Genomic DNA, 57,671 nt, shown 5'->3' with positions numbered 1-57,671 from the left:
CGCGTTAGCTGCGCGTTTAGCGGAGGCGTGATACCTAGCGCGTCCTCGACGGCCATGATGCCCGCGCGGTAGTGCGAAAACGTACAAACGCCGCAAATCCTCTGCGTGAAAAATCCCGCATCCCTCGGATCGCGCCCCTTTACGATCTGCTCTATACCGCGCCAAAGCGTCGAGCCCGAGTAGGCCTCTTTAACTACGTTATTTTCATCTACGACGACCTCTACGCGCAGGTGACCCTCTATCCTAGTTATGGGGTCTATTACTATTCTTTGTTCGCTCATTTTTACGCCTCCTCTTTGTCTTTAGCAAAAATGCTTATCGCGGCGTGCGCTGCTATGCCGATGCCTGCGAGCGCCAGCACTCCGATGCCGATTTTATCGCTGACGTTATCGGCGCCTAGACCCAAAACGGTGTTAAATAGCCTATCTGCCATCGGCTCCTCAAAAGGCCCCATAGTATCCCAAAAATTAGGCTCCGAGCAGCCTATACAGCCGTGGCCTGCTTGCACCGGCCAGCTGGTGTGCTGATTAAATCTCTCGCGAGAGCAGTTATTAAACGTATATGGGCCCTTGCAGCCGACTTTATAGAGGCAGTAGCCGTTTTTTGCGCCCTCGTCGCCAAAGGTCTGCACGAACTCGCCCGCGTCAAAATGCCCCCTTCGCTCGCATAGATCGTGGATCCTAAGCCCGTAAGCCCACTTTGGACGGTTAAATACGTCAAGCGCTGGTAAAGTACCAAAAAGTATGTAGTGAAGGACGTTGCCCACGATATTTTTCTCGCTGGGAGGACAGCCCGGGACGTTTATAACGGGTTTTGAGGTTACTTTTGATAGACCGACGGAATTTGAGGGATTTGGCCTTGCGGCCTGCACTCCGCCGAAGCTCGAACAGGTGCCGATAGCAAATATCGCCGCGGCGTTCTCGCTTGCGTGTTTTGCGTGATGAAGGCCGCTAAGCCCCAAAGGACCGACCGTTAGATAGTTTTCCGTCTCGCCCGTAGGTATGCCGCCCTCAACCAGCAGGATGTATCTGTCTTTGTATTTTTCGATCGCGCTTTCTAAATTTTCTTCCGCCTGCCAGCCTGCCGCCGCCATCACGGTTTCATGATACTCAAGGCTAATGTAGTCAAAAATAAGACTATCGATCGTAGGCGCATCGGTGCGAAGCAAGCTCTCGCTACATCCCGTACACTCGGCCATGTGTAGCCATATCACGGGCAATCTATCGCTAAGCTCGGCGGCTCTAGCCACTGTAGGCGCCATCGACGCAGGTAGCGCCATAAACGCCGTCATCGCGCCCGCCCATTTCATAAAATCGCGCCTGCTAAATCCGCTTTTCTTTAAAGCTTCGCCGATCGATCCATTTTTTAGAGTCGGAAGCGCGGCAAGCACGTTAAGCCTCTCGTTTATCCTAACTAGGACGTCATCTCTCATGCTCTCTCCTTTGGGGTAAAATATGCATTTTTTGCATATTTGATAACGGAGTAAATTTGTCTTTAATCATTATCAAATAGCTTTAGAAATTGAAATATTACAACTAAAATTTAAAATTTTATATTTAGCAAAAATATTAGTTTTTATGATTAAGTTTATTGTTATTTTAGTGATATTTTTGCAAATAAAGCTCTAAAAAATAATTAAAGTATAAAAAGATAGATTTGACAAATTATTTTTATATTTTGATATTTTAAAATCAAAATCGCCCTATTTCTTAAATTTACGAATTTAGTTCAAAGGCTTTAAAATTTGAAATACAAATTTACGGCGTCAAATTTTACTCTGGCCGCCTTGCATTTCTAAAATTCGCGCGCTTATTTGCATTATCTGCGCAAATACCGCTCCCTTTTGCGTCTCAAGCGAGGCCGCCATATCTTTTGCGTATGGATTTTTGCTCGCTTTTACTCGCTTTATCGCGGCTTCAAGCTCTTTTAGTCGTTTTTGCAGTTTTTCTAGCTGCTTTTTTAAGATATCGGCGCTGCTTTCACCCTCGTTTGCGCTATCAAAAAAATCTGACGCGCCGCGCAAGATATCGCCTCTATCGCCGCTTTGCAAATTTACGCTTTTTAAATTTAGCGCGCCTGCGTTTAAATTTGCCGCGCTAGCCGCCGCTGAGCTTTTGCCGACGCTCATCAAATTTGAGTTTAAATTTATGTTTAGTTTTACATCCATCGCCGCGCCTTTAAATTTAAAAGTATATCGGCAAATTTGAGTAAAATTTAAGGCGCAACCGTAAATTTCGCTCTTAAATTTACGGATTTTACTTAGGCTCGGCAAAATCGCCCAAATCTCGCCGAGCCCAAAAATCAAGCGACCAAATTTACTCCTTCGGCGCGATCATATCCTCAGGCACCACCCACGCGTCAAATTCCTCAGCGGTTAGTATGCCCGATTTTATCGCTTCCTCACGCAGCGTCGTGCCGTTATGGTGCGCGGTTTTGGCGATCTTAGCGGCATTTGCGTAGCCGATGTGCGGATTTAGCGCGGTTACGAGCATCAGACTTTCGTGCAGTAGCTTGTCGATTTTAGCCTCGTTTGCCGTGATACCGCAAGCGCAGTGTTTCTCAAAGCTTACCATAGCGTCGCTTAGCAGGCGGATGCTTTGGATGAGGTTGTAGGTAAGCACCGGCTTAAAGACGTTTAACTCGAAGTTGCCCTGGCTGGCGGCGATGGAGATCGAGACGTGGTTGCCCATTACTTGCGCCGCTACCATCGTGACGGCTTCGCACTGCGTCGGATTTACCTTGCCCGGCATTATCGAGCTTCCGGGCTCGTTTTCGGGGATGTTTATCTCGCCGATGCCGCATCTTGGCCCGCTTGCCAGCCAGCGCACGTCGTTTGCGATCTTCATCAAATTTGCCGCCAGACCGTTTAGCGCGCCGCTTAAAAATACCTCGGCGTCGTGGCTGGTTAGGCCGTGAAATTTATTCGGATGGGACTTAAATTTAAACGCCGTGCCAGTTAGCGCGTTTAGCTCGTCGCTTACCATTTCGCTAAATTTCGGGTGCGAGTTTAGCCCCGTGCCCACCGCGGTGCCGCCGATGGCAAGTTCTTCTAAAAACGGCATGGTAGCTAGGATCTGCGCCTTGCTCGCCTTTAGCATATGCGCGTAGCCGCTAAATTCCTGTCCGAGCGTGAGCGGCGTGGCGTCTTGCAAGTGGGTGCGGCCGATCTTTACGATCCCCGCAAACTCGGCGGTCTTTTTATCCAGCGTCGCTTCAAGTTTTTGGATTGCTGGCAGTAGCTTTTTTTGCAGCTCCAGTACAAAGGCTATTCGCATCGCCGTAGGATAGGTGTCGTTTGAGCTCTGGCCTTTATTTACGTGATCGTTTGGGTGCACGAATTTTGCGTCTTTGGCGTCCAATGCCGCCTTATCGCGGAAATTTAGCCCCAAAATCTCCATCGCGCGGTTTGAAACGACTTCGTTTAAATTCATATTCGACTGCGTGCCCGAGCCCGTCTGCCACACGACCAGAGGGAAATTTCCGTCCAGCTTGCCGTTTAAAATTTCATCGCACGCCTGCGCGATCGCCTCGGTGCGAGGCTCGTCTAGGCGGCCCAGCTTGCGATTAACCAGCGCGCACGCCTTTTTTAGGTAGGCAAAGCCCTCTATGACCTCTCTTGGCATCGTCTCCAGCCCCACTCCGATCTCGAAATTTTCGCGGCTACGCTGCGTTTGCGCTCCCCAATATTTGTCGTTTGGAACCTTTACCTCGCCCATCGTGTCTTTTTCTATTCTATATTCCACGGTTTTCTCCTTTGCTTAAATTAATATTTGAAATTATATATCAATTATCATAAATTTAATCTTTCGAGATTTTATGCGTAAAATTCGATATAATCGCGAAATGAAAAGAGTTTTAGCTAAATTTATCAAATTTTTTCTCGCCTTTGTCCTGCTTTGCTTCGTAGCTTTTTTGGCGCTTGATTACGCTTATCCGCTTGACACGAAAGCGCTAAAGCGGGAAAATTCGCTTATACTTTTTGATAAAAACGGCCAAATCATAGCCCTTCGGCCTAGTAGCGACGAAATTTGGAGATTTGAAGCCAAAAACATCCCGCAGACGCTAAAAGATAGCGTTATTTTGTTTGAGGACAAATTTTTCTACTACCACATCGGCGTAAATCCATTTGCCATGATCCGCGCTGCAGCGCATAATTTCACGCACTCTAACCGCATCGGCGCATCCACGATCACGATGCAAGTCGCGCGCATGATGAAACGGGACGAACGCACCTACGCAAATAAATTTAAAGAAATCTTTACCGCGCTTCAGCTTGAGTGGCATTACAGTAAGGACGAAATTTTAGATTTTTACTTTAACCTCGCTCCATACGGCGGAAATATCGAGGGTGCTGCGGCTGCGGCGAGGTTTTATTTCGGTAAAGAGCTTAGCGAGCTTAGTATCGCCGAATGCGCGCTTTTAAGCACGATCCCAAAAAATCCAAACGCCAACCGCCTAGATAAAAAATCAAATATCAACGCGCTAAAAAACCGCGCCATTAAGCTACTTTATAAAGCGGGCGTGATAGATCAAAGCGCCTTCCAAAGGGCACAAAGAGAGCCGTTTAAAAACAAACGCTACGACGCCGTTTATAAGGCCAGGCACTACGCCGCACAAGCTCTAAAAAACGGCGTTACGCACTCAAATTTGGATCTAAATTTGCAAATTTTACTCGAAAACGCGCTAAAAAATACGGCAACCTCGCTAAAATCAAAAGACGCCTACAATGCCGCGGGGATAATAATCGATAACAAAAATATGAGCGTAGCGGCATACGTAGGCTCGCACGACTGGCACGCTCCGCAGGGACAAAACGACGGCGTAACGATGAGTAGAAACGTGGGCTCGACGCTAAAGCCGTTTATATTTTCGCTAGGACTCGACGAGGGCTTCATCACGCCAAAAAGCCAGATGATAGATACAGAAATTTTCCTCGGAGAGTACGCGCCCAAAAACTACGACAGCAGGTTTTTCGGTATCATCTCGGCGACCGAGGCGCTAGCGCTCAGTTTAAATATCCCCGCCGTTAGCCTAAACAACAAGCTTGGCGAAAACTCTCTTTACGAGTTGCTTTCTAGAGTGCATTTGGTGAGTTATTCAAAGGAATTTTACGCAGACAGTATCGCGCTTGGAAGCGCGGAGATGAGTTTGCTAAATTTAGCCCACCTCTACACGATCTACGCAAACGGCGGCGAGCTAAAACCGCTTGAAGTCGCGGGTAAGACGCTACTAGGCTACGGACGGCTAATAAGCCCGCAAAGCGCCTATCTAACCTCAAAAATGCTCTCCTCCGCCTCCCGCAGTTATCTAGGCGTCGCGTGGCAATATGCAAAAGACACGCCGCAAATCGCCTTTAAAACCGGTACCAGCTACGGCTCGCGCGATATCTATACGATCGGCGTAAATAGCGACTACACGGTCGCGGTGTGGTTTGGTAACTTTAACGGCAAAAAGACGCAAAATTTAAGCGGATTTAGCGACGCTTCTCGCACGGTTTTTGACGTCTTTAAGCTGCTGGCTCAAAAGCAAAAATTATCTTTCATGAACACGCCAAGCGGCATAGAGAGCAAAAAAACCTGCCTTGACGCATTTAAATTTAAAGAGTGCAGAGACGAGGAGGAGGACTGGCGGATAGAGGGAGTAGAGCTAAAAGATATCTGCGAGAGTATCAGGGGCGATGAAGTAGGATTTTTACTCAAAAACGGCGCGATCACTCAAGAAGATATCAAAGATAGTCCTTGTTACTATAAGTTTAAAAGCTATAAACCTCTCGTTGCAACGCCGTCAAATAATCAAATTCTGCTAAGCGACGAGAATTTAACTAAAGTTATGCTAAAATGTTACGCATATATCGGCGATGAGATATATCTCAAGATCGACGAAAACGAATGGGAAAAAGTAAACAACGCGAGCGAAAATACATTAAATTTAACGCAAGGCAAACATAAGCTCGGGTGTCTGGACGAAAATTCGAATTTAAGTGAAATCAATATCGAAATAAGGAGGTTTTAATGCGTTTTAAGCTAATCGGCTTAAGCCTAAGTTGCCTTTTGGCATCACATTTAAGCGCCTTTACGCTTGACGGTTCAAGCAGGGCATTAGACGACGGCTCGGTGAGTCTTGGCGTCAAATACGCTCAAAACGAACAGTCGCTCATAGGCAAAGTTACGCACAAAAAGATAATCGAGTGCTCTCCAGAGGTAACCGGAGCCTTTGAATACGGATCAAGCCAGATTTTATTTTACCCTAAAAAGCCTCTAGCAAAAGGCGTAAGCTACTCGTGCAAAAAAGGCGAGAGCAAGGCCAAATTTTACGGCGGGGACTTCGTACTATCAAATATGATCGAATACTCCGGGGATACCTTTTTAGCGGTATTTAACGATGATGTTAGCGAGGATGAGTTTGCCGCAAATTTTAAAATTTACGACAAGCAAAATTTAGCCAAGCAAAATATCAAATATAAAATCGTAGCCAAAACGCCTAGAAGCTTTCAGATAAAGCTACTTGAAAGCGGCGACAATTTGGTATTTGCGGTCTCCAAAAATCTCAAAAACGCTTCGGGTGTAAATTTAGCCGACAACTTTGAAGTCGTGCAAAAAGTCTCAAACCCTGATGAAAATTTCGTCGATAAGCCAAAAGCCAAGACTATGTTTTTAAACGAGGTCGAGGGCATTAGCTTAGATAACGGCAAACTAGCGGCTAGACTCTATCTTAAAGATTGGGTGGATTTGGATAATATTAAAAAATTCATTAAGGTCGAGGGCGTAAATAGCTTTGAAGTGAGCGATATGGAGTACACCAGCCATCAAGACGCTGACGGCGAGTATTACTACTACTATATCGACATCACCAGCAACGACTTCAAACCGCAGACAACATACAAAGTCACTTTCTACAAGGGCTTTGGCGACGACTACTCGATGCTTCGAGAAAACTCTATCTTTAACGTCGAGTTCGGCGATCTAAAGCCGTTTTTAGAGTTTACCGATAGCGGCACGTATATGTCTAGCCTAGGCGAGATCGGCGTAAAAAGCGTAAACACAAACACCGCTAAAGTCGTCGTCGAGAAGCTAAAAGAGCAAAATTTAAGATACTTTTTAAATTTCACCGAGACTCCTTTAGATAACTATGCCGAAGAGGTCGCTAGCAAAAACTACGAGATCGGTGGCGCTCAAAACGAAATGCAAAAAAGCAAGATCAAACTTGACTTTGCCGAGGGCGGCGACGGAGTTTATCTGGTCACGATCTACTACGACAAAGACAAAAGCGTCCAAAAACCGGTCTATCTAACAGATATCGGCCTAAGCATGAAAGTTTCAAAAGACGAGGTATTTTTATTTGCCAACCGCTTGAGTAAAAACGAAGTGGTCGCAAACGCGGACGTCAAAATCTACTCCGTAAAAAATAATCTCATCGCAAGCGGCATTACAAACGACGAAGGCGTGTTTAAATTTAACAAAAAAGACATCGGCAAAGACGTCTCAAGCGCAGTTTTAACGCTGGGCAAGGAGCAAAGCTTCATCGCTCTATCGCAAAATAAACGCTTAAACGAGGAGTCGAATTTAGACGCCAAAGATAGAAGCGAAATTTATAACGCATATTTGCATTTTGCTAGCAACATCATCCGCCCGCAGGAAAACATAAAAGGCGAAATCATCATCAAAAACGCGCTGTTTAAGAGCCTCTCAAACATGCCCGTTAAGCTAAAAATCAGAGATCCGCAAAACAAAGTAATCCTAGATAAAAGCATAAACACGACCGAGCTTGGCGTGATAAATTTCGACGAGCCGGTAAACTCGGGACTAACGGGAACCTTTAAATTTGAAGTGATCTTTGCAAATAAAATCATCGATAGCTACGACTTCTCGGTCGAGTCATTCACTCCGCAACGCATCAAAAACGAGGTCAAGCTAGATAAGCAAATTTACGCTCTAGATGATCTAATAGACGTAAAACTGCAAAGCAACTACCTTTTCGGCGGCGCGGCAGCTAATTTAGAGGGCGACGTGGCGTTAAATTTATATCAGCAAGATTACAAAAACGATAAATTTAAAGAGTATAAATTTAGCAACGGCGAATACGCCGCAAACGGCCTAGATCAGTTTACTAAGCCCGTAACTCTAGACGGCGAAGGTAAAGGCGCAACTGCGTTTAAGCTGCAGAACAAAGGCAAAATCGCGAGCATCTTAAAAGGCACCGCGGTATTTACCATTAACGACGACGGCAAAAACGTGAGCGCTAGCAACGACTTTAGCGTATATCCTTTTGACGTGATGGTCGGCGTCAGAGCAAACGACACCTACATCGACGCAAACTCCAAACTAACGCTAAATTTCGTCAGCGTCGATCCGCTCAAGGACGAGGAGCTAAAAGATAGACAAAAAGCCGTAGAGATCAAAAAAGCCATTTGGGACTACAACTATAACAAAGAAGGCTATCTAAAATGGAGCAAACGCTACGAGAAAGTATTTAGCGATACTCTTAGCGGTAGCGAGTTCGTTTATGACTTCAAACAAAGCGGCGACTACGTAGTCGTAGTTTCCGATATCCTAAGCGGCCACTCGTCAAATTTAGATATCTATGTTAGCGGCTGGGACTACGGCGGCACTTTGCAACCGACAAAAGAGCTAGCTAAAGCCAAAATCAAGCTAAACCAAAAAGTCTATAAAAAAGGCGACTCGCTAAACGTAGACGTTAGCTCCGTGCTAAAAAGCGGTATCGGTATCATCACGGTAGAGTCCGAAAACGTCAAAAAGTATAAAGTCGTAAACATCCAAAACAACGTCGCAAACGCTAAATTTGACCTTGATTTCGACTTTGAGGGACTTTACGTCACGGCATCTATCATGCGCGTAGCCGATAACGACACTATGCCGTTTAGAACCTACGATAAAGTCTATGCAAAAGCGGATAAATCATACCGAGCGACAAACGTCAGCATCGAAGCGCCCAAAGTCGTGAAGTCAAACTCCAAATTTAAAACTAGCGTAAAAACCGAGCCAAATGCGGAAGTTACGCTATTTGCGGTCGATGAAGGCGTGCTTCAGATAACAAATCAAAAGCTAAAAAGCCCTCTTGACTTCTTTGACAAAATTTTAAACGACGGCGTGCTTGACTACGACATCTACTCAAATTTGAGCGGATTTAAAAAAGACGGCAAAGTACTAAGCTTCGGCGGCGACGCGGCGGCTGCTCTCATGGAGATGAGAATGGCAAAATTTGCTAGCCCCGTCGATAAGAAAAACGTCAAAACATACATCAAAATGCAAACCGCAAAAGCGGGCACGGACGGCGTAGCAAACTTTGACGTAGAGGTTCCGAGCGACTTTAACTCCGAGATAAATTTGGCCGCGCTTAGCGTCATCGGCGATAAACTAGGCTTTAGCGTAAATGCCGTCAAGGTAAAAGACGATATCATCCTAAAACCGACGCAAACGGCGTATTTGATCCAGGGCGACCAGGTAAACTACACACTAAGAGTGATAAATACGACTAAAGAGCCAAAAACCGTCGCTCTAAGTATAGATACGAACCTAAACGCGCAGCTAGCCGTCGATAGTATCGAGCTAAAACCTAACGAAAACGCGAAGTTAAATTTCACGATCGACGCTAACGCTACTGGCAAATCATATATAAATTTCACCGCAAACGACGGTAAAAACGGCTATACCTACTCGCAAAAGCTTGACGTCATCCACGCCTATCCGCTTAGCACCTACGCTAAAAATTTCCAGGCTACAGTGGAAAAAACATTTAAGCTTGACAGTGAGTTTAAACGCATCAGAATCGACGCTTCAAGCTCTATAAAAGGCGTACTAAGCGCAAATAGCGATAAGCTCGTCAACTACCCTTACGGATGCGCCGAACAGCGCTCAAGTAAGCTTTTTGAGCTAAATTTCCTAGTGCTTGGCGGAGATGATTCTAAAGAAGCTAAAGCAAAAGAAGCCGATAGAAGAAGATTCGTCGAAGCGGGCATACAAGACGTCGTCAATATGCAAAAAACAGACGGCAGCATCGGCTACTGGAATCAGCTAGGCTATACGAACAACTTTGCTTCTATCTACTCTATCGATATGCTGTTTACGCTTGAAAAATCAGGCTTTGCGCTTGATAGCCACGTAAAAAATAAAGCGATCGACTGGTTAAGGGCGTTTGGTAGCAACGACAACTTCCAAGCTCTTTACGCAGCCTACGTCCTAAGCACGCAAAAGAAACTCGATAGATCAAAGCTAAACGCTCTATACGATCAAAAGAGATACCAGGGCAGCGCGCTTGAGGGCTACTTGATGGCGGCGATCCTCAAAAACGAGGGATTAAATAAAGAGAGCGAAAAAGTGCTAAAAGAGCTAAATAAATCGACCTATAACCGCGAAAAAGAGCTAGCAGATAACTTCGGTTCAGAGATCAGAAACAAGGCCTTTATGCTGCTTTTACACGCTAATCACTTTGAGAAAAACGCATTTAGCGATGAGCTAGCCGACTACCTGATCGCTCGCGTCGATAAGCTACATTCGACGCAGGAGCGCGCATTTACGCTAAGAGCGCTAAGAGCCTATATCAAAGACGTCTCAAGCGAGAACAAATTTAAGCTTATCGCCGACGGACACGATCTAAATTTCGACGGCCGCGGAGCTATCAACATCGCTCCTAAAAAGCCTGAGATCACTATCGTACCTGAGAACGGCGCAGCCGTGTATCTAGGCGTTAGCGCGTCAGGCTACAAAAAGCTAGACGTAAATCATAAATTTGACAAAAAAGGGCTTGATATCTACAGAACCTTCGTCGGCAAAGACGGCAAAGAGATCGATATCAACGCGCTTAAGGTAAACGACGTCATCTACTCGAAGCTTTCTCTTAAAACGAATGAGTTTATCAGAAACGGCGTGATAAACGAAACGATCAGCCCTTGCCTTGAGGTGGTAAACGAAAATATCGTACCTAACGTAAGAACTGAAGCTACGAAAAACTCTTTAACTCTCGAGCATCAAAACATCGAGGACGACAGAGTTTTGAGCTTTTACAGCTTGGACGCTAGCAAGGATGCGCACGTGCTCTACACGCCTCTTCGCGTCGTCATGAGCGGTAAGTGCATGCTGCCTGCGGTCATCACGGAAAACATGTACGACGAGAGCATGAGCGACTACGATCTAGCTCAGCACGAATTTATCGTCAAATAATCCTTTGCGAAGCGGTTTTTAGCCGCTTCGCTTTCTTTGCCTATTCTTAAAAACAACCTATTTTAAACATACTATTAGCAAATTTGTAGTAAAATCCGACATTTTTTAAACAATTATTAAGGATAAAATATGGCGGAATTTTACGACGCAAAAGAGATAGAAGATAAATTTTATAAAATTTGGGAAGAACGCGGATATTTCGAGATAGACGCGAACAAAAATATCCGCAAAGACGGCCGTAAATTTTGCATCATGATGCCGCCTCCAAACGTAACGGGCTCGCTTCACATCGGGCATGCGCTAACCTTTACGCTACAAGACATAATGACGCGCTACAAAAGAATGGACGGCTACAAAACGCTGTGGCAGCCGGGCCTTGATCATGCCGGTATCGCCACGCAAAATGTCGTTGAAAAGCAGCTCCTAGCCCAAGGCGTCAAAAAAGAAGAACTCGGACGCGAAAAATTTGTAGAAAAAGTCTGGGAATGGAAAGAAAAAAGCGGCGGTATGATCGTGCATCAGATGCGAAAACTAGGTATCTCTCCGGCATGGTCGCGCCAAAGATTTACGATGGATGAAGGGCTAAGAAAAGCGGTCAAAAAAGCCTTCGTAAATCTCTACGAAAAAGGCCTCATCGTGCGCGAAAACTACATGATAAACTGGTGTACGCACGACGGCGCGCTCAGCGACATCGAGGTCGAGCATAAAGAAAACAAGGGCAAACTTTATCATTTGAGATACTACCTTGCGGACGAACAAAATTTAACATCAAATTTAAACAAACAAGCCGAAGTATCGTGCGGTGAATTTGCGGGTTGCAAGAGGGGCACGAACGAGGCGCAAAATTTAAACCAAAAAGACGAGGCGAATTATCGCGAAGAGAGGCGAGGCGGAGTGGATTTTGACGACGGGAGCGCACTGGTCGTGCGTGACCGAGGAGAAATCCGCTCTAACAAAGCATATCAAAGCGAGAATTTGCCGTATATCGTTGTAGCAACGACAAGGCCTGAAACATATTTCGGCGATACCGCGGTAATGGTAAACCCGAACGACGAACGCTATAAAAATTTGATCGGCAAAAAAGTAATCCTGCCGATAATCGGTCGCGAGATAAAGATCATCGCCGACGAGCACGTCGATATGGAGTTTGGAACAGGTCTTGTGAAAGTCACCCCGGCGCACGACACTAACGACTACGAGGTCGGCAAAAGGCATGATCTAGAGTTTATCACAGTTTTTGACGAAAAAGGCATCCTAAACGAGCAGTGCGCGCAGTTTAAGGGCTTAGAAAGACTTGAGGCTAGAGACGTCATCGTCGCAGAGCTAGAAAAGCTCGGAAACGTCGAGAAGATCGAAGACTACGAAAATCAAGTCGGCTACTGTTACCGCTGCAAAAACGTCGTCGAGCCATACATCTCAAAGCAGTGGTTCGTCAAAAAACAGATCGCGGACGACGCGATCGCAAAGGTCGGCGAAGGCTTAGCTAAATTTTACCCGGCTCACTGGATAAACAGCTTTAACGCCTGGATGCGCGAGCTTCGCGACTGGTGTATCTCGCGCCAGCTATGGTGGGGACATCAGATCCCGGTATTTTACTGCGGCAAGTGCGGACACGAGTGGGCGGACGAAGGCGAACCGACGCAGTGCCCAAAATGCAAAAGCGTAAATTTCCATCAAGACCCGGATGTCCTTGATACCTGGTTTAGCTCGGGACTTTGGCCGTTTAGCACGCTTGGCTGGGGCAACGGCGAGGAGCTAAAAAACGAGAAATGGTTTGATGGCGATTTGACCGAATTTTACCCAAACAATCTACTAATCACCGGCTTTGATATCTTGTTTTTCTGGGTGGCTAGGATGATGTTTCAGGGCGAAAACGCGCTAGGCAAGCTGCCGTTTGACGATATCTACCTGCACGCTTTGGTTAAAGACGAGCAAGGCAGAAAGATGAGCAAGAGCCTAGGCAACGTCATCGATCCGCTCGTTAGCATCGATGAGTACAGCGCCGACGTCTTGCGCTTTACGCTTGCACTGCTTGCCGTGCAGGGACGCGACATAAAGCTAAGCGACGAAAAGATGAAGCTCGTGAGAAATTTTACGAACAAGCTTTACAACGCGAGCAAATACCTGCTGCTAAACGAGTCTAAATTTGCAAATTTAAGCGACGCGAAAATCGAAACAAAGCTTGGCAAATACATGCTAAGCCGCTTTAACGAGTGCGTGCGCGAAGTGCGAGAGAACATCGACGCCTACCGCTTTAACGACGCGGCAAACGCTATTTATAAATTTTTATGGGACGAGTTTTGCGACTGGGGCATCGAGCTTAGCAAAGCCGATAAAGGCAGCGTAAGGGAGCTTGGAGCGATATTTAAAGAGGCTATGAGACTACTAAGTCCTTTTATGCCGTTTATCTCAGAATACCTTTTCCACGAGCTTAGCGGCTCAAATTTAGAAAGCGCGAGCTCTATCATGATAGAGGCGTATCCGCAGGCAAATGAGCGCGATTTGAAGATAGAAAAGACCTTTGAGCTGGTGATCGAAGCCATCGTCGCGATCCGCCGCGCAAAGGCGACCATCGAGCAAGGCAACTCAAAGATCGCAAAAGCCTTTATCAAGCTAAACGGAAACGAAAATTTGACCGAGGCGACAAACTACGTCTCGCTGCTAGCTAAATGCGAACAGATCGAGTTTTGCGACGCCAAAATCGAAAACGCCGCGCGCGACGTGAGCGAAAATTTAGAGGTATTCGTACCGCTTGAGGGCATGGATATGAGTGCTGTTATCATGCGACTGCGGTCGCAAAAAACCAAACTAGAAAAAGAGATAGCAAAGCTATCAAGCATGCTAAATAACGAGAAATTCGTAGCCTCAGCCCCGCAAGCCGTGGTCGAAGCCAACCGCGAAGGGCTAGCTAGCGCGACGCAAAAGCTAGAAAAGGTAGATAGCGAGCTAGCGAATTTGGGAGCGGTCGATTGATATTTTTTGGTTTTTGCGTTAGGACTTGGCAGATCCAAACGGTACCTTGAGCGGTTAAATTTAAACTACGGCGTACCGTTTAGTGCGCAAAAATTTAAAAAAAAATAAAAGGACAGAAAAATGAACGAAAAAATAAAAATAGCGGTTTTGGGATATGGAAATTTAGGTCGCGGCGTAGAGCTTGCCGCGCGAAATAGCAAGGATTTGCAGCTTTCGGCTGTTTTTAGCCGCAGAAACCCAAACGAAGTAAAAACATACGGAGCTCCGGTGTTTAGCGTGGACGAAATTTTATCGCACAAGGGCAAATTTGACGTTTTGGTGCTTTGCGGCGGTAGCGCGACGGATCTACCGACGCAGACGCCTGAGTTTGCGCTAAATTTTAACGTCGTAGATAGCTTTGACACGCACGCAAAAATCCCCGAGCACTTCGCCGCGGTGGACGCCGCCGCCAAAGCGGGCGGAAACGTAGGCATCATCGCCGTTGGCTGGGATCCGGGACTGTTTTCGCTAAATAGACTATTTGGCGAGAGCGTGCTGGAAAACGGCAGCAGTTATACGTTTTGGGGTAAAGGCGTGAGCCAAGGCCACTCAGACGCTATCCGCAGAATCGAGGGCGTCGTGGATGCGCGCCAATACACCGTACCAATAGAAAGCGCCTTGGAACAAGTTCGCGCGGGTAAAAATCCAAATTTAACTACGCGCGAAAAGCACCTGCGCGAGTGCTACGTCGTGGTCGAGGACGGCGCCGATAAAGCGCGCATCGAAAAAGAGATAAAAACGATGCCAAACTACTTCGCCGACTATGACACGAGCGTGCATTTCGTGGGTCTTGAAACGCTAAAAAAAGAGCACGGCGGCATCCCTCACGGAGGATTTGTTTTGCGAAGCGGAGCGACTGGCGAGCACGGAGAAAATAAACATCTGATCGAGTTTTCGCTAAAGCTTGACTCAAATCCGGAATTTACCGCAAGCGTACTCGTAGCCTACGCCCGAGCAGCGTATCGTTTGGCGCAAAAGGGCGAGCGCGGCGCATTTAGCGTGTTTGACATCGCTCCGGTGCTTCTTTCGCCAAAGAGCGCAGATGAGCTAAGGCGCGAAATTTTATAAATTTTAGTAGCGCTTCGGCGGAATTACGAACGAGGAAATTTGAGTGATAAAAATAGAAAATTTAAAGAAATTTTACGGAGCGACGCAGATCATAGACGGCGTCAGCCTAACCGTAGAAAAAGGCGAAATTTTCGCCATCGTAGGCCACAGCGGCGCAGGTAAATCCACCCTACTTCGCTGCATAAACGGCCTAGAGGACTATCAAGGCGGCAGCCTAAAGGTATTTGACAAAGAAATCTCGGCGCTAAAAGATAAAGAGCTAAGAGAGCTTAGGCGAGACGTGGGGATGATATTTCAGCACTTTGCGCTGATGGCGAGGAAAACGGCGTTTGAAAACGTCGCTACTCCGCTTAAATTTTGGGGTTACTCAGATAGCGAAATCAAAAAAAGGGTGAGCGAGCTGCTAGAGCTAGTCGGCCTTGCAAACAAAGCCGCAAGCTACCCCGGCGAACTAAGCGGCGGACAAAAGCAGCGCGTCGCCATCGCCCGTGCCCTTGCGCTAAGTCCAAAAATTTTACTCTCCGACGAAGCGACCTCGGCGCTTGATCCAAATACGACGAATTCGATACTCGAGCTTTTAAAGCAAATCAATCAAACGCTAAATATCAGCGTCGTTTTAGTCACGCACGAGATGGAAGTCGTAAAAAGCATCGCGCGCCGCGCAGTGCTGCTAGAAAGCGGCAAGATAATCGGCAGCGGCACGATCGAGGAGTTATTTTTAAAACCCGACGAAAAGATGAAGGAATTCCTCGGCGAGGATGAAATTTTGCCGAGCGAGGGCGTAAATATCAGGCTCTTTTTCCCGAAAGAAGTCGCTCAAAACAGCGTCATCACACACATGGCGCGCACGCTAAATATCGACTTTAACATCGTCTGGGGCAAGCTTGAGAAGCTAAACGAAAACGTACTAGGCTCGCTCGTTATAAACGTCGATCCTAAAGACGAAGCGCGCGTGACCGAGTACATCAAGCAAAGCGGCGTATTATGGGAGGTGGCGTGATGTTTGGCATAGATTTTTCTAAATTTCCCGACGTTTTCGAGCGTATTTTGCTCCCGGCCATCGGCGAGACGCTTTATATGAGCGTTGTTTCGACGCTTTTAGCGTTTTTGATAGGCTTAGTGCCCGCTATCTTGCTCGTTCTTTCGGCGCAAGACGGCCTAAAGCCAAACAAGCCGCTATTTATCGCGCTTGATATCACGGTAAATACGCTAAGAAGCTTTCCTTTTATCATCCTCATCATCGTGCTTTTCCCGCTCACGCGCCTGATCGTAGGCACCAGTATCGGCACTAGCGCGGCTATCGTTCCGCTTACTATCGGCGCGGCGCCGTTTATCGCTAGGCTCATAGAGAGCGCACTAAAAGAGGTCGATAAAGGCATCATCGAGGCTGCTAGGAGCTTTGGTAGCTCAAATTTTCAGATCATTTTTAAGGTAATGTTCGTAGAGGCACTGCCCGGCATCGTGGCTTCTATCACGCTCACGCTTATCGTCATCATCGGCTTTTCGGCGATGGCGGGCGCGGTCGGCGGCGGCGGACTAGGATCTGTTGCGATAAACTACGGCTACCAGAGATTTCGCCCCGATATCATGCTCTATACCGTAGTGATTTTAATCATAATGGTTCAAATTTTCCAATCATTAGGAAATTTTATTTATAAGATCACAAAGAAATGATTTTTACGTCTGATTTTATTTTCTTTTAAACTTTTTTTGCATAAAATCCCGAAATTAATTTTACAAAGAAAGGATAGAAAATGAAATCAGATGTGTGCGAAATGCGTCGCTTCACTGAACTTAAGTCGTCGAAAGACTAACGCTAAGCGCAAAATTTCTTTTTAAGCGCTTAGTTTCGCTAAGCATTTAAAAAGAAATTTAAGCATCCGCTCATATCCTTTTTTAAATGCTAGCCAAATTTTAAAAAGGATATAAAATGAAAAATCTACTCAAATACTCTCTAGTCGCTCTAAGCCTAACGCTCGCCGCAAACGCAGCCGAGAAAATCGTCGTAGGCGCTACGCCCGTTCCGCATGCTGAAATTTTAGAAGTCGTAAAACCTATCCTTGCAAAAGAGGGCTTTACTCTTGAGATCAAAGAATTTAACGACTACTCTACCCCAAATTTAGCCACCGAGGACGGCGATCTAGACGCCAACTACTTCCAGCACCTACCGTATCTTGAGGAATTTAACAAAAACAAAGGCACTCATCTAGTTAAAACAGTGGGCGTTCACCTCGAGCCTATGGGCGTTTACTCTAAAAAGATAAAAGATATCAAAGAGCTAAAAGACGGTAGTACCGTAGCTATACCAAACGATCCGACAAACGAGAGCCGCGCGCTTGATGTGCTAGCTAGCGCAGGTCTTATCAAGCTAAACGACAACCCTCTAAAAACTCCGCTTGACATCACGGAAAACTCGAAAAAGCTAAAATTTGAAGAGATCGAGACCGCTCAAGTTCCTCGTACGCTAGATGACGTCGCCATCGCCGTTATCAACACGAACTACGCTCTAAACGCCAATCTAAACCCGACCAAAGACGCGCTCGTACTTGAGAGCAAAGATAGCCCGTACACCAACTACGTCGTGGTCAAAGTCGGTAACGAAAACAGCCCGAAAATCAAAGCTCTAGACAAAGCCGTCACGAGCCCGGAGGTAAAGAAATTTATCGAGGAAAAATATAAAGGCGCGATAATCCCGACATTTTAATCAAATTTAACCCCGCCCGCTCAAATTTAGCGGCGCGGGCAAATTTAACGAAACGACGAATCCAAATTTAGTTTAGAGACCGCTCTTAAAACAAAACGGCGTAAAAGCTTTTACCTTTTTAGCGCCGTTTTTATCAAAAAAAGGAATAATAATGAAATTTTCAAAAATACTTCTTGGCGCGCTTTTAGCTAGCGGCCTGTATGCTAACGACAAAACCATCACCGTAGGCGCATCTCCAGTGCCGCACGCAGAGATCTTAGAAGAGGTCGTAAAGCCGATCCTAGAAAAAGAAGGCTACAAGCTCGACGTCAAAATTTTTAACGACTACGTGATACCAAACCTCGCCGTCGAAAACGGCGAACTCGACGCTAACTACTTCCAAGGCCTGCCGTATATGAAGTCGTTTAACAAAGACAAAGGCACTCACATCGTGCCGACCGTGGGCGTTCATGTCGAGCCTATGGGTGCGTATTCTAAAAAGATAAAAAGCCTAGACGAGCTAAAAAACGGCGATATCATCGCTATCTCAAACAATGCCGCAGACTCGACGCGCTCGATAAATTTGCTCGAAAAAGCGGGTATAATCAAAGCCAAAGAGGGCGAATACAAATCCCCGCTCGATATCATAGAAAATCCGAAAAATCTCAAATTTAAAGAGATGGAGTCCGCGCAGACGCCCCGCTCTCTCGACGACGTCGCGCTAGCATTTATCAACGTAAACTACGCTCTGGACGTAGGCCTCAAACCGACCAAAGATGCGCTAATCCTCGAGGATAAAGATAGCCCGTACACCAACTACGTAGCGACCAAGGCCGGCAACGAAAACAGCCCGAAAATCAAGGCTCTAGATAAAGCCATACTAACTCCCGAGGTTAAAGACTTTATCGTAAAGCGCTACCAAGGCGCGGTGATACCGAGCTTCTGATCGCATCAAATTTGACCGATTTGCCATCGTAAAATTTACTTTAAAAATCGCCATAGGCGCTTTTTGCTTAAATTTAGGGCTCAAATTTGAAAAACCGAAAATAGTCGAGAAAAATCTCCAAAAACAAAACGGCGTAAAAGCTTTTACCTTTTTAGCGCCGTTTTTCAAAATAAAAAAGGAAAATATAATGAAAGTTTTTAAAATTTTAGCAAGTTTGGCACTAGCCTTTAACCTCTACGCAGCAGATAAAGATCACACTATCGTAGTAGCCGTCTCGCCTGTACCTCACGCAGAGATCATGGAGTTTATCAAACCCGTCCTAGCAAAAGAGGGCTACGATCTAGTCATCAAAGAGATAAACGACTATTCGATACCGAATTTAGCGACGCAAGACGGCGATTTAGACGCAAATTTCTTTCAGCACTGGCCGTATCTAAAAAATCACAATGAAACAAAAGGCACGACTCTGATAACCGCCGCGGCGATACATCTTGAGCCGTTGGGCTTTTACTCAAAAAAGATAAAGAGCCTAAGCGAGCTAAAAGACGGCGCCAAAGTCGCGATCGCCTACGATCCTACTAACGGCAACAGAGCGCTAAATATCCTGCAAAAAGCAGGCCTCATCGAGCTAGATAAGAGTGCCGAGCTAGCCACGCCAAAAGACATCGTGAAAAATCCAAAGCGCCTAAATTTCGTCGAGCTTGAGGGCGCGCAGATACCTCGCACGCTAGATGAAGTCGATCTTGCAGCTATAAGCACGAATTTCGTCCTTGATATCGGCATGAATCCTAAAAAAGACTCGCTAGCTATCGAAGGTACCGAAAGCCCGTACGCCAACATCATCGCGGTCAAAGCAGGCAACGAAAATAGCCCGAAAATCAAAGCTCTAGTTAAAGCCGCAACCAGCCCAGAGACAAAGGAATTTATCCTAAAAAGATACGACGGAGCGATCCTGCCCGTGTTTTGATTACGCGCAGCTTGCGTTTTAGCGCAGGCCGAAAGCTTTTGGCCGATTTTAAAGTCGGCCGATAAAATTTGAGTCAAATTTGGGTTTTGGCGTCAAATTTGACTCTCAAACGTGCGCGGTTAAATTTATAACTCAAATTTGACCGCGACGCGCTGTTTTACCCATCCTAAAACTAATCCCAAAAAAAAATGTAAAATTTAATCCCATCTCGCGCACGTCCGTCGCGCCGTCAAATTTGTTTTGCAGCCGTATAAAGCTAAAATTTAACGTAGTTTGCTAAAATCATAGTTTTAAATTTAAGGAGAAAAATGCTAGGCGATTTTATAAATTTTATCGTCCAAACCGTCGGCGAGTGGGGATATGCGGGCATATTTTTGATGATGTTTTTAGAGAGTTCGTTTTTCCCGTTTCCAAGCGAAGTGGCGATGATCCCGGCGGGTTATCTAGCGCATCAGGAACAAATGAGCCTAGTGCTAGCGTGGTGCGCCGGCACGGCAGGTAGCCTCGCAGGAGCCGTGTTTAACTACTATCTATGCTACTTTTTCGGGCGCGAGCTCGTGCTAAAATACGGCAAATACGTCGGCATCACGAAGGTAAAAATGCGAAAATTCGAGGCGTTTTTCAAAAGACACGGCGAGATTTCGACCTTTAACTGCCGCCTGATCCCAGGCATCCGCCAGTACATCAGCCTGCCGGCGGGCCTTGCAAAGATGAATCTTTTTAAATTTAGCCTCTACACGACTCTGGGTGCTGGCATCTGGGTCGCCATACTGCTTGCAGTGGGCTGGTATCTAGGCAAAAACTACGACAAGAGCGCATTTAGCCACATCGTGGTCGCCCTACTAGCCGCAGTCGGCCTTCTCACCGCGCTTTATATTGTTTACGTAAAACGCCTAAGCAAAAAATCAAAAATCGGCGCTAAAGAACTAGAATAACCCGCCGAGCAAGCCGGTAAAGCCGAAATTAAAAATTCGGCTTTACGTTGCGAGGACTACTTTATCAAATTTAACTGCAAAAACATTAAAATTTTAACTTCACCGCTACTAATCAAAATCGGTAAAGCAGTTTTCTGCCTCTCGAATTTACAAAAAATAGCATTTTTTAGAGACTGTATAAATAGTTTATGCGTTTAAATTTTACGCCTTAAAGCAATAAATTTGATTACCTTTAAAGCTTCTTTGGTGAAATTAAAAAATGAAAATTTAGCCATTTTTGCGTCTTTATTTTTCAAATAATACCCGCGCAAATCAAGCGCTAAAAGCGCAACAAGGGAAGGAAACATGTAGATGTTTATTGCGATAAGCACGATACGAAGCGCAATGGTATGCTGTAAAATAGCTTGTAAATTTAAGCTATTTTCGATACTGATATAATAAACGCCGATCACTGCAAAAAGCGCGGCGATGCGTAAAATTTTAGATACGATTTCGTTGCCGAGTTTTGAGATATTTTCACTAACGGCTAGCGATAAAAATAGCCAACAAAGTATCCAAATAACCGCAAAAACCGCGTCTAAAAATAAATTTTCATCGTAACGCTCGCGTACGACTATAGCAAAAGCGGGCGAAAAAATCAGGCTCAAAACAAACCAAAAAAGCGAACGAAACGCAAGCAGGACAAAGCACGTGTAGACAAAAGCGCTAGAGGCAAATAAAAGCCATTCGACCCTAAAAACGAGTGCGAGCCCGTAAACACCGACGCAAAGCACAAATAGGGCGCAAAAGAGCGAGTAGTAGCCCTCAAGCAGCCTCGTAGCCTTTAAATTTATATTTTCAAAAAAGTTTAGCACGCGTGGATCATGAAATTTTCTTTTGTTTCGGGCGAAACACCTTCATCACGCTCTCGTCGGTCTCGATAAATGCGCCGCCGATCAGGTCGATGCAGTACGGAATCGCAGGAAATACGGGCTCTAGGCACTCTCTGATCGCCTTTGGCTGGCCGGGTAAATTTACGATGAGCGCGTGCCCCCTGATGCCTGCGGTTTGGCGCGATAGGATCGCGGTGGGGACGTATTTTAGGCTAGCTGCGCGCATTAGCTCGCCAAAGCCGGGCATCATCTTTTCGCACACGGCTTCGGTTGCCTCAGGCGTCACGTCGCGAGGAGCCGGTCCCGTGCCGCCCGTAGTTAGCACTAGATCGCAGCCTAGCACGTCTATCATATGTTTTAGGCGCTCTTTTATAAGCTCGATCTCGTCAGGGATCACCTCGTAAAAATACTCGCGCTCGCTCGTTATCCAGCCGTCTAAAACCTCTTTTATCGCCGCGCCAGATAGATCGTCGTATTTGCCCTCGCTAGCGCGGTCGCTCAGCGTCAATATGCCTATTTTTGCCTTCATATTTTCTCCTTAAATTTAGTTGTAATACTCTTTGATTATCCTGCCCAGCGCGTCTTTATCGATACTCTCAAAAATCTCGATATGCTCGCTGATGCGCTCTAGCTGAGTTTTCATGCCCACTAAAAACGTTCCGACCTCGGCGTACGCCTCTTGCAGTAGCTCCTCGGCCTCCGCCGCGCTTGGCGTAAAGGTATGCCCCATGCCATACTCAAAGACCATGTTTTGCGCGATCTCGCGGGCCTTTTGGATGTCGGCGTTCGAGTTTGAAAACGTATCGTCTTTGACCATCTTTAGCGCGCTCATACCCGCCAAACAGACCTTGATACGAGCAAACATCTGCGAGCGCGACTCTATCTCTCGCTCTGGACGCATAAACTGCTCCTCGACGAGCGAAATTTTTTCAAATTCTATCCCGAACCAATACGCCGCCAAGGCTTTTGCGCCCTGATAGAGCGCTTGGATGCGCTTTTCCTCGTCGTTGTAGCTTAAAATCCTCTTTTTACCGAGTAGGACTTTGTTTAAAACGCTTTCAAAATCGCTAAATTCGATTATCTCGACGCCGCGTCTTAGCGCGTTTATCGCGGCTTCGTTTACCAGCGTAGAAAGCGCCGCCCCGCTAAAGCCGACGCTAATGCGCGCCACGTCCTGAGCCTCTACGCTCGTGTTTTTATCTTTTAGATAGGATTTTAAAATCTCGACCCTATCGGCAAAATCTGGCATCGAAAGAAAAATTCGTCTATCAAATCGCCCAGAGCGCAGCAACGCCTCGTCTATCATCTCGATGCGGTTGGTCGCAGCGATCACGATGACGCCCGAGTTATCCTCAAAGCCGTCCATTTCGGTAAGTAGCTGATTTAGCGTGGCCTCGCGTTCGTCGTTTCGGTTGCCGCCGCGCACCTTACCAACGGCGTCGATCTCGTCGATAAAGATGATAGAGGGCGCATAGGCTTTAGCCTTTAAAAACAGCTCATGCACGCGTTTTGCGCCCATGCCGACGTAAATTTGCACGAAACTTGCGCCACTTTGGTAAAAAAACGGCACTCCCGCCTCGCCCGCGACGGCCTTTGCTACTAGCGTTTTACCGACTCCGGGAGGCCCAACCATCAGCACGCCTTTTGGCATTTTGATGCCGAATTTTTTATATTTCGTCGGATTTTTTAGAAAATCCACGATCTCGCTTAGCTCAAATTTGACGTCCTTTATACCCGCCACGTCGTCAAATTTGACATTTGAGATAGCAGGAGCAACCGAGCTAGCAGCGATATTGTCGTATTCGTAGACGTTTGCTTTTTGATTTTCGTTTTGAGCGGCTAGTCTTTGTTTTTTAAACCTAGCATAAACCGCAAGCCCCACAAAACAAATAGCTATCAGCGCTAGCACGGCTAAAATTTCATCCAGCACGGGCGTTTCTTTTTTTAGATCGACAGGCACTTTTTGCACCAGAGTGCGCATATCTACGCCGTCTTTTACGATGATATATTTGTTACCGCCTTTAGTAGTGAGCTCCAGTTCGCCGCCGTTTACGGTCGCGCTTGCGATCATGTCGCCCTCTAGCAGCTTTTCATAGCTTTCGTACATTATACTTTTTGGCTGACTTCTACCTACCGCAACGGCTAGCAAAACCGCCAAAATAGCTGTCAAAATCACGATGATCTTTTGTTTATTTAGCTTAAATTTGTGCATAGTCGCCCTCGCTTTTTACTTCAAATTTGTCTATGACCGCCCACTCTTTTAAAATTTGCTTATCCGTTTTGATTTTTACTTTATTATAAAACTGATCGAAACCTTCGTAAAATTCGCCGTTTAGCTGCTCGACGAGTACGTTTAGGCTCCCGCCTTTTTTAGCGTGCTCTTGTCTAAATTTAAAATTATTTTCCGCTACGATTTGCTTTAAAATTTTAAGTCTAGCCTTCGCTACATCGCCGCTAACGTCCACTTTCATATCCGCCGAGTGCGTACCGCTTCGCGGCGAATACGCAAAGCAGTGCAGATGCGTGAGTGGAAATTTTTTAAAATTTACCAGCGCCTCTCTCCAGATCTCCTCGCTCTCGCCCGGATGCCCCACGATATAGTCGGTTCCTAGCGCAAAGCCCATCTCGCTAAGCTCCAGAAACAGTTCCAAATCCCTAAAGGCTTGATTTCGCCGCCTCATAATGCGCAGCATCGCCTCGCTCGTGTGCTGAAGCGCGATGTGCAGATGCCGCTCTAGCCAGCTCTCACGCAAGATCTCGCGAAAGCTCTCGTCTATCTGGCTTGGTTCGATACTACCAAGCCTTATGCGCTTTATGCCGCCTATTTTACCGAGCCTGCCTAGCAAGCGGCCTAGGCTTGAGCCCGTATCCTTACCGTAGCTGCCGATGTTTGTGCCCGTTAGCACTAGCTCGTTATAGCCGTTATAGGCTAAAATTTTGGCCTCTTTTAAAATCGCTTCCTCACCCATACTGCGTGCCTTGCCGCGAACGGCCGGGATGATGCAGTAGCTGCACGCAAAGTCGCAGCCCTCTTGGATTTTGATAAAGGCTTTGGTGTGATTTTCGTAGTTCGTTACGATATTTTTGTCGATACTTTTTAAATTTCCCAGCTCGAAAAACGGATCTTGCGACTTTAGCAGCGCGTTTATATCCTCTTTTTTACTCGCGCCTATAACGCCAAAAACCGAGTTTTTGTTAAACAGCTCTTTGCCCTTGCTCACCGCGCCGCAACCCGTTAGTATGACTCTGGCGCCGCGCTTTTTTATACCGTTTATGTAGCTGCGAGCGCCGCTATCGGCGGAGTTTGTGACCGTGCAGGAGTTTACCACTACGATGTCGGCTTCATTTTCGTCGCTAACGATATCGTAGTCTTTGACGTAGCTTTTCATCAGCTCGGTGTCGTAAATGTTCGTGCGGCAGCCGAAGGTTTTAAAAAAAATCTTTTCTCGGCGCGGCTCTTGCTGGGTCAAATTTGAGTTAGGCTTCATGCTTCTCCTCGCCGCCTTCGCCCATCGGCTTTGACTCGCCTGCTTTTACGCGTCTATCCATGTATAAAGTCTGCGTCGGATAGGCGATCACGATGTCATCGTGGCCAGCTATGGCTTCCATTATCTCCGCACTTATCGTGCTTCGCAAAGATAGCGTGGCAAAGGTGTTTGCCATGTACCAGACCGAAATTTTCACGCCGTAAGGCTCGATAAAGGTAAATACGCGCGGCTCGACGTTCGGGTTTTTTATGCTGTATTGGTTTCGCAGCTTGCTCATTTGTTTTTTGGCGATTTCCGTGTAGCCTTTTGAGTATTTTCGCGCGATATCTTTGATGATGTGAGCGGCTTTTTTGTGATTTGATTCAAAGCTACAAACGACGTCGATACCGTCCCAGACGGTCTTCATGCCGTGGTGCGAGTAGTTTGCGATTAAGTCAGTGAATATATAGTTGTTCGGTACGAATATAATGCGCCCCGCTCTGCGGTTTGAGTTTACGGTGACTATCGTGACGTCCTCGTAAATAGTCATCCTAAGCAGCGAGATATCGATGATATCGCCCACGACGTCCTCCCCGTCTTTGCGCACCTTGATGCGGTCGCCGACGTGAAAACTACCGCCGAAAACCACCACCGTCCAGCCAAGCATACTCATGAACATATCTTTCATCGCAATCGCGATACCGGCAGACGCAAAGCCCAGCACCGTGACGAGATAGGTCACGTTTTCGATATAGGCAAAAAGCAAGATCATGATGATGAGCGTGATGTTTACGAGATTTATAAATTTATTCGCCGTGTAGAGGCGCTCGTTGTCGGTGATCGTCTTTTTGATGATAAATTTGAACAAAAACGAAAGCCCGATCACGACTACGATAAATATACCGATATCAAGCGCCTTTTTCATCTGCGCCTTGATATCCTCGCTAGTGCGGTTTATCGCCTCGTTTACGCGCTTTTCGTATACTCCGTAGGTAGTCTTTGCGATGTCGGCCGCGGCGTTAAATTCCGCTAGCTCCTGCCTAGCCTCGGCAAGCTCCGCTTGAAAGCGCGCATCGTCGCTCAAATTTACGATCTGGGTTAAAATTTGCTCTTTTCTAGCCAGCTCGTCGGTCGTCTTAGAAAGTCCGTCTAGTCGGCGCTTGTACTCGTCTTTTTCGCTTCTTAGCTGCTTTATATGCGAAAAGCCCGAGATCACGGCGACGGGATTGGTTATCTTTTGTAAAATTTCTATCTCGGGAGCCGTTATCATGCTAGAAAACGGCGCTTTTTGAAACTCTCTTAAAAGCTCGATCTGCTCTTTTAGCGTGCTTTGCTTTTTTTGTAGCTCGAGCACTTTTTCGGTATTTTTAGCCTGTTTTTTTATCGCGGCTTCGATTTCGTCGAGCTCCGCGCTTAGCTTTTGAAAGGTGTTGTAGTTTGAGTAGCGAGTCGCCCAAATGTTATCGGCCAGCTCGTCCTCGATAAAGGCCAAAGACGCGTTTAGCTCGGATAGCTGGGCTTCTTTTGTCCCGTTAAAATCGCTAGGTATATCATCTAGCGAATAAGCAAAGAGCGCAAAAAATAAAATAAATAAAATTTTTCTCATTCAAACTCTCTTAAAACGTCCATCACGAGCTCGCGCGGCACGTCTTTTCGTATCTCGTAGTCGCCGATACCTCGCGGCAAGATAAATTTGATCGCTGAGTTTTCCGCCTTTTTATCAAGGAAAAACGCCTCGTAAAAGCTGCTTGCATTTGGCACCTTGTAGCTTATCGGCAGGTCAAATTTAACCAAAAGCTCCGCCACGCGCGCCTTTTGCTCCTCGCTCATGAGGCCTAGCTTCACCGCTAGCGCATTAGCCATATTCATGCCGATCGCCACAGCCTCGCCGTGTAGATATTTTTTATAGTTCGTTTCGTTTTCTATCACGTGAGCGAAGGTATGGCCGTAGTTTAGCACCGCACGCACGCCTTTTTCGCGCTCGTCGGCCTCTACGGCGGCGGCCTTTATCTGCACGCAGCGGTAGATCAAATTTTGCAAATTTGCTTCATCGGTCAAATCTGCGTCCTCCATCCACGAAAATAGTTTTTCGTCAAAGGTTATCGCCATCTTTACGGCCTCTGCAAGGCCCGCCGCAAATTCGCGCTTTTCAAGCGTCTTTAAAAATCCCGTTTCGCAGTAAACGGCGCTAGGTTGATAAAACGAGCCGATTAGATTTTTGCCGAATTTATTATTTACGCCCGTTTTTCCGCCTACGCTCGCATCCACTTGCGCTAGCAAGGTCGTGGGTATGTTTATAAATTTGATCCCGCGCTCGAAAATGCTCGCCGTAAAGCCCGCCATATCGCTCACCACGCCACCGCCAAGCGCGATGATCACGCTGCTGCGGTCAAGGCGGCTAACGAAAAGCTGCTCTAAAATCGCCTCGATAGTTTGCATATTTTTATACTCTTCGCCGTCCGGGACGCTGATAACGAATTTTTGCGGACAATCTATGCGCGAGAGTAAATTTTGCAGATAAAGCCCGCCTACCTTTGCGTTGGTTACGATTGCGACTTTGGCGTCAAATTTAAGCTCTTTTAGCTCGTTTATATAGACGCCATATCCCGGCTTGCCGTCAAATTTTATATCTATTTTCATCTTATTCTCCGCTTTTATTTTATCCAAAATAGCCTAATTTATCGGTATAAAAATCTGATAGTTGTCGCTAAGGCGCGCGTATAGGCGGTTCATATCGTTTGAAAACGCCGCAAAGGCGTCTTTTTTGCTGATCTTTTTCGTAAAAGGCACGAACTGAAGTAAATTTTGCTCGTTTTTTAGCTTTAAAATAGGATTTATATTTCTATCCTCGACTATCTCGACCTTACGTCCGAAAATTTTAGAAAGGCTATCAAAATGCTCCTCCGCGCCCTCGCCGCCGCTAAGCGCGCCGAAGTGATATAGCGAGATTTGCGTATCTAGCTGCGCGCAGCAGTCCATGATGACGGCTGATTGGTTTTCTATCTCGTCGCCAAAACCGCTACTTAGTATCACGCCTTTTTTTATCTCATCCGCGTCGCCTCGGCCGATAGTCGCTACCGGTCTTTTAAGCTCAAAAAGCATCCTTTTATGAGTTGAGAAAAATTTATTATCGGTTACTATTAACCCGACGTCGTTTTTAAATACGTCGTCTTTTATCTGTTCTACGCCGCGGCCGAAAAAATCAAACGTTACCGCAACCCTCTCGTCTCCGACCGATTTTAGCTTCTCGTAGGCTAAATTTAACGTCGGATTTACGACCTTGACGTAGAGGCGTTTGCTATTTAGCTTTTCGTGCAGTTTTAGGCTCTGTTCTAGCAGCCGTAAACAAGCCTCTTCGCCCATAGCGCGCATATCTAAAAACAGATAAGTGTTATGTCCAAATGGGTTTGGAAACTGCCCCGTTTCTTTTTTCACGCTTCTAAATACGCTTAAAAGCACGCTAGGTTCGCCCACTATCAGCAAAACGTCGTTTGGCAGGATCATTAAATTTGGCTTTGCGATCATGAAATTTGAGCCGCGATAAACCATCGCGATGCGCCATTTTTTCTGCGTTATGGAGCTGATATGGCGGTACATAAAGGAGCTTCCTACGGGTACTTTGACTTCCATTATTTCGCCTTGTCCAAGCCCCACGTTATCGGCTACTACGGGGATATCTGGCAAATAATCCATGAGCCTGGCCGTCACGATACCTCGCCCGTCTAAAACCGTCAGGTGCGAGTCGTCCTCCAGCCCGCCTAGCCCCCAAAGATCAAGCATCAAAATTTCCGTTTTTTTACTGATTTGACGCAGATTGTTATAGACGCTAAGCGTCTCAAAGCCGTCTTTTTGCATTATCATAAACTGGCTAAAATAGCCGCTGACTACCTGCTTAAGACGGTCAAAACTCGTCGGGTCAAAGCGGTAAAAGGTAAAATTTTCTAAATTTTTCCCTCCCAAAATCTCCTCGTCCATAGCGATAACCGTGTAGTGATGAGCGTTATTTCGCGCTACGAATAGTCTTTCTAAGAAATATTTAGCTACAATGCCGTCCGCAACTATCAAGATATTTTTCATTAAAACTCCAAATTTAAAGGGACTATTATATCAAAATGACTTTTAGTATAGATAAAACGGACGGCGCGGCGCGCGCGGGCACGCTAATCACCGCTCACTCGACGATCAAAACGCCCGTGTTTATGCCTGTTGGTACCGTAGGCGCCGTAAAGAGCCTAGACGCGGTGGATATGATGCAGATTTTGGACGCCCAAATCATCCTCGGCAACACCTATCACCTCTACTTGCGTCCTAGCAGCAAGGTCGTAAAAGAGCTTGGCGGCCTGCACGGCTTTACTAAATTTAACCGCTCGTTTTTAACAGATAGCGGCGGCTTTCAGGCATTTTCTCTGAGCAAGATCTCAAAGCCCGACGAAAACGGTATCAAATTTAAAAGCCACATCGACGGCAGCGCGCACTATTTCACGCCGCGCTCGGTGCTAGATACCCAGTACGACCTAAACTCCGACATCATGATGATCCTTGACGATCTAGTCGCGCTTCCCGCTGAGAAAAAGCGCGTGGAGCTGAGCATAAAACGCACGATAAAATGGGCGCGCGAGGCGATAGATTATCATAAATTTAAGCAAAATAAAGGCGAAGGGCTCACGCAAAATATATTCGGGATAATCCAAGGCGGCACGGACGAGGCGGCGCGCAAATTTTGCGCCGAAGCGCTGTGCGAGATGCCCTTTGACGGGCTTGCTATCGGGGGTCTTAGCGTAGGCGAAAGCAACCAAGAGATGTACGACACCGTACAGGCCGTGATGCCCTACATCGACGCGGCGCGTCCGCGCTATCTCATGGGCGTAGGCACTCCCGAAGACCTCATAGAAAACGTAGCTCGCGGCGTGGATATGTTTGACTGCGTGATGCCGACGCGAAACGCGCGCAACGGCACGCTGTTTACGAGTTTCGGTAAGATAAATATCAAGTCTGCGAGATTTGCCACCGACCGCGCTCCGATAGATCCCCAGTGCGACTGTTACGCGTGCCGCAACTACTCGCGCGCCTATATTAGCCACCTATACCGCGCGGGCGAGCTGACGTTTTTCCGTTTGGCGAGCCTACACAACTTGCATTATTATCTAAATTTGATGCGGCAGATGAGAGAAGCGATAATGGCCGGCGAATTTGAAAAATTTAGGCGAAATTTCTACGCCAAACGCGGTAAAGACGCACTGGGCATATAAGGCAAAACGGTGAGCGAGCGCGATATCTCGGGGTACTTTTACGGCGAGGAGTGCGAGTACGTCTATCTCGTAACGGACGGCAGCGAACAAAACTACAAATTTATCTTTAAAGACGACAAAATTTACACCCAAGACGGCAGCCAGAGCGGCACGGATGAGTTTATCCGCGTAGTAAAAAAGATAACGAGCGAGTTTCGCGCCAAGATCGCCGAGCACTCCGCCCAGCTTGAAAGCTACGAGAAAATTTACGCGGGCAAGAGGGATTTTACTAAATTTATCAAAAAGCACGCGATTTTAAAATACGAAATACGCAAATTTCAAAACAAAATTTCGCACTTTTACGAGGCTCTGGCGATCTGTCAAAACGAAAGACCCGAGCTTAAAAAACAGCTCAAAAACTACGTCTACGAAGCCGGCGTGCTAAAAAACGCAGCCTGCGAAAACGCCGCCAGGATAGACGATATCTACGCGCATATACAAAGCCTAAAAAACGACAAAATAAACCGAAATATCTATATCCTGACGCTACTTTCGGCGCTATTTTTGCCGCTAAATTTTATCACGGGATTTTTCGGGATGAATACGAACGGGATGTTTTTAAACGGCTTTCAAAACGGCACGGCGATCGTCGCTGGATCTATGCTTGCACTTTTTGCGACGCTAGCGGGGCTATTTTATTTTCTAGGCAAACGGCGCGAGTAAATTTGCAAGGTCATTTGACGGCTAGCTAAATTTAACTAGCCGTCAAATTCGCCGCAAATTTAACGCACTCCAAGCCAAAACCGCAAATCAGGCGCAAGACATAATCAAATTTACTCCGCTTTTCCCGCCGCCGCTTTATAGATACCGATTTCGTCTTGCAAAATTTTATATTTTTGCGCAAGTAGGCTGGTCCAGCCTTCAAGCAGCGAATTTTGCGCCTCCAGATAGTTTTTTAGCTCGGTTTTGCCGTAGTCGTATTTGAGTTTATATATGTCGCTGATAGAGCTTAGATTTCGCAAATTTTCGTTTAAATTTCGCAAAACCGCTTCATCTTTTTGCAGGTTTTTATAGCCAGCGTCGATCTCGTTTAGCGCGGTAGTTAGCGTCTGCGCGTAGTTTAGCTTCATCGTCTCAAACTCTAGCTCGGAGATTTTTAGCTTTGATTTAAGCTTAGAGTAGTTTAAAAACGGCAAATTTATCGCGATATTTCCGCTTAAGAAATTTAGCTTAAGCCCCTCGCTCACGCTATCTCCGCTACCGCTAAGCCCTGCGCCTACCGTGATGCTTGGATAGAAGTTTTTTTCGCTAACCTTAACCCCTAAAAGCGCCTCTTTGATACGCGAAATCGCGGCTTGCAAATCAGGACGCGCACCGATAACGTAAATCGGCACGTTTAAATTTACGCCCTGCGGCTGGATATCGCTAAAATTTCCGCTCAAATTTAAATCAAACTCGGGCCTAACGTTTAGCAGATTTCTTAGCGTTTTTTCCGCCTCGTCAAGACTCTTGCTCGCGTTTAAAATTCTATTTTTAGCCGAGATTACCGAGCTTTTTATTTGCTTTAGGCTTAGCTCTTCTTCTTTGCCGAGCTCAAATTTAGCCTTTACGATAGCTTCTAGCTCTTCGTAGTTTTTTAGCGTCTTTTCGTATAGATTTATGCTCTCTTTTTGATATTTTGCTTCAAAATACGCGTCCGCGACGGAGTTAATGAGCGCGATTCTGGCGGCCTCTAGGTCGTATTTAGTCGCATTTGCCTCCCACATGGCGGAGTCTGCGGAGTTTGCGAGCTTGCGCCACAGATCGATCTCGTAGCTTAGCGAGATGCCGCTTTTATAGCTCTCGCTCCAGCTACCGCCCGTTTTTATATTTTTACCCGTTTCCGCGCCCAAATTTGCGTTAAAGCTAGGCACGAGATCAGCCTGCAAGACGCCTGCTTGAGCTAGGGCTTTATTTACCGCGATGGCTGATTTTGCCAGATCGATATTATTTTTTAGCGCAAGGCCGATTAGCTCGTTTAGGCGCGCTTCGCCGTAGCCCGTCCACCACTCGCGGTTTATTTTTATATCGGCGCTTGCGTCCTCTTTTAACAAAATTTGCTCGTAGTTTTCGTTTATCTGCGTTACAGCGCAGCCGCCGAGCAAAAAGGCGGCTAGGATTATGGAGATTTTTTTCATTTTATTCCCTTGTTAGAGCGTCGATCGGATTTAGTTTTGAGGCGCTGCGAGCCGGCATGTAGCCAAATATCACGCCTATCGCGCTAGAAACCACAAGCGCTACCACGATAGAAGTCTGCGAAAATATCATCTTGACGCCGGGCGCGAAATTTTCCGCTAGATAGCCGATGCCAAATGCTGTCCCGACGCCGATTAGTCCGCCGATGAGACACAGTAGCACCGCCTCGATCAAAAACTGCTCGAGGATATTTCCTTGACGCGCGCCGATCGCCATCCTGATGCCGATTTCCTTGGTGCGCTCGGTTACGGAGACTAGCATGATGTTCATCACGCCGATACCGCCCACTAGCAGCGAGATAAAAGCGATACAAGAGATCAGTAGCGTCATGGTTCTAGTAGTCTCCTCGATCGTTTTTTTGATCGTGTCGGAGTTTCTGGTGAAAAAGTCTTTTTTGCCGTGCTTTGCGGTTAAAATTTCAGTTAAACTCTGCTCGGCGATTTGCGCGTTTACGTTATCTTTTACCTTAACCGTGATAGATGATAGATGCCTATCGCCCGTTAGTTTGTTTATAACCGCGGTATATGTAGAAAACGTGCGCAGAGTGCTGGAGTCTGCGAACATATTGTCGTTTTTTGCCACTACGCCGATGATTTTAAAGGGGCGTTTGTTAAAAAGCACGGTCTTGCCTAACGGATCTTCGTCTGCGAAAAACTGCTCTCTAGTTGGCTGATCTATCACGATTACAGACGCCGACTCTGCGACCTCTTGGGCGGTAAATACCCGCCCGGCCTCGACCTTGTAGCCCATGACGTTTAGGCTCTCCTCGCTGCCGCCCCTAATCGTAGCCGAGGCTGATTTGTTACCGTAGGTGAGCGTGCCGCTAGCAGAGGCGTTTGGCGTGACGCTATCTAGATAGTCTTGCTTAGATAGCATTGCCGCGTCGCTAACGGTCAAATTTTTCACCCGCTCCGAGCGCATATCGCCAAAACCCTTGCCGTTTAGGATATCGATCGTGTTCGTTCCGATACCGCGGATATCCGAGAGGATCTGCTCTTGCGAGCCCTGCCCAAGCGCTACGACGCAGATAACCGAAGTGATGCCGATGATGATGCCAAGCATCGTTAGCGCCGAGCGAAGTTTGTGGCTAAGTATCGCGTTTATCGACATTTTAAAGCTCTCGATAAACTGATCTTTATAAAAGCTAAAGATATTTTTTTGCTTCGGCGACGGTTTTTCGGATGCGAAAATTTCCTCGCTTTTTACCGTATCGCTCAAAATTTTACCGTCTTTTATCTCGATGACGCGGTTTGCGTATGCGGCTATATTTGGGTCGTGCGTGACGATGATGATAGTGTGACCTTGTTTGTGCAAATTCGTTAAAATTTCCATCACCATGAGGCCGCTTTTGCTATCTAGCGCGCCAGTAGGCTCGTCTGCTAGGATGATCTCGCCGCCGTTTATGAGCGCTCTAGCGATCGAGACTCGCTGTTGCTGCCCGCCGCTAAGTTTGCTAGGCAAATTTTGCAGCTTTTTGCCAAGCCCCAAACCTTCTAAAAGCTCGCCGGCCTTTTTCTCGCGCTCTTTTTTAGAAACACCCGCATACACGCTAGGCAAAGCCACGTTTTGCAGCGTAGTTAGAGTAGATAGAAGGTTATAGCGCTGAAATATAAAGCCGAATTTTTCTCTGCGCAGACGCGCTAGCTCGTCGCCTTCAAATTTAGATATGTCGCGCTCTTCTAGCAGATACTGCCCGCCGCTTGGGTTGTCTAGGCAGCCAAGGATGTTCATGAGCGTAGATTTTCCCGAGCCGCTTTGACCGATGATAGCGATAAACTCGCCCTTTTTTATGGTTAAATTTACGTCCTTTAGCGCGTCAAATACGTTATCGCCGAGTTTAAATTTCTTGCTTAAATTTTTAAGTTCTATCAAATTTTTCAAGACGTCGCCTTAGAACTTCATTCTTCTTTTTTCTTTTTCGAGCATTTCGCTGATTTCAGCCGCCGAATTTTGCTTCGTTACGACCTCCTCGCCCTCCTCTACTCCGCTTAAAATTTGAGTTTTTAGGCTATCGATTAGTCCCGTTTGCACCTCTCTTCGCTCCGCTGTTTCTAGCCCGTTTTTGTCTCTTTTTAGCACGTAGACTACGCTTTTGCCCTCTTCATTTTTGACCGCTATTGAGGGCACTATGACGGCGTCTTTAGCGCTATCTAGGATGACGGTATTTTGCGTGGTCATACCGATCCTTAGCGTGCCATCGGCATTATCCACGATAGCCTTGGCGTAGTAGTAAATCGCCGAACTACTCGAGCTTGAGGCGGTCGAGCCGGAGCTTGTGGTAGTGGTGTATTTGCCGTTGCTTAGCGTGGTTAGGCCCGGGTCTATCGAGCTAATACGCGCGTGAAATTTACGATTCGGCTCGGAGAGTATCGAGTACTCGACCCTTGAGCCTACTTTTATCTTCGTGATGTCGCCCTCAGCGATCTCCATTTTTAGCTGAACTTTGCTTAGATCGGCGATATTTACGATGGTTGGCGTGGTTTGGTTTGAGTTTACGGTTTGCCCCTCCTCGACTTGCACGGAGACCACGACGCCGCCTTTTGGAGCGGTGATTTTAGTGTAGCCAAGATCTATCTGAGCGGTGTTTAGAGAGATTTTAGCCTGCACGATTTGCGCTTCGATCTCTTTTAGCGAGGCTTCGTTTGCGGCTAGGGTATTTTTAGCGTTTTCAAACTCCTCTTTTGAGGTTGCGTTTTTAGCAAAAAGCTCTTGCTCGCGCTTAAATTTGGTCTTTGAAATCTCAAGTGCGACTTTGGCCGAATTTAACTTTGCTTCGTAAATTCCAAGCTGCGCTTTTTTGGTATCTACGTTATTTTGCTGAGTCGCAGAGTCGATTTCTGCTATCATATCGCCGGCTTTTACGACGTCGCCGAGCTTTACGTAGAGCTTTTTGATCTGGCCGCCGACTTGCGCGCCCACGTCGATTAGCTCAGTAGCGTAGATCTCGCCGTTGCTTTCGATACTTTTTACTAGCTCGCCGCGAACGGCTTTTGAGGTGATAAACTGATCGACTTGCGGGACGTTAAAATTTTTATCGTAGAAGTAGTAACCAACCCCCGCTAACACGGCGAAAACCGCGATAAATTTGATAAGTTTTTTCATTATTTCTCGCTTTTTAAAATTTAACGCGAGATTATATACAAAAATGCGTTAAGGCGATGTTAAGTAATTCAATTAAATTTTATTTTTCTTTAATGCGAGCCGCCGTATAATCGCATTTTTAAAATTTATAACTCGGATTACGCAAATGTTTACGCAATTATTATCCATTTTTATCATTATCGCTTCGGGCTACGGGGCGAAAAAATTTAAAGTCTTCGAACAAAAAAACGCCTCCGTATTCATAAACTACGCGCTTTGCTTCGCTCTTCCGGCGCTGATTTTCGATAAAATTTACCACGTAAACATCGACACCACGCTCATTAACGTCATCGCCACGGGTTTTGCTTGTTCGATGCTTGGCGCTGCGGCGATATTTTTGGCATGCAGATTTTTAAAATTTAACAAAGCCACAACCGTGAGCGCCGTGCTGCTAGGAATGTTTGGAAACACCGTATTTATGGGTATGCCTATCATTAAGGGCTTTTTCGGCGAGGACGCGATGAACGAAGTTATCTTTTACGATCAGTTAGCCACCTCGATCCCGATTAGCATTTTTGGGCCTTTTATCCTGGCTTTCGGCGCTCCGGCGAAGGTTTCGCTCGTGCAAAACGTGATGAAAGTGATCAAATTTCCCCCATTCGTCGCGCTTATTTTGGGCTTTTTGCTCCGCGGCGTTCCGCTTCCAAAGGTGCTATTTGACGCGCTTACGCTCTTTGCGCAAAGCGTAGTTCCGGTAGCTCTTTTTGCGATCGGCATCGGACTTGGATTTAGGAGCATCAAGAGTTGCTATAAATCAACCACAGTGGTAATCGCAGGCAAGATGCTCGTCGCGCCGTTTTTATTCATACTCGTTACGATGATTTTTGGCGTAGAGTTCGGCCAAACCTGGATGATCGGCATCTTGCAGTGCGCCATGCCGCCGATGGTGCTAGCAAGCGCGATGATCATGAAAGCAGAACTTGATAGCCAGCTAGCCGTAGCCGCAGTGGCCGTCGGAGTCGCGTTTAGCTTTGTTAGCCTGCCGCTTTTATCGTACGTTTTTAGCTTGATGGCTTAAATTTTACGCTCGTTTCACGTTTCTTGGCTAAACTTCCATCATAAATTTTCCTAAAGGAGATGCTATGAAAAAGTTAGCTTTAGTTGCGCTTAGCGCGTTGTTCGTTACAGGTTCTATCTTTGCCGCCGAGATGAAAGGCGATATGATGGAGAAAAAAGATACCATGATGGAAAATAAGGACGCCATGATGGAGAAAAAAGACGATATGATGATAAAAAAGGACGAAATGAAGGGCGACATGAAAGAGATGAAAGACGATATGGGTAAAAAGAAAGACGATATGAAAGACATGAAAAAGGATAAGATGTAATGACGCAAATTTTGCTCGTAGAGGACGATGAGACGCTAAGCGAACTCATCAGCGAGTATCTGAGCGAACAAGGCTACGACGTGACCGTTCGCGCCGATGCTAAAGCAGCTCTAGATACCGCCTACGAGCGAAAATTTGATATCCTCATCCTCGACGTCAAGCTACCTAAAGGCGACGGTTTCTCCCTTTTGCGCGAACTTAGGCGGCTTGGCAACGACACGCCTGCGATCTTTACCACCTCGCTAAACGCGCTGCAAGACCTAGAAATCGGCTACAAAAGCGGCTGCGACGACTACCTAAAAAAGCCGTACGAGCTAAAAGAGCTTTTGCTTCGTATTCAAATTTTAATCAAGCGCAAATTTTCTCACGTAAATGACGAATTTATCGAGCTTAACGATGGATATAAATTCTATCCAAGCTCCAAAACGCTCCGACAAAACGGGCAAATCGTAAATCTCTCAAACAAAGAAAGCGAACTTTTGGCGCTATTTTTGGAAAATAAAAACGCGCTACTGAGCAAGGAGACGATATTTGAGAAAATTTGGAACTACGGCGAGGAGCCCAGCGAGCTGAGCCTGCGGGTTTACGTCAAAAACTTACGCCGCATTTTAGGCAAGGACGCGATCATAAACAGGCGCGGCGACGGCTATATCTATGTCTGAGCGCTCCGCCGTTATAGCAAAAATCCTCTCGCTTTATCTCATCACTAGCGCCCTATTTTTGGGGTATTTTTTTACGAACGACTATAAAATGAAAAAGGAAGCCCTCATCTCAAACGAGGTAAAAAATCTAAAAGAGATCAAGATGGGTATCTATATGAAAGCGCGTATGGACGGGCTTGGCGCAGTAAAAAGCTTTACCGCCGAAAAAGACGTCAAAGCCTGCATCATAGCTAAAAGCGGTCAAATTTTATACGGCGAGGCAGGCTGCGCTCAATTTGACGACGCCCAGAGTAGCGCGGCCGTATCGGACGGCAAGGTAACGATATTTGAGGCTTTGCAAAATATGGACGAAGGCGGCGCGGACGAGCTATCGACAGCAAAAATCGCGCTAAGCGGTAAGGACGTCACGAGCGAGCTAAATTTGCTTCGACTGCGTACGGCGCTAAATTTGCTTATCATTTTAGGCGTCATCATGATAATCGCCTTTTATCTAGCAAAGACCGCGCTAGCGCCGCTACACGCCAAGATCGCCGCGCTAAATCGCTTTATAAAAGACTCTACTCACGAGATAAACGCGCCCCTTAGCGTCATACTTATAAGCATCGAAACGGCAGATAAAAGTAGCCTAAGCCAGAGAAATTTAAAGCGCCTAAACAACATCCAAACCGCCGCCAAAACGCTAAGCCGCACCTATGAGGACCTCACGTATTTATCCTTTGGCGCCTCAAGCTCCGCACCAAAAGAGGAGCTAAATTTGAGAGACATTTTAAACGAGCGGCTCGAATTTTTTGCTCCGTTTTTTGCTAAACGAGGGCTTGATTTAAGGCTAAATTTAAAAGACGCTCTCATAAATGCAAACGGCTATGAGCTAAAACGTGCGGTGGATAACCTACTAAGCAACGCCGTAAAATACGCAAACCAAGGCGGCTACGTCGCGGTTAGTTTGCAAGACGGCGAGCTAAAAATCTCAAATAGCGGCGAGGGGCTAAGCAAAGAGCAGCAAGATAAAATTTTCGAGCGATACACGCGATTTAACGAAGACCAAGGCGGCTTTGGCATCGGGCTAAATTTAGTTAAAAGAGCCTGCGAAAACAACGCTATATCCGTAGCCTGCGAAAGCGAATCCGGCAAAGAAACTACCTTTACGCTTAGGTGGACTCATTAAATTTGACGGCTTTTAAGCTCGCACGTTTGGCTAGATAAAATTTACGAAAAAGCCAGCCGTAAAAACAGCCTAGCTTTAGCCGCAAATTTTACCCAAGCAATCAAATTTACTAAATTTTAAAATTTTCTATCTCATTAAAATTTAGATAGCGATAAATTTGCGCCTCTTTGCCCGCAAGCTTTTGGGGTACTATGCTCATGTATTCAGAGACGCTGGGTAGCCTGCCCAGCACGGCGCAAACTGCCGCTAGCTCGGCGCTGCCTAGATATACGCGCGCACCCATGCCCATGCGGTTATCAAAATTTCTCGTTGAGGTCGAAAACACGGTCGCGCCGTCGTTTACGCGGGCTTGGTTGCCCATGCAAAGTGAACAACCAGGTACCTCCGTGCGGGCACCCACCGCGCGAAAGATATCGTAGTAGCCCTCCTTTTCTAGCAGCGCCTGATCCATCTTTGTAGGCGGCGCGATCCAAAGCCTGGTAGGCAGCGTCCCAAGCCCCCGCAGAGCCTCGCCCAGCGCGCGGTAGTGGCCGATATTGGTCATACAGCTACCCACAAACACCTCGTCGATCTTATGCGGGCGCGAGCTGTCGGCTAAAATTTCGCTTAGAGTCGCGACGTCGTCGGGATCGTTCGGGCAGGCTAGGATGGGCTCGGTTATCTCGTCCAAATTTATCTCGATCACCTCGGCGTAGCGCGCGTTTTTGTCGGCTCGCAGCAAGCTAGGCACCGCTAGCCACTCGCGCATTTTCGCCGCGCGCCGCTCCAAGCTCGCCCTACTTTCGTAGCCCGCCTCTATCATCGCCTCAATTAGAGCAACGTTTGAGCGGACGTATTCGCAGACGCCCTGCTGGCTCAAATTTACCGCGCAGGCCGCCGCAGAGCGCTCCGCCGAGGCATCGCTTAGCTCAAATGCTTGCTCGACTTTTAGCTCCTCCAGTCCCTCGATCTCTAAAATTTTACCCGCAAATACGTTTTTCTTGCCCTTCTTTTCGACCGTGAGCAGCCCGCGCTTGATCGCGTAGTATGGGATCGCATTTACCAGATCGCGCAGCGTCACGCCCTTTTGCAGCTGCCCGCTAAATCGCACGAGCACGGACTCAGGCACATTTAGCGGCATCGCTCCCGACACAGCCGCAAACGCCACCAGCCCGCTACCCGCAGGGAAGCTCACGCCGATAGGAAAGCGCGTATGAGAGTCGCCGCCCGTGCCCACGGTGTCGGGCAGCACCATGCGATTTAGCCACGAGTGTATGACGCCGTCGCCGGGTCTTAGGCTCACTCCGCCGCGCGAGCTCATAAATTTAGGCAGCGTCCTTTGCGTTTCAAGGTCGCTAGGCTTTGGATAGGCCGCCGTATGACAAAAGCTCTGCAGCACGAAATCAGCTGAAAATCCAAGACTGGCCAGCTCCTTGATCTCGTCGCGCGTCATCGGCCCCGTGGTGTCCTGTGAGCCTACGGTTAGGGTTGCAGGTTCGCAGTACTGCCCTGCCCTAACCCCCTGCACGCCGCAGGCCTTGCCCACGATCTTTTGAGCTAGCGTGTAGCCCTCGCTCTCGTTCGTTTTCGGCTGCGCTGGCCTCGCAAATATATCCTCTGCGCCTAAATTTAGCGCGGCTCTAGCCTTCGCGCAAAGCGAGCGGCCGATGATGAGCGGTATGCGCCCGCCGGCTCTGATCTCGTCAAATATCGTGTTTGGCGCAAGCGTAAAACGAGCGACCGGCTCGCCTTCGGGCTTGGCATTTTCGTTTAAATTTTCAAATTTAGCTTCGCCGTAAATTGAAACCGCGTCAAATTTACCCTCGGCGCTCAAATTTACCCGTCCGACGCGGAAAATCTCGCCAGCGTACGGGTAGATATCCACGACATCGCCCGTCTCTAGCGCGCTCGCGTCGGCCACGATCGGTAGCGCGCCGCTATCCTCGGCGGTGTTAAAAAATATCGGCGCGATAGCCGTGCCTATCACGATGCCGCCCGTTTTTTTGTTCGGCACGCCCTCTATCTCGCGCCCGAGGTGCCACTGGATAGAGTTTATGCCGCTCTTTCGGCTACTGCCCGTGCCCACGACGTCGCCTGCGTAGACGACCTCGAGCCCGCTTTTTTTAAGCTCATTGATCGTCTCCAGACTACCCGGCTGACGCTTAACTAGCATCACGTTTGCGTGCAGCGGGATGTCTGAGCGCGTATAGGCCTCGCTAGCCGGGCTTAGATCGTCGGTGTTGGTCTCGCCGGCAACCTTAAAGATAACCGCCCTGATACGCCTAGGCAGGCTCTCGCGCGCCTTAAACCACTCAGCCTCCGCCCACGAACGCAAGACTTCTAGCGCAAATTTATTGCTTTTTGCAAGCTCTGCTACGTCGTTAAAATAATCATGCACGAAAATCGTCTCTTTTAGCACGTTACAGGCGGCCTGTGCTACGACCTCGTCGCCGTTTTTTAGACTCTCAAGCAGCACGATGACGCTGTATCCGCCAAGCATCGGTCGCAGTAAATTTACTGCGGCGATTTTGTCAAGACCGCTTATCTCAAGCCCGTGATTTATAATCTCGTTTAAAAACTCCGCCTTTACCTTCGCTGCGTCGTCTACTCCCGGATTTACGCGACTTGCGAGTAAATTTACGAGCCGCTTTACCCTCTTTTGATTTTCGTCTAGCCTTGCGGCGATAATCGCTTCGCCCTCACCGCCCGGCTCCATCGGTGGCACGCGTCCTGAGAGCAAGCCTAGACACTCCCTCTCGTGCGCGCTTTCAAGCTTTAAAAGCTCGCAAACCTCCCTCGTTTGCTCCTCGTTTAGCGGTAGCGGCGGCACGCCTAGGGCCTCGCGCTCTTTTACATGCTTTTCGTATTCGGTAAAAAAATCCATCGTTTATCCTTATTAAAATTTACGTAATTTTAGCAAAACAAAGCGAAATTTGGCTAAATTTAAGCACTTGATTTTAAGGAATTACGATGCAAAAAGCGTATTTTAACTCGCCTATCGACGTTTTGGAGATTTGCGGCGACGAGAGCGGAGTTTGCGAGATAAATTTCGTGCGAGAATTCGTCCGCACGGACGTAACGGATGCAAATTTAAAGCTTTGCTTAAGCGAGCTTGAAAGGTATTTTAAAGGCGAGCTAAAAACCTTTAAAACGCGGCTAAATATCGGCGGCACGGCATTTCAGAGGTGCGTTTACGAAAATCTGCAAAAGATCGCTTACGGGCAGCGCGTCACGTACGCCAAGCTCGCAGCGATGACCGGGCGACCGAAGGCATTTCGCGCAGCAGGCTCGGCAAACGCAAAAAACAAAATCCCAATCATCGTGCCTTGCCACAGAGTCGTCGCCTCAAACGGCCTTGGCGGATACAGCGGCGGCGAAGGGCTAGCGACTAAAATTTGGCTTTTGGAGCATGAAGCGAAATTTAAAGACAAAGCTTAGCGTCTTTAAAATTTAACAGTGCAATTCGTCCAAACAAGCACAAATTTGACGGCTTAATTTTAGTTAAGCTCAAACCTGACTACACGAAGTACGGCACCGTTTTTAGTCGGCAAAACGCGAGGTAAATTTGCCGACTAAACCGAGCAAATTTACTAAAGTCTAAATCCAGCAAGCAAATAAACTCAGCCCGTTTCAAAACTCAAATTTAAATACAAAGTCACCGATAAATTTGAGGCGAAAATCTATCCGCAAAAAGGTAAAAATAAATTTAAACCGCAAACAAAAACGCAAATTTGACTCAAAACCGCGCCGCTTTAGCCGCTTGTGCCGCCTTGCCGGATAGCAAAATTTATCGTCCAAAACCCCACTCAAAAAACAACAGCCAAAAACATCTCTTAAGCCGGCGCATACCGCTAAATTTTACTTTTTACCCTTGGCTTGCGCGAGATCTCTACGATTTAAAAACCACACTATAAACAGAAAAAAGGCGGCTATTTTTAAGCATGCGTAGATAAGATCCATGTTTTTCTGGGGCGTTTGCAGTTCATCTTCGTAGCTATATTTGACGTAAACCTTGCCCGCATCGTCTTCTAGCTGCAAGATTTCGTTACCTAGCGGCATTACCTTGCTATATATAACCGCCTTCTTTTTTATGAGCGGTCTATACGTCTCGTCATCTCTACTATCTATGTAGTATGACACCGCCCGGCCGTCATCCAGCCTCAGTTTTAGCTTTCCGTCGCCTTTTAGACCGTAGTTTGCGGACTCCACCGTTCCTACGTTTTTCGTTAGTTCGTTTAGCGGTTTATAATCGCTATAAAAGACCATATCCTTGATAACAAACAGGATCAAAGTAAGACACAAACCGACCATAGCCATCAAAAATGCCGAAAAGATACTTCTTAAGGCAGAGCCGTTACCGTAAAATCCCCTTTTTATAAAAACTACATACAAATACGAGTTTTTGATTTTTTCTTTAAATTTCTCCAAATTTAACTCCCGTTACTTGATACTATTTATCCGCAAAAACCAGCATAAACACGCCGCTAGCAATCAGCGCGATACCGATCCACTCTCGCGCGCTCGGGCGCTCGCCTAAAAATATAACCGCAAAAACAACGACCAAAACGACGCTAAGCTTATCTATGGGCGCTACCTGCGACGCAGAACCCATCTGAAGCGCTTTAAAATACGCCAACCACGACGCGCCCGTCGCAAGTCCGCTAAGCGTTAAAAATAGCCAATTTCGCGCGCCAAGCTCGCCAAGGGGCTGCCACTTTTTGGCATAAGTTAGAAACAAAACCAGCGCCGCCGCGATAACGAGCGTCCTAATAAAGGTCGCGAAATTTGAGTCTATACCCTCAAGCCCGACTTTGGCGAAAATCGCCGTAAGCGCGGCAAAAACCGCCGAAGCCAGCGCCCATAAAGCCCACTCTTGCATGATTTATCCTTTGCAAAATTATAGTCAAATTTTACGGCAAATTTAGCTCAAAAGGGTGCAAATTTAAAATAAAAAAATAAGAGAAAGCTGCAAAGCGATTAAATTTACTAGCGCCTTGCAGTCAAAATAAAAGGAGTCAAATCAAAACGGCAAGCCAAATTTATCCAAACTTGCCGTTTTGATGGATTAAAATTTCTTTTTCCTAACGTCTTCTACGATAGCTTTTGCCATGTTGTCCACTTCGCTAGTTACCCTGCTCGTGGCGTTGGCTATATTAACGTTTTGTTTAGTGAGCTCATCGACCTGGGCAATGCTTTGATTTATCATATTTATAGCTTCGCTTTGCTCTTTGATGTTTTCGCTCATCTCGTTGATCCCTTGAGCCAGGACGTTTGTGTTGGCTTCGATTTCGCCGAGACTCTTTTGCGTGCGTTCGGCTAGCTTTCTAACCTCGTCGGCCACGACGGCAAAGCCGCGTCCGTGCTCGCCTGCGCGCGCCGCCTCGATGGCTGCATTAAGTGCTAGCAAATTCGTCTGATCGGCGATGTCGCGGATGATCACGATGATATGCTTGATCTCATCGCTTTGCCTAATGACGTCGACGGTTTTTTGACTAATAGCGTTCATCGAGCTACTCATCTGCTCTACGGCTGCGGCGCTTTCTTGGAGAGAATTTGACTGCGTGCTAGCGCCCTGAGCTACTTGCTTCATGGATTCGTCTAGCATATGGACTTTTTCTTCTAAAATTTGAGCTTTTTCTAGGTTAAACGCGAGCATACCGGCTATCTCTTCGCCAAGTTCGTTCGTAACGAGCTCGACGTCGCCTTTGGCGTCTGCGATCCTTGACGTGAAATCAGATTTTCTAAAATCGTTAAAAGCTTTTTGGATCACGTTTAGATCGCTACCGACTTTGTGCTCCAAAACATCTAGCATTTTATTTAAAACGTCTTTTAGCTCGACTAGTTTCGGGTTGGCCGGGTTGTCGGTTATCCTAGCTCTTAAATTTCCGTTTTCTATCTGCTTTGCGGCCTCTACGGACTGAGATACCGCTCTGGCGTCTTGGCTAGCGTTGTCGCAAATTTTAGCTATATTGTCGTTTATCAGCTTGCTCATTACGCCGAATTCGTCTTTTGTGTTTACTTTTGAAACGACGGGCTCTTTTGTCTCGAAATTTAAAAATTTAAAGAAGCTGATCAAAGCGCTAGTTATCGTATTGATCTGGCTAAGCGATCTTTTGAGCAAGAGATGCACGATTGCCGATAAAACGACTATAAATATAGCGGCCAAGATAAGCTGAATCTTTAAGATAGGCAAGGTGTGCGTGCTAAAGATATTTTGATCCATCGCCGTTACCGCGAACCAGCCTTTATCGTTTAGCTCAAGCATATAGGCGTAAACGTCCTCGCCCTTGCCATTTTTATATGCTATCAGCCCTTTTTCGTCAAATTTCTTTTCTTGGTATTGCTTGATTATGCTTTTAACTATGTCGTTAGGCTTGCCGACTAGATCTTTGTTTGGGTGTATGATAACGTTGCTATTTTGATCGACGACGAAAGCGTAGCTATATGCGGTTTTGCTGATTTGAGATATATTATCGCTTAGCGCCTCGATAGATGCGTCTATGCCGGCCACTCCGACGTTTTTGATAGGCGCGGCAAATGTTATAACCATCGCATTTAACGAAGCGGCCATATATGGATCGGTATACGTCGGCCTGCCTTCGGCTTTAGCTTGCTTGTACCAGCCTCTTACCCTCGGATCGTATCCTGCTTTATTTTGGCCGTTTGACCTAAACATAGCTCCGTCCTCATATCCGGCATAAATGAGAGCGATCTCTTTTCCGGATACGGCTTTTGCCTGAGATAAAGCGAAATTTATACCGTCCGCGTTTCTTTCGCCGTCGCTTTTTTCGCCTATTTTAGCTAGACTATCGGCCATCTTTTCTATGGCGTACTGATTGCTCTCAAAAAAGTTAGTCAACATGACTTTAACGTCTTTTAAAATTTGCTTTTGAGTTTGAATCACTAGGTCTACGGTCTTATTATGAGCCGTATTATAGCTAGCTAAAGATATCGCCGAAAACGATATAAAAAGCGCCAAGATGAGCATCAACGATATTTTGTTTGCGATTGAGCGCATTTACTTTCCCTTTATTAAAAGTTTAATACGCGATTTTATAACTTTTTGTATTAAATATTATTAATCTTAGAATAGTAAATTAAATATTAAATAATAATTTAAGGTTTTGGTTTTTTATTTTATCGGGGTTAAATCAGCAGCAAGAGCCAAATTTAGGGGCCAAAACCCCTAAATTTGACATTCTAAATTTAAAATTTATTTTTCCTAACGTCCGCGACGATATTTTTAGCCATATCGTCGATCTGAGAGGTGATCTCGTTTGTGGTATCGACGATGCCGATATTTTGTTTAGTGATATCGTCGATCTGACTTACGCTTTGATTTATCATATTTATGCCTTCGCTCTGCTCTCTGATGCTCTCGCTCATCTCGTTGATGCTTTGAGCCAGTACGTTTGCATTAGCTTCGATCTCGCCGAGCGATTTTTGAGTACGTTCGGCAAGCTTTCTAACCTCATCGGCCACGACGGCAAAGCCGCGTCCGTGCTCGCCTGCGCGCGCCGCCTCGATAGCTGCATTTAGAGCTAGCAAATTCGTCTGATCTGCGATATCTCGGATGATCACGATGATGTTTTTGATCTCTTCGCTTTGTCTCATAACGTCGACGGTTTTTTGACTAATAGCGTTCATCGAGCTGCTCATCTGCTCGATCGCGGCCGCGCTCTCGTCGATCGCACTTGCTTGTTTGCTTGCGCCTTGCGTTAGCTCTCTCATAGAGTCGGCTAGCACTTTTGCCTTCTCTTCTAGGCTTTGAGCTTCGCTTAGATTTTCTCTTAGCATGTTGCACACCGCATCGCCTGCGCTTTGTAGTCCTAGCATCATATCGCGCAGGTCGCTTTCGATGTCGTCTTTTATATCCACGCGGGAGGTGTAGTCGTTTTTATTGTATGCGTTTAGCACCGCGGCGATATCTTTTAAATTTGACGAGATGGAGGCAAAGAAGCGATTTAATAGCTCTTTTAGCTCGACTAGCGCAGGGTTGTTAGGCGTCTGGGCGATCTTGGCGCCGAGATTTCCTCTGATCATCTTGTTTGCTACGCCGTTTAGCTCATCTATCATCGCACTATCTTTTTTGATACCGTCTATGACTTTGTCGATGTTTTCGTTTATGGCGTAGCTCATTAGTCCAAATTCGTCTTTTGTAGTAACTTTTAGTTTATCGGGAGCTTTTTGCGTCTCGTAAGTGATAAATTTAAACGTGTCGTCAAGCTTTTCTTGGATAGTTTTTATCGGGCTTAGCGATTTTTTAAGCAGTACGTAAACAAATAGCGAAAGCGCGATGATAAACACCGTAGCTAGCACGAGCTGAGCTTTTAAGAGCGGCAAAGTGTTGCTAGAAAAGGTATTTGCTCCGATAGCTGCGACCGCTAGCCAGCCTTGCTCGTTGATAGGTATGAGTTTTGCCGTTACGCTTTCGCCTTTGTAGTTGACGTAAGGTATCAAGCCATTTTTGTCATATTTCTTTTCTGAATATTGTTTTGAAAGATATAGCGTAGACTCGACTGCTTTGCCGATATTATCTGGATTTGAGTGGATTAGCATCACGCCGTCTTTATTCATCACGTAGACATACCCGTATTCGGTTTTGCCCATATCGAGGATCTTTTTACTTAGAGCGTCGATCTGGATATCAAAGCCTATAACGCCCATAAATTTACCGTTTTTTGTAACCGGAGCGGCGAAACTAACAACCAGTCCATTATATGTAGCAGGTTTGTAAGGCTCGGTATAGATAGCTCCGTTTTTAGCTTTTGCGTCCATGTACCAGCCGCGTTTGCGAGGGTCGTAGTTGTCTTTTTCGGGAGTTAGTCTAGTGTCGTCGGATTGGAAAAAATATCCGTCATCTTCGCGACCGAAAAATACAAACGAAATCAAAGAATTTGCATTATACTTTTGAAATTTCAGCTGCGCCATATATGCGTCGCCGTCGTTATCGGTATTGCCCACGGCAGCAGCGATTTTTTTCGCAACTTCCATATAGTCGTGAAAAAACGAATCGGTGACCGCGTCGACGTCTTTTAAAATTTGAGCCTGATTTTGGCTGACGAGCTGAACAACCTTACTCTCGGCCGTATAATAACTAACCGCCGAAATAGCGGCAAACGAAACAATCAGCGCGACGATGAGCATCAACGCGATCTTATTCGTGATAGAACGCATTTTCTCTCCTTATATTTTTTCTTAAATTAAAAAATTATTCTACTACTTTCAAAGTTAAATAAAATTGAAATTTAGCATAAACTTAGCTTTAAAAGCAAAATTTGATCCAAATTTATACAAGCCTGCGAATGAAAATATAAAAAATCCGTTTAAAGCGGAAAAAACGGGGTAAAAAATGGGTAAATTCGTATGAAGAAACGGTATAAATTTAATCCAAATTTATACCGCTCCGAGTTAAATTTAACGGTTAAATTTTAAACGCCTCGCCGAGTCAAATTTAACCAGGCGAGGTTTTATCAAATTTAAGCCGCAGATTTTAGCTTGCGGCCTCAAATTTAAGCAAATTTCGGATCGCTAAACGCCGTTAGCTCAGGCGCCTTGCCCGTAAATTTCTCGATATTTACGAGCGCGGTGTGGCTGATGTTACCGTTAGCTAGCTTGCTAGTCGGGATATCGATAGTTAGGACGTTTGGCGAGCCGTTTTTGCAAAGACCCGCGTCAAATCCGTCGTACCATACGCCTTCAGCTAGCTTAACGACGCCCTCTTTGATATCTTGCGTCACGTATGCGCCCGCTAGCACTTCGCCGCGCGCGTTAAATACCCTAACCAAATCGCCCGTTTTGATACCTTTTTTCGCGGCGTCTTTAGGGTGTATCCAGATCGGCTCGCGGTTTGCGATCGCGTAGTTTTCGCGTAGAGATGTTTGGTTTAGCTGCGAGTGGAGGCGATCGGTCGGATGCGGGCTTAACATGTGTAGCTCGGCAGGTTTATCTTTCATGCCTAGCCACTCGACCGGCTCAAACCACATCGGATGCGCGCCGCAGTCGTCATAACCCATTTTCTCGATGGTTTCGGAGTAAATTTCGATTAGACCGCTTGGCGTTCCTAGCGGATTTAACACCGGATCCTCTCTAAACTCGCCAAATCTCACCCACGTATCGCTCTCAGGCGTCGAGGCAAAAGTTACCGGTTTATTTTCGTTCCAAAACTCCTCAAACGGCTTCATATCCGTTTCAAAATCAGGTATGGCCTTGACCTGCTCGTACGCCGCACCGTAGTACTCTTTGATCCAGTCAAATTCGTCCTTGCCGTTGTCGGTGTAGGCGACGACTAAATTTTTAGCGTACGCCTTGCAAAGATCGGTGAAAATTTGATAGTCGTCGCGAGCTTCGGCGTATTTTTCCACGACTTGCTTCATCGGCACGATGTTCATATTCGAGTAGTCGCCCGTCATAGTTACGTCGTTGCGCTCGTATGCAGTGGTGGTTGGAAATACGATATCGGCCATCTTAGCCGTCGGCGTCCAGTATGCCTCGTTTACGACTACCGTGCGAGGTTTGCGCCACGCTTCTAGCAGGCGGTTGGTTTCTTGATGATGGGCGAAAGGATTGCCGCCGACCCAGTAGATAAAGTCGATATCGGGATACGTGATTTTCTTACCGTTGTGATCGATCACTTTGCCTGGATTTAGCAGGGCGTCCGCGATACGAGCGACCGGGAATGCATAGTTTGTCGCCTTTTGCAGCCAGCTTTGACCCGTACCAGCAACCGCCGCGGCTTTAGCGACGAAGCGGCCGTTTGCGTCAAATTCTCCGCTATCGGTACCGATAAACTCGCCCTCGTCGTTAAATTTACCCACGCTTGCGCTATTTACGCCGCCGATGACCGCGCCTTTGCAAGTCGGAGCGCCGCCGTTTGAGTAGTGGTAGCTAAGGCCAAAACCTCCGCCAGGAAGTCCGATCTGTCCTAGCATCGCCGCCAAAGTCACCATCGCCCAGTGCGGCTGCTCGCCGTGATGCGCGCGCTGCATACCCCAACCGCTCATTATCATCGTGCGGTTAGCGGCGAAGGTATCGGCAAGCTCTTTTATAAGGCTTGCTTTTAGGCCGCAAATTTTGCTCGCCCACTCTAAATTTTTAGGCGTGCCGTCGGTTTTACCGAGCAGATACGGCAGGAATTTATCAAAGCCGCTCGTATAGGTCTCGATGAAGTTTTTATCGTATTTGCCGCTCTCGTATAGGTAGTGCATCATGCCTAGCATCATCGCGGTGTCGGTGTTTGGCACTGGAGCTATCCACTCGGCCTTATCAAAGTACTGCGCCGTTTCGCTTCTGATTGGGTCGATGATGATCACTTTGATATCTTTTTTGTTTTTAAGCTCTTCAAAGTACTTAAAGCCCTGCTCGTCGGTGCTAGTCCACGCTATGCGTAGCGTTGCCATAGGGTTTGCGCCCCAGATGACGACTACTTTTGAATTTTCTAGTACTACAGGCCAGCTGGTTTGCTGCTCGTAGACCTCGATGCTACCCACGACGTGAGGCATGATGATCTGGCTAGCGCCCGTAGAATAATCGCCAAGAGACCCAACAAATCCGCCGCTAAGGTTCATAAATCTATGAAGTAAAATTCTCGAGTTATGCACGTTACCGCTTGATTTCCAGCCGTAGCTGCCCGCAAATACGCCCTCTAGCCCCTTTTGTTTTCTCGTCTTTTTTAGCTCTCTAGCTACTAGTTTTATCGCGTCCTCGTAGCGTACGCGTACCCATCCGTCTTTACCTCTTAGTTCGGGTTTTGGCGAGTCCGGATTTTCTAGGTAGCTTTTGCGCACCATCGGGTATTTTATGCGTGATTTGTAGACCATGTCGGCGGTGTAGTGCTGCAATGGATTAAACACTTCGCTCGTTTTTTGAAACGGCTCTGATTTTACGATCTTGCCGTCTTTGACGCTAACTTTTAGCATGCCCCAGTGAGCGGCCGTTAGCACCTCGCCGTTACGTACGTTTGCCGTATTTAGCTCGGCGCCGAGTAAATTTGACGCCGTTACGCTAGAAAACAAAGGAGCCGCCGCAAGCGCCGCTCCGCCTTTTAATACATTTCGTCTTTGTAGGTTCATTTTTCTCTCCTATTTTTACTTCGCAGACTGGCAAAGCCAGTCTTTACGACGGGGAGCTACGCTCCCTCGACCCACCTAAAGTCCCTACTGCGTAGGGTACCCTGTTTTTACTTCTCGGTCAAACAAAGTCCGACCTCCGAGCGGGAGTATAAATACTCCCTGCACCCACCTGAAGCACACCGCTTCTTTCGAAAGCGGCGTAAATTCGGCACATTTTTTTGTTTTTACTTCTCGGTCAAACAAAGTCCGACCTCCGAGCGGGAGTATAAATACTCCCTGCACCCACCTGAAGTCCCTACTGCGTAGGGTACCCTGTTAAAATTTACTTCGCAGACTAGCAAAGCCAGCCTTTTTACATCGCATTCGCTCGCAACTGCAAGCAGACACGACGGGGAACTACGCTCACTCGACCCACCTAAAACACGCCGCTTCTTTATAAAAGCGATTTTAATTCGGCTTTTTTTATCAGCCAATGAGCCGCGCCTTAGTACGGACTCAAATTTAAGCTTTTACACTCAAATTTGACCGCTCTCTCGTCCAGCGAGTCAAATTTGACGACTAAAAGACTCATTCGCACAACTTGGCCCGTAAAGCAGCCGCTCAAATTTAGCGTATATCTCGTTTTGTACGCTAAATTTACTATCCGCCGAACCTTCAAATTCGGCGTTTTAAAAACAGCCGCTTCGCCGCGACTTTTATGGGTTTAGCTCCCACAAATCTCGTCCATTTGCGGGTGCGCCAGGCGTAAATCCTCGTCAAATTTACGCGCCGCTTTTTACTTTTTCGCCACGTTTACGTCAGCAGAGTGCTTTTGCAAGTACTGTATCACCAGCCACTCGTCGTCTTTGCCGATCGCCGTTCGCGCGATCATCGATTTTAGCAGGTTAGGCCACTGATTTGCCTTGTAGTGCGTGGTTTGATGCAGCGAATGGCACGCTCCGCAGCTTTCTTTGTAAAGTTCGCCGCCCTTAGCAAAAAGCCCGCCTAGATCGCTTGTAAAGCCGTCTTTTTGCGCATAGACCACGGTCTCAACCTCGTCCCATTTGCCGTTAGCGCCCTTTTTTACGACCTTTATATCAGGCGTCGCGGTTTTGGCAAACGCCACGGCGATGACGCGCTCGGAGTCACTAAAATAAACAACGTTGCTAACGGCGGGATTTTGGTAGCCTTTGACGGAGATTTTCACGCGGTCGCCCTGCGTGGCTAAAATTTTAACCCCGTTCGTCGGCAAGAGCCTGCCTATGCTTTTTTGCGACGTCGCATCGGCGTAAACATCTTTTACCGATGGGCTATACACCTCGCCCGCTGCAAAGAGCGAACAGGCTAGCAAGCTTGATAGTAGGATTTTTTTCATTTTGCTCCCTTAAATTTAAAATGTAAAAGGATTATATAAGAAAAGTATGATGAAAGTATGATTTTATGAAAATATAATTTTATATTTGCGCGGTTCATACCGTAAATTTGCAAGCAAAATTTGTAAATTTAGCGGTAAAAGCTTACGAAAAAATACTAATCTTAGTTTTAAATTTTAAAAGCGAATTTAGCGAGGTTATTGAAAGCAAAATTTAAAGCGGCAGCCCGCAAAACGTCCGAAATTTAGGAGAGTTCGCGAGCCGAAAAATCCTACTCTGCGCTATAGCTTGAGAGCATATCAAAAGTAGGCGCAAAAAATAGCGCTCCGGTGATCGGCGTGCTAAAATCAAGCAATCTATCCGAGTTGCCGCGCGGCTCGCCGATAAACATCTTATTTAGCATCGCTTCAACCGTCGAAAACGTGCTAGCATACGCGATAAAGTACGTCCCCGTCACGCTTCCCTCGACAAAAGGCATATTTCCACGAACAACTTTTTTATCATCTCCTACGTTTGCCGCGGCGGAGTGCGAGTTGCTAGGCTTTTCATCCTCGCTCATCTCGATGTCGTCTGCCTTAGTGCGGCCGATGACTTTTTCTTGCTCGCTCACGCTAGTTGCATTCCACTCCCTCATTTTGTGTTTATATTTTTGCACGAACACATAGCTTCCGCCCTTAAATTTCGCGTCTTCGTCGCCGACTTTGGCAAAAAAGTCCCTGTCTTCGCCGTTTGGATTTTCCGTACCGTCTACAAAGCCGATGATAGCCCTGCCGTCGTGGTATTTAAAACCCTGAGTTTCGTCTGCGAGCTTGGCAAATTTAAAAAGCTCGGCCTTTACATTTTGCGCCATATCAAAGCAATCCGCCGCATCAAGCGCCCTAATATGCACGTGGATATCGCCCGCGGTGCTTACGGCTTCGTGCTTATCGCCTTTTATCGCTTTAAAATTTACAAGCTCTTTTGGTAGCGGTTGCGGGAGTCCTAGTTTTAGCCATGCGTCGTGCCCGACGGCGATTACGCAGTTTACGTTCGCTTCCGCGCCAAACCTTACTTTTGCCGTTTTGTTTAAATTTACCACCAAAGCGCAAAGCCTCTCAAAGCCTTTTTTACAGGCGTTTTCGTCGCCGCTTAACAGCCAAGTTTGAAAGACGGTGTTATTTCCAGGCGCCTGCGTTACTTCTTGCGAATTTATTTGCATTTTATCTCCTTGATATTTTTAAAATTAGCAATTCGCATTTTACGACTTAAATTTTAATTTATGCTAAATTTACGCTTTTAAGAAACGTAAAATTTAAACGGATTAAAATCGCCGAGTTTTGGCTCAAATTTATCGTTGCGGTCTTTTGCAGACGCCAAATTTAAAAGCGCCGCGTTTTGTATTTAAACCATGATTTTGATTAAGCCGTCTTGCCTCAGATATAGCTCGTTTGACTCACGGTTCGTTGATTTTGCTCGGCTAGGACAAGCGCATATCCGCTGCCCTGCGCGTTTTGGATGAGTTCGGGGTAGAGTTTTTTGCGTAGTTTATAGACGAAGCTTCGTATCGCGTCAGCGGTGCAGCTACCATCCTGCCAGACGCACGCCTCGATCATCTCAAAGCTCACGACGCGGCCCTGATTTTTTAGAAAAAGATGGAGTAAATTTTGCTCTTTTTTCGTTAGCGCCACAGACCGGCCGTCCTTTGTTAGCTGCCTACTAAAGGCGTTAAATTTAAAGCCGTTTTTTAGATCGACCTGGGCGAAATCGTTTTTAAATTTATTCGCCGCAAAGCTCATTTGCATGATTAGATCGCGCTTTTCAAACGGCTTTTTTAGCACGCCAAAGCTACCCAGCTCTATCGCGCTAAGCACGTTCTCGTCGCTACCGTATGCAGTAAGAAATATAATAGGCACGTCTTTATCCAGCCCCCTGATGCGAGCCGCCATCTCAAGCCCGTTCATATGCGGCATGTTGATATCAGAAAGCACCAAATTTACGCCCTTTGCTTCAAAAACTTCCAGCGCTTCTTTGGCGTTTGCGCAGGCGTAAACCTCGCTCACGTAGTTTTCTACAGATATTTTGATGCTTTCGCGCAGGCTCTCGTCGTCCTCGACGATGAGTAAATTTACGCCGTTTAAGATATTTTTTATTTTGCTATACACGCTAGCCTCGTTTCTTGCTTGTCTTTCTTAAGTTTGCAAACTAATTTTTAAATTTATCGCCTCGTCTAAATTTCGCCCAAAAATAACGTAAATTTAGTCGGATTCGCCGCTCTTTCAAGCTCCAGCGCGCCGCCTAGCTTTTTTACGGCGAGCTCCCTAGCTACGTTTAGCCCCGTGCCCGTGCCCATATTTTTCGTCGTAAAAAACGGCTCGAAAATTTTATCGCTACTAGCCTTGACTCCACCGCCGTTATCGCTCACGCTCACGCAAAATAGCTCGCCCGCCCTCTTTAGCTCGATCAAAATTTGCGGCGTTTCGCATCCGCTTTCAACTAGCGCGTCCTTGGCGTTTGAGAGCAAAGAGAGCAAGATTTGCCTCACGTAGCTAGCAATGCTTTTTAGCTCGCACTTGCCGCCATCATGAGCAAATTTTAGCTCTATACCGTGAGAGTTTAGCTCTGGCCGCACTATCAAAATAAGCTCGTTTATGATATTAACGAGATAAAATTTCGCCACCGCCTCGCCGCTGGCGTAAAAATTTCTAAACGCCTTTATCGTTTCGTCCATTAGCCTTAGGCTCTTTTTGCAGGCTGCGATTTGAGCCGGTATGCGCTCAAATTCGCCCTCGAGCGCGCACTCCTCTATATTATCTAAATACAGCCCCAGTGCGCTTAGAGGCTGACGCTGCTGATGCGAGATGGAGTTTATCATCTCGCCGACCAGCGCGGTTTTGGCGTGAGCTAGCACCGAGCGCCTATGCTCAAGCTCCTTTTTTTCTAGCTCCGCTTCGTGCGTGACGTCGGTGACCGCGAGGATAAATCCGTCAAATTTCACCCCGCCCTCAAGCACGTTTGAAACGTTTAGCCTGAAGCATTTTTGGTCCTTTTTTACTACAAAATCGCTCGAGTTTAGCGGGCTATTTTTGAGATTTTTAAAGCTCTTTAGCTCGCCAAGCCCCTGTGCCGCAGCGATCATCTCGTCAAATTTCGCTCCGTAAAAAACCTTGGGCGCTAGAGCGAAAATCCGCTCGAATTTTTTATTTATAAATTTTATGACGCCCTTTTTGTCCGCGTACAAAAGCCCCAAATTTAGCGTCTTGGCAAATACCCGCGCTACCTCGCTAGGCCCGCTTGCGTTACTCTTTATAGCCCGCGATATCAAGCCCAAAGCCTTTTAACGCGACGAAATCTTTGTTTTTATTCGCGCTTAAAAGCTCGATCCGGCTGACGCCTAGTTTGTGTAAAATTTGCGCGCCGATGCCGTAGTCCTTGACCTGTCCGCCGCACTTTTCCTCGCCCTGCAAAAACATCGCGACGCCGCCGTTTTTGGATAGATACTCGAGCGAGTCTCGCAAATCATCGAATTTATCCGAGCACAGTAGCTCCACATCGCTTGAAATTTGATGAAATTTGACCGCGGTTTTGTCCTTTATCTCGCCGAAAACAAAAGCATAGTGTCGCTCGCCTTTGTGATCTAGGATATCGCATTTTAGGGCGTCAAAGCCCGCTATCTTAGCCGCGTTTTTTTCTTTTATCTCGATTAGGCTTTCGTGTTTTAGGCGGTATTGAACTAGCTCGGAGACCGAGACCATATTTAGCCCAAATTTCTCGCAAAACTCCTCTAGATCGGGTCTGCGAGCCATATTTCCGTCCTCTTTTACGATCTCGCAGATAACGGCTGCTTGCGTTAGACCTGCGTATTTGCATAGATCGACCGAGCCTTCGGTGTGCCCCGTGCGGCTTAGCACGCCGCCTTTTTTAGCGATGAGCGGGAAGATATGTCCAGGGCGCACGAAATCCTGCGGCTTTGACATCGGATCGGCAGCCAAACGGATCGTGACGTCGCGCTCGTAGGCGCTCACGCCCGTGGTCGTATTTTTAGCGTCTATAGTGACGGTAAACGCCGTCTCGTGGCAGGACGTGTTTTTATCCACCATCAAATTTAGCTCAAGCCTCTTTGCGATCTCCTCGTTTAGCGCGAGGCATAGCACGCCTTTTGCGTGAGTTATGGCGAAATTTACCTTTTGCGTGTCGCTAAAGGTCGCCGCAAATACCAGATCGCCCTCGTTTTCGCGATCCTCGTCGTCGACCATGACGACCATTTTGCCGTTTTTGATGTCATTTATGGCCTGCTCAACTCTATCCATTGTTATTCCTTGTTTAAAAATTTAGGATAATTATACATTTTTAGCTTTAAATTTAGGCTTTTGCGCGGGCTTGGCTTGAGATTTTACGGACTTTTAGGCGTAGCCAGACGCGGCATGAACAAACTTTGGTTAAATTTAAACGAAGCGACCAGGCTTGTAAGTTTTTGTTTAATTTTTACGGATTTATCAAATTTGACCGATTTTGGGCATAACCCGCACCTTGAAAATGCTAATGTTCAATTTAGCGATAATAATATGCGTAAGGTAAATTTTGCGCGTCTTTATTTTGGTTAAATTTGCCAAACCTTTAAAAATACGCACGATAGGATTTAGGCCGTTTTATGGCGACGACCAAATTTGATCAAACTCGCCGCTAACTGCTTACTGTTTTGGAGCAAATTTGCCGACCTAAAAGTGCAGACACGCCTGTTTGACGTTACGCGAGCGGCAAATCATCTTAACGTCCTACCTCGCGCCTTGCCTGCACGGTTTTATCACCCACTCCCAGACCGACAACTACGGTTGCGATACCGACACTTAAATCTGTTTTTTGAACAACCGCAAACACTTTTAAATAGTCGATTTTCTAATTTAATAAATTTTGTATCCATCGAATTTAACTGCCATCTTCTTGCGTTTTGTATTCTATTTGCATACAAAATTGCGACAAAGACGGAAGCATTTAAATTTGATAAATTTTACTGTTTAGGCTTGATTTGATATTTTGCACCGAGCCTTGCAAATTCTTTAGCGAAAAATGCGTTTAGATCGCGCAGGCTGTCGTCGTTCATTTGGATAAGTTTTAGGCGGTTTTTCTTGTAAATTTTGATTTTTTTGCTTTTTCTTTTTAAGTATTGCGGCGTCTCAAGGCCCCAAAATTCGATATAAATTTCGCTTTGCGTTAGGTAAAAATCGCTAACGACGCGCTCTTTGGTCGGCGCTTTTTTCTCGTAGATAAAATCTATGCCGCGGTAAAACAGCCAATTTGCCACGATGAGCTCGGCACGGCTTTTCACCGTATCGCCGCTATCGCTTTTGTATCTAGTTTGCTTGATTTTTTGCTTTTTAAATAGCTTTAAAGCCAGCAAAACGATTAA

General features: G+C 46.6%; 42 protein-coding genes and 4 pseudogenes (1 of these 46 running past the window's edge). 18 read left to right on the top strand and 28 right to left on the bottom strand.

Annotated elements, in window-relative coordinates; translation table 11 throughout:
• From RWM02_RS01030 to fumC, 4 genes are all read right to left on the bottom strand, one after another.
• Positions 1-281, bottom strand: the beginning of a protein-coding gene (locus RWM02_RS01030; RefSeq protein WP_314068520.1) for a nickel-dependent hydrogenase large subunit. It extends 1,438 nt beyond the left edge of the window; 281 of the gene's 1,719 nt are visible here — the first part of the coding sequence; it begins with the start codon at positions 279-281; its stop codon lies off the left edge, out of view.
• Positions 282-283: 2 nt separating this feature from the next.
• Positions 284-1,432 carry a hydrogenase small subunit gene (locus tag RWM02_RS01025; RefSeq protein ID WP_314068518.1) on the bottom strand — a complete coding sequence of 383 codons (1,149 nt, stop codon included), beginning with the start codon at positions 1,430-1,432 and terminating at the stop codon, positions 284-286.
• 333 nt (positions 1,433-1,765) lie between these two features.
• Positions 1,766-2,305 carry a hypothetical protein gene (locus tag RWM02_RS01020; protein WP_314068516.1) on the bottom strand — a complete coding sequence of 180 codons (540 nt, stop codon included), beginning with the start codon at positions 2,303-2,305 and terminating at the stop codon, positions 1,766-1,768.
• A 10-nt stretch (positions 2,306-2,315) separates the two neighbouring features.
• Positions 2,316-3,743: a class II fumarate hydratase gene (fumC, locus tag RWM02_RS01015; protein ID WP_314068515.1), complete on the bottom strand. Its 1,428-nt coding sequence runs from the start codon at positions 3,741-3,743 to the stop codon at positions 2,316-2,318.
• Between the two features lie 100 nt (positions 3,744-3,843).
• On the opposite strand from fumC, the gene pbpC reads away from it, so the two are divergent.
• The 10 genes from pbpC to RWM02_RS00965 all read left to right on the top strand — a co-directional run bounded on the left by pbpC (position 3,844) and on the right by RWM02_RS00965 (position 20,788).
• On the top strand, positions 3,844-6,012 hold the full coding sequence (pbpC, locus tag RWM02_RS01010; protein WP_314068513.1) for a penicillin-binding protein 1C: 2,169 nt from the start codon (positions 3,844-3,846) through the stop codon (positions 6,010-6,012).
• Complete coding sequence (locus RWM02_RS01005) at positions 6,012-11,177, top strand: alpha-2-macroglobulin family protein (protein WP_314068511.1); 5,166 nt, start codon at positions 6,012-6,014, stop codon at positions 11,175-11,177. The genes pbpC and RWM02_RS01005 overlap by 1 nt, the downstream gene beginning before the upstream one ends.
• Before the next feature lie 129 nt (positions 11,178-11,306).
• On the top strand, positions 11,307-14,150 hold the full coding sequence (locus tag RWM02_RS01000; RefSeq protein ID WP_314068509.1) for a valine--tRNA ligase: 2,844 nt from the start codon (positions 11,307-11,309) through the stop codon (positions 14,148-14,150).
• Positions 14,151-14,270: 120 nt separating this feature from the next.
• The gene (locus tag RWM02_RS00995; protein WP_314068507.1) at positions 14,271-15,257 is read left to right on the top strand and encodes a diaminopimelate dehydrogenase; all 987 of its coding nucleotides are present in this window, start codon (positions 14,271-14,273) and stop codon (positions 15,255-15,257) included.
• A 43-nt stretch (positions 15,258-15,300) separates the two neighbouring features.
• Positions 15,301-16,257 (top strand): methionine ABC transporter ATP-binding protein, encoded by a 957-nt coding sequence (locus RWM02_RS00990; protein WP_314068505.1) that lies wholly within the window; start codon positions 15,301-15,303, stop codon positions 16,255-16,257.
• Positions 16,257-16,931 (top strand): methionine ABC transporter permease, encoded by a 675-nt coding sequence (locus RWM02_RS00985; RefSeq protein WP_039895157.1) that lies wholly within the window; start codon positions 16,257-16,259, stop codon positions 16,929-16,931. Before RWM02_RS00990 ends, RWM02_RS00985 begins: the two co-directional genes overlap by 1 nt.
• Before the next feature lie 256 nt (positions 16,932-17,187).
• Positions 17,188-17,961: a MetQ/NlpA family ABC transporter substrate-binding protein gene (locus RWM02_RS00980; protein WP_314068503.1), complete on the top strand. Its 774-nt coding sequence runs from the start codon at positions 17,188-17,190 to the stop codon at positions 17,959-17,961.
• 151 nt (positions 17,962-18,112) lie between these two features.
• A complete protein-coding gene (locus RWM02_RS00975; RefSeq protein WP_314068501.1) occupies positions 18,113-18,886 on the top strand; it encodes a MetQ/NlpA family ABC transporter substrate-binding protein in 774 nt (257 codons plus the stop codon).
• A 187-nt stretch (positions 18,887-19,073) separates the two neighbouring features.
• Positions 19,074-19,853 carry a MetQ/NlpA family ABC transporter substrate-binding protein gene (locus tag RWM02_RS00970; protein WP_002951475.1) on the top strand — a complete coding sequence of 260 codons (780 nt, stop codon included), beginning with the start codon at positions 19,074-19,076 and terminating at the stop codon, positions 19,851-19,853.
• Between the two features lie 308 nt (positions 19,854-20,161).
• Positions 20,162-20,788, top strand: a complete 627-nt coding sequence (locus RWM02_RS00965) for a DedA family protein (protein WP_314068498.1) — start codon at positions 20,162-20,164, stop codon at positions 20,786-20,788.
• Positions 20,789-20,982: 194 nt separating this feature from the next.
• On the opposite strand, the gene RWM02_RS00960 is transcribed toward RWM02_RS00965, so the two are convergent.
• The 7 genes from RWM02_RS00960 to RWM02_RS00930 are packed head-to-tail and all read right to left on the bottom strand — an operon-like array spanning position 20,983 to position 29,204.
• Positions 20,983-21,642: a nitrogen fixation protein NifR gene (locus RWM02_RS00960; RefSeq protein WP_314068496.1), complete on the bottom strand. Its 660-nt coding sequence runs from the start codon at positions 21,640-21,642 to the stop codon at positions 20,983-20,985.
• 7 nt (positions 21,643-21,649) lie between these two features.
• Complete coding sequence (gene mog / locus RWM02_RS00955) at positions 21,650-22,189, bottom strand: molybdopterin adenylyltransferase (protein WP_002951483.1); 540 nt, start codon at positions 22,187-22,189, stop codon at positions 21,650-21,652.
• Between the two features lie 15 nt (positions 22,190-22,204).
• Entirely contained in the window at positions 22,205-23,872 is a 1,668-nt protein-coding gene (locus RWM02_RS00950; protein WP_314068493.1) for an ATP-dependent metallopeptidase FtsH/Yme1/Tma family protein, read from the bottom strand.
• The gene (gene mtaB, locus RWM02_RS00945) at positions 23,859-25,148 is read right to left on the bottom strand and encodes a tRNA (N(6)-L-threonylcarbamoyladenosine(37)-C(2))-methylthiotransferase MtaB (RefSeq protein ID WP_314068491.1); all 1,290 of its coding nucleotides are present in this window, start codon (positions 25,146-25,148) and stop codon (positions 23,859-23,861) included. The genes RWM02_RS00950 and mtaB overlap by 14 nt, the downstream gene beginning before the upstream one ends.
• Complete coding sequence (locus RWM02_RS00940) at positions 25,138-26,733, bottom strand: mechanosensitive ion channel domain-containing protein (protein ID WP_314068489.1); 1,596 nt, start codon at positions 26,731-26,733, stop codon at positions 25,138-25,140. Before RWM02_RS00940 ends, mtaB begins: the two co-directional genes overlap by 11 nt.
• Positions 26,730-27,767 carry a 3-dehydroquinate synthase gene (gene aroB / locus RWM02_RS00935; protein ID WP_314068487.1) on the bottom strand — a complete coding sequence of 346 codons (1,038 nt, stop codon included), beginning with the start codon at positions 27,765-27,767 and terminating at the stop codon, positions 26,730-26,732. Before aroB ends, RWM02_RS00940 begins: the two co-directional genes overlap by 4 nt.
• 33 nt (positions 27,768-27,800) lie before the next feature.
• On the bottom strand, positions 27,801-29,204 hold the full coding sequence (locus RWM02_RS00930) for a COG3400 family protein (protein ID WP_314068485.1): 1,404 nt from the start codon (positions 29,202-29,204) through the stop codon (positions 27,801-27,803).
• 35 nt (positions 29,205-29,239) lie between these two features.
• On the opposite strand from RWM02_RS00930, the gene tgt reads away from it, so the two are divergent.
• Positions 29,240-30,376: a tRNA guanosine(34) transglycosylase Tgt gene (gene tgt, locus RWM02_RS00925; RefSeq protein WP_314068483.1), complete on the top strand. Its 1,137-nt coding sequence runs from the start codon at positions 29,240-29,242 to the stop codon at positions 30,374-30,376.
• Positions 30,377-30,385: 9 nt separating this feature from the next.
• Positions 30,386-31,078 (top strand): CorA family divalent cation transporter, encoded by a 693-nt coding sequence (locus tag RWM02_RS00920; protein ID WP_314068481.1) that lies wholly within the window; start codon positions 30,386-30,388, stop codon positions 31,076-31,078.
• 110 nt (positions 31,079-31,188) lie between these two features.
• On the opposite strand, the gene RWM02_RS00915 is transcribed toward RWM02_RS00920, so the two are convergent.
• The 3 genes from RWM02_RS00915 to RWM02_RS00905 are packed head-to-tail and all read right to left on the bottom strand — an operon-like array spanning position 31,189 to position 35,692.
• The gene (locus RWM02_RS00915; protein WP_122873986.1) at positions 31,189-32,532 is read right to left on the bottom strand and encodes a TolC family protein; all 1,344 of its coding nucleotides are present in this window, start codon (positions 32,530-32,532) and stop codon (positions 31,189-31,191) included.
• Position 32,533: 1 nt separating this feature from the next.
• Entirely contained in the window at positions 32,534-34,462 is a 1,929-nt protein-coding gene (locus RWM02_RS00910) for a MacB family efflux pump subunit (protein WP_163028062.1), read from the bottom strand.
• Positions 34,463-34,480: 18 nt separating this feature from the next.
• A complete protein-coding gene (locus tag RWM02_RS00905) occupies positions 34,481-35,692 on the bottom strand; it encodes an efflux RND transporter periplasmic adaptor subunit (RefSeq protein ID WP_314068478.1) in 1,212 nt (403 codons plus the stop codon).
• Between the two features lie 145 nt (positions 35,693-35,837).
• On the opposite strand from RWM02_RS00905, the gene RWM02_RS00900 reads away from it, so the two are divergent.
• The 4 genes from RWM02_RS00900 (at position 35,838) to RWM02_RS00885 (ending at position 38,886) form a co-directional block, all read left to right on the top strand.
• Positions 35,838-36,749: an AEC family transporter gene (locus tag RWM02_RS00900; RefSeq protein ID WP_314068476.1), complete on the top strand. Its 912-nt coding sequence runs from the start codon at positions 35,838-35,840 to the stop codon at positions 36,747-36,749.
• A gap of 64 nt (positions 36,750-36,813) precedes the next feature.
• Positions 36,814-37,059 (top strand): hypothetical protein, encoded by a 246-nt coding sequence (locus RWM02_RS00895; protein WP_314068474.1) that lies wholly within the window; start codon positions 36,814-36,816, stop codon positions 37,057-37,059.
• Complete coding sequence (locus tag RWM02_RS00890) at positions 37,059-37,721, top strand: response regulator transcription factor (protein ID WP_314068472.1); 663 nt, start codon at positions 37,059-37,061, stop codon at positions 37,719-37,721. Before RWM02_RS00895 ends, RWM02_RS00890 begins: the two co-directional genes overlap by 1 nt.
• Positions 37,714-38,886: a sensor histidine kinase gene (locus RWM02_RS00885; RefSeq protein ID WP_314068470.1), complete on the top strand. Its 1,173-nt coding sequence runs from the start codon at positions 37,714-37,716 to the stop codon at positions 38,884-38,886. The genes RWM02_RS00890 and RWM02_RS00885 overlap by 8 nt, the downstream gene beginning before the upstream one ends.
• 109 nt (positions 38,887-38,995) lie before the next feature.
• Here the strand turns inward: RWM02_RS00885 and RWM02_RS00880 are convergent, their stop codons facing one another.
• The gene (locus tag RWM02_RS00880) at positions 38,996-41,749 is read right to left on the bottom strand and encodes a bifunctional aconitate hydratase 2/2-methylisocitrate dehydratase (RefSeq protein ID WP_314068468.1); all 2,754 of its coding nucleotides are present in this window, start codon (positions 41,747-41,749) and stop codon (positions 38,996-38,998) included.
• An 86-nt stretch (positions 41,750-41,835) separates the two neighbouring features.
• On the opposite strand from RWM02_RS00880, the gene RWM02_RS00875 reads away from it, so the two are divergent.
• Positions 41,836-42,303: a methylated-DNA--[protein]-cysteine S-methyltransferase gene (locus tag RWM02_RS00875; RefSeq protein WP_314068466.1), complete on the top strand. Its 468-nt coding sequence runs from the start codon at positions 41,836-41,838 to the stop codon at positions 42,301-42,303.
• Between the two features lie 420 nt (positions 42,304-42,723).
• Here RWM02_RS00875 and RWM02_RS00870 read toward each other — a convergent pair whose 3' ends face one another.
• The 12 genes and pseudogenes from RWM02_RS00870 to RWM02_RS00825 form a co-directional block, all read right to left on the bottom strand.
• Positions 42,724-43,293, bottom strand: coding sequence for a hypothetical protein (locus RWM02_RS00870; protein WP_314068464.1), 570 nt, complete (start codon positions 43,291-43,293; stop codon positions 42,724-42,726).
• Positions 43,294-43,315: 22 nt separating this feature from the next.
• Positions 43,316-43,744, bottom strand: coding sequence for an EamA family transporter (locus tag RWM02_RS00865; protein WP_314068462.1), 429 nt, complete (start codon positions 43,742-43,744; stop codon positions 43,316-43,318).
• A 186-nt stretch (positions 43,745-43,930) separates the two neighbouring features.
• Positions 43,931-44,335: pseudogene (locus RWM02_RS10565) on the bottom strand (methyl-accepting chemotaxis protein); the annotation flags it as partial.
• Positions 44,336-45,109: 774 nt separating this feature from the next.
• Positions 45,110-45,853: pseudogene (locus RWM02_RS10560) on the bottom strand (cache domain-containing protein); the annotation flags it as partial.
• Between the two features lie 218 nt (positions 45,854-46,071).
• Positions 46,072-46,473: pseudogene (locus RWM02_RS10555) on the bottom strand (methyl-accepting chemotaxis protein); the annotation flags it as partial.
• Between the two features lie 834 nt (positions 46,474-47,307).
• Positions 47,308-48,012 (bottom strand): annotated as a pseudogene (locus RWM02_RS10550) (cache domain-containing protein); the annotation flags it as partial.
• A 365-nt stretch (positions 48,013-48,377) separates the two neighbouring features.
• Positions 48,378-50,936: a molybdopterin-dependent oxidoreductase gene (locus RWM02_RS00850; RefSeq protein ID WP_314068456.1), complete on the bottom strand. Its 2,559-nt coding sequence runs from the start codon at positions 50,934-50,936 to the stop codon at positions 48,378-48,380.
• Between the two features lie 775 nt (positions 50,937-51,711).
• Complete coding sequence (locus tag RWM02_RS00845; protein ID WP_295142721.1) at positions 51,712-52,290, bottom strand: cytochrome C; 579 nt, start codon at positions 52,288-52,290, stop codon at positions 51,712-51,714.
• Positions 52,291-52,559: 269 nt separating this feature from the next.
• Positions 52,560-53,486 (bottom strand): Dyp-type peroxidase, encoded by a 927-nt coding sequence (locus tag RWM02_RS00840; protein WP_314068453.1) that lies wholly within the window; start codon positions 53,484-53,486, stop codon positions 52,560-52,562.
• 214 nt (positions 53,487-53,700) lie between these two features.
• Positions 53,701-54,429 (bottom strand): response regulator transcription factor, encoded by a 729-nt coding sequence (locus RWM02_RS00835; RefSeq protein ID WP_314068451.1) that lies wholly within the window; start codon positions 54,427-54,429, stop codon positions 53,701-53,703.
• Positions 54,430-54,494: 65 nt separating this feature from the next.
• Positions 54,495-55,589, bottom strand: a complete 1,095-nt coding sequence (locus tag RWM02_RS00830) for a PAS domain-containing sensor histidine kinase (protein ID WP_314068450.1) — start codon at positions 55,587-55,589, stop codon at positions 54,495-54,497.
• Positions 55,564-56,574, bottom strand: a complete 1,011-nt coding sequence (locus RWM02_RS00825; protein ID WP_314068449.1) for a bifunctional 3,4-dihydroxy-2-butanone 4-phosphate synthase/GTP cyclohydrolase II — start codon at positions 56,572-56,574, stop codon at positions 55,564-55,566. The genes RWM02_RS00830 and RWM02_RS00825 overlap by 26 nt, the downstream gene beginning before the upstream one ends.
• Positions 56,575-56,688: 114 nt before the next feature.
• Here RWM02_RS00825 and RWM02_RS00820 point away from each other — a divergent pair, with 114 nt between their 5' ends.
• Positions 56,689-56,868 (top strand): hypothetical protein, encoded by a 180-nt coding sequence (locus tag RWM02_RS00820; protein WP_314068448.1) that lies wholly within the window; start codon positions 56,689-56,691, stop codon positions 56,866-56,868.
• A gap of 404 nt (positions 56,869-57,272) precedes the next feature.
• Here the strand turns inward: RWM02_RS00820 and RWM02_RS00815 are convergent.
• Positions 57,273-57,671: helicase IV (locus RWM02_RS00815; protein ID WP_314068446.1), on the bottom strand; the 399-nt coding region annotated here is incomplete at its 5' end.

Origin of the sequence: Campylobacter showae (assembly GCF_963515975.1) — a bacterium.
Classification (GTDB): domain Bacteria; phylum Campylobacterota; class Campylobacteria; order Campylobacterales; family Campylobacteraceae; genus Campylobacter_A; species Campylobacter_A showae_F.
This window is presented reverse-complemented; position numbering and strand designations above follow the sequence as displayed.

Excerpts from the sequence above, each read along its gene's own strand:
- RWM02_RS00880 (WP_314068468.1), bottom strand. The coding sequence starts at position 41,749 with ATGGATTTTTTTACCGAATACGAAAAGCATGTAAAAGAGCGCGAGGCC.
- RWM02_RS00905 (WP_314068478.1), bottom strand. The coding sequence starts at position 35,692 with ATGAAAAAACTTATCAAATTTATCGCGGTTTTCGCCGTGTTAGCGGGG.
- RWM02_RS00950 (WP_314068493.1), bottom strand. The coding sequence starts at position 23,872 with ATGCACAAATTTAAGCTAAATAAACAAAAGATCATCGTGATTTTGACA.
- RWM02_RS00890 (WP_314068472.1), top strand. The coding sequence starts at position 37,059 with ATGACGCAAATTTTGCTCGTAGAGGACGATGAGACGCTAAGCGAACTC.
- RWM02_RS00875 (WP_314068466.1), top strand. The coding sequence starts at position 41,836 with ATGCAAAAAGCGTATTTTAACTCGCCTATCGACGTTTTGGAGATTTGC.
- RWM02_RS00840 (WP_314068453.1), bottom strand. The coding sequence starts at position 53,486 with ATGCAAATAAATTCGCAAGAAGTAACGCAGGCGCCTGGAAATAACACC.
- RWM02_RS00985 (WP_039895157.1), top strand. The coding sequence starts at position 16,257 with ATGTTTGGCATAGATTTTTCTAAATTTCCCGACGTTTTCGAGCGTATT.
- RWM02_RS00980 (WP_314068503.1), top strand. The coding sequence starts at position 17,188 with ATGAAAAATCTACTCAAATACTCTCTAGTCGCTCTAAGCCTAACGCTC.
- mog (WP_002951483.1), bottom strand. The coding sequence starts at position 22,189 with ATGAAGGCAAAAATAGGCATATTGACGCTGAGCGACCGCGCTAGCGAG.
- pbpC (WP_314068513.1), top strand. The coding sequence starts at position 3,844 with ATGAAAAGAGTTTTAGCTAAATTTATCAAATTTTTTCTCGCCTTTGTC.
- RWM02_RS00900 (WP_314068476.1), top strand. The coding sequence starts at position 35,838 with ATGTTTACGCAATTATTATCCATTTTTATCATTATCGCTTCGGGCTAC.
- RWM02_RS00965 (WP_314068498.1), top strand. The coding sequence starts at position 20,162 with ATGCTAGGCGATTTTATAAATTTTATCGTCCAAACCGTCGGCGAGTGG.
- RWM02_RS00850 (WP_314068456.1), bottom strand. The coding sequence starts at position 50,936 with ATGAACCTACAAAGACGAAATGTATTAAAAGGCGGAGCGGCGCTTGCG.
- RWM02_RS00825 (WP_314068449.1), bottom strand. The coding sequence starts at position 56,574 with ATGGATAGAGTTGAGCAGGCCATAAATGACATCAAAAACGGCAAAATG.
- RWM02_RS00975 (WP_314068501.1), top strand. The coding sequence starts at position 18,113 with ATGAAATTTTCAAAAATACTTCTTGGCGCGCTTTTAGCTAGCGGCCTG.
- RWM02_RS00995 (WP_314068507.1), top strand. The coding sequence starts at position 14,271 with ATGAACGAAAAAATAAAAATAGCGGTTTTGGGATATGGAAATTTAGGT.
- RWM02_RS00940 (WP_314068489.1), bottom strand. The coding sequence starts at position 26,733 with ATGAGAAAAATTTTATTTATTTTATTTTTTGCGCTCTTTGCTTATTCG.
- RWM02_RS00915 (WP_122873986.1), bottom strand. The coding sequence starts at position 32,532 with ATGAAAAAAATCTCCATAATCCTAGCCGCCTTTTTGCTCGGCGGCTGC.
- RWM02_RS00845 (WP_295142721.1), bottom strand. The coding sequence starts at position 52,290 with ATGAAAAAAATCCTACTATCAAGCTTGCTAGCCTGTTCGCTCTTTGCA.
- RWM02_RS00885 (WP_314068470.1), top strand. The coding sequence starts at position 37,714 with ATGTCTGAGCGCTCCGCCGTTATAGCAAAAATCCTCTCGCTTTATCTC.
- mtaB (WP_314068491.1), bottom strand. The coding sequence starts at position 25,148 with ATGAAGCCTAACTCAAATTTGACCCAGCAAGAGCCGCGCCGAGAAAAG.
- RWM02_RS00895 (WP_314068474.1), top strand. The coding sequence starts at position 36,814 with ATGAAAAAGTTAGCTTTAGTTGCGCTTAGCGCGTTGTTCGTTACAGGT.
- RWM02_RS00970 (WP_002951475.1), top strand. The coding sequence starts at position 19,074 with ATGAAAGTTTTTAAAATTTTAGCAAGTTTGGCACTAGCCTTTAACCTC.
- RWM02_RS00820 (WP_314068448.1), top strand. The coding sequence starts at position 56,689 with ATGAACAAACTTTGGTTAAATTTAAACGAAGCGACCAGGCTTGTAAGT.
- RWM02_RS00865 (WP_314068462.1), bottom strand. The coding sequence starts at position 43,744 with ATGCAAGAGTGGGCTTTATGGGCGCTGGCTTCGGCGGTTTTTGCCGCG.
- RWM02_RS00930 (WP_314068485.1), bottom strand. The coding sequence starts at position 29,204 with ATGAAAAATATCTTGATAGTTGCGGACGGCATTGTAGCTAAATATTTC.
- RWM02_RS01005 (WP_314068511.1), top strand. The coding sequence starts at position 6,012 with ATGCGTTTTAAGCTAATCGGCTTAAGCCTAAGTTGCCTTTTGGCATCA.
- tgt (WP_314068483.1), top strand. The coding sequence starts at position 29,240 with ATGACTTTTAGTATAGATAAAACGGACGGCGCGGCGCGCGCGGGCACG.
- RWM02_RS01025 (WP_314068518.1), bottom strand. The coding sequence starts at position 1,432 with ATGAGAGATGACGTCCTAGTTAGGATAAACGAGAGGCTTAACGTGCTT.
- aroB (WP_314068487.1), bottom strand. The coding sequence starts at position 27,767 with ATGAAAATAGATATAAAATTTGACGGCAAGCCGGGATATGGCGTCTAT.
- RWM02_RS01000 (WP_314068509.1), top strand. The coding sequence starts at position 11,307 with ATGGCGGAATTTTACGACGCAAAAGAGATAGAAGATAAATTTTATAAA.